The organism is Clostridium sp. TF06-15AC (genome assembly GCF_003481165.1).
Taxonomy (GTDB): domain Bacteria; phylum Bacillota; class Clostridia; order Lachnospirales; family Lachnospiraceae; genus Otoolea; species Otoolea fessa.
This window is the reverse complement of the sequence record NZ_QUKS01000006.1, coordinates 1-57671: the sequence shown is the minus strand read 5'-3', so window position 1 is coordinate 57671 and position 57671 is coordinate 1. Positions and strand designations below refer to the sequence as shown.

The window sequence follows — 57671 nt, the reverse complement described above, 5'->3', positions numbered from 1 at the left end:
GACTCCAGCAGTTCCTCATTGTTCACCACTTCCACTCGGATCGGGATCGCCCCCGTCACATCATACATTTCCGATAAATCCGCATAGGCGTTGAAATCCGACGCCTTTACCTTATAATCATCCTTCGTCCGGATCTTGAAACTGATCACCGCCGTTTTTTTGCCTACCACATCATAGGCAAGATCCGCCTGCTCCAGCACCTGATCGTTCGTGATCGTGACCGGAACCTCTCTCGTCGACACCTTGATCGGGTTCGCCACATTCACGACTGCCAGCCACACAAAGAAAGCACAGAACAGGGCAATCAGCTTGATCGCAAGATTATTCGTCAGCTTTTCTTTCATTTCTGCGTCTTCCCTTCCATATTCTGAAACGACCTGTGTTTTCCGTTTCCCGTTTTACCAGAACCGACAACATATCTCTCAGTTCATCGCCATCCTTGACACTCTTAAGCCGTCCGGACACAGCCACCGACACGCGCCCCGTCTCTTCCGATACAACCAGGGTCACGCTATCAGTCGCCTCACTAACTCCGACTGCCGCACGGTGTCTGGTTCCCAATGCCTTGCTGATATCCATATTGTCCGAGAGCGGCAGATAACAGGTCGCCGCTGTCACACGGTTACCGCGAATCACGACCGCGCCGTCGTGCAGCGGTGTGTTGTGCTCAAAAATATTGATCAGAAGCTGGCTCGTCACGATACCATCGACCTCGATGCCCGTCCGCTCGATCTCTCCGAGCGGCGTGCCCCTCTCGATGACGATCAGGGCGCCCGTCTTGACTTTTCCCATCTCAAAACAAGCACGCACCAGCTCTGCAATCGTCTTTTCGCTGAAATCCTCATTTTTCTTCGTATCATCCGTTGAGAACAGCGTCGTCAGCACATTCTGGCTTCCGATCTGCTCCAGTGCTTTCCGCAGCTCCGGCTGGAAAATAACGATGATCGCCGTTACCGCAATGTACGACGTCTTTTCCAGAAGCCACAGAATCGTATCCAGTTCCAGGATCGCAGCTGCCAGAAAGAATGCAAGAATAAAAACAATACCCTTCAGAAGCGTCCACGCCCGCGTATTTTTGATCCAGATCAGCATTTCATATACCAGAATTGCTATAATCGCGATCTCTATTAAATTTTTAAAGGTTATCTTCGGTACGAACGAGATCCACGAATAAATCTCCGCCAGTATCTCTGCCATTCTTTTCCCTCCCTTTCGGGCTGCGTTTCTGTTACCAGTCACGTACATATGACCCGTCACGCATTTCTTTTAACAACAAGTTTCTTTTATAAAATAGTCTATCTTCTCTTTACTTTATTGATTTCCTGTACCTTTACATCCGTCCTCGAAATTGCAATCTTTGGAACCGCTTTCACATAGTAATAATAATCGTCATCCTCAAACTGCGTGTACTCGGTCCGGCTGTAATCGACCGAAAAAACAAACAGCTGATAGATCAGCGATGCAATGACCGCACCAATCATTCCCACAACCAGCTCCGGCACGGACACCGGAACGCCAAAGCGGAAATCGCCGATAAACACAACCAGAATCTGTAAAATAAGGCCAGTTCCGATCGCGATCCCCCAGGAGTAATTGATCGACAGTTTCTTGAGCACACAGACCGTCAGCGCCCCCAGGCAGCATGCCGCAATCATGACAAGCATCGCCGGGTTTGCCAGCAGGTTTTTGATGACCTGAGCCAGCATCTGCGTGATCTCAGTCTGCTCACTGCCTGCCAGGAAGCTTCCGTTCTGCTTCACATACAGAATCACGTAGTACAGAAAAATCCCGCAGCTCATCGGAATCACCGATATGAGGCTTCCAGTCAGTCCGAGAATCATCGGGACTGCAAACGGCACCTTCAGAAAAAACAAGATCGGCGTTACAATCAGGTACGCGCTGTCACCCGGCTGAAATCCGTAATACAGCAGCACCACGATCAGAAGGAACACCAAGGTGATGAGCGCCACTTCCATTGATGCTGCAAAGAGCTGTGCCAGCAAAAAAATCCCAATCAGAAACGCAATGGCTCCAAATGGGAGAAATGCACATATAATTCCCGCAAACAGCGGCACCAGACCGCCGCTCAGTTTCGGCATCAGTCCGATGTTCTGGTTAATCAGAAACACCGCCGCAAAGGCAGTTATAAAACGCAGGAATGCATTCACAAATGCACTGTATCTCGCATAGAAAGCCTTGAGTGCTTCTTTCCCTGCAAGGAGTCCTCTCATCTGCCTCTCCTCTCTCTCTCCATTTTTCTGGCGCGCCGGTGTATATCGTAACGCTTATCCAGATGTTTCAGTTTCGCTATGTAGATCCGATTCCTCTTTTCCTCGTACTCATACCGCCCGCCATACACGATGATCGTCAGCACGACATACAGAAAAAGCCCCCCGAGGTATAAAGCTCCTCCTCGAAAAGCCAGTCCCTTCAGTTCATCCATTCCTATCGAACTCAGAACTACTTCTACATTAAATAATACCCACATTCCAAAGAGAAGTATGCTGCACAATGTATAGCTTATAAATCCCCGGAGCAGATTGCGGCTGATATAGTCGCTTTTAAAATACTGATTGACTGTTTTCATCTGGGAAGCATGCTTCTTCTCAAACAGTGCCAGTTCGGTCATTAATTTTATCTTGTCTTCGTTGAGCATACATGGTTCCTTTTTTATATATGCCGCGGCTTCCGGTCCAATACGTCCCGTTTCTGAAACCGCTGCGCCAAAAACGCATTCTTCCATAAATTATAACATAACTTTTTTCTCTTGGCGAGGGGGCGGGGGGATTTTTCATAGGTTTTTCATAAATTTGTAAGGGATTGTCAGACATCAAAAAAGAGCTCTGCCGATCACACATTTTCGCATGATCGGCAGAGCGTATCAAGTCTGTTTCATAAGATGTAAAAACTATGCCTTTTTTGCTTCTTTTTATGTTATGATACTTTTATGATATCAGGATCAAAAGGTTCGAAACATGCGTAAGCAGCCTTTTTCCAGACAATCAGAAGAAAAGAGGGATTTTGTTTTGAAAATCGCGATTGTAGATGATTTGAAATTGGATGCCGAACAGTTGTCGCATCTGATTTTTTCTTATATGAAGGAGCACCGTATTCCTACGGCTGCACCAGAAATATTTCCAAATGGTAAAACATTTCTCGCCAGCTTTACCGTCGGTTCCTTCGATATTGTCTTCTTAGATATCTATATGGATGGATTAAGCGGAATGGAAACCGCCCAAAAACTCCGCGCGCTGGATGCTTCCTGCCGGATCGTTTTTGTCACTACTTCGCCGGATTTTGCAGTGGACAGTTACGATGTGAACGCGGCTTTTTATCTGCTAAAACCGGTTACGATGGAGCGCGTTTCAAAGGCGCTGGAACGATGCCATCTTTCCGCCGACGAGGCGGAGGTTTCCGTTCTGGTTCCCTGCCAGGGAACAGAGCTTCGCTTGCCTCTGCATCAGATATCGTACACAGAATATCTGAAGCGGCGGATTCTGGTGCACATGCGGGATCGGAGCCAACATGAAATTTCCATGAATCAGCGGGATTTTTCTGCCCTGCTTTTGTCCTATCCTTGGTTTTGCGATTGCATCAAGGGGGTTTTAGTAAACCTGGAGGATGTCGATAAGCTTCTGGAAGACCGTTTTCTGATGAAAAGCGGCGCCTCCATTCCCATCAGCCGCCTGAAATACCGGGATGTCCGGGAACAATATATCCAATATTCGTACCATTTAGTCCGGGGAGGGCCGCATCTATGATTGAATTATTTTTTAATGAATTTTTGAGCACTTTTCCGTTTCATATTCTGGCATGTGTTCCATTTCACAAAAAACTCCGCCATTCTCCGTGGAAAACTTTTCTCTGGGTCTGTGGATTCGAACTGGGCTATCTGCTTCTGTTTCTGTTCCTGATTCAAAGCGGTTTGTCCAGTGTATGGGTGCAATACCTCGCGCTCCCTTGCTTTGGCGTTTTATTTAAGCTGATGGTAGACGCCGAGATCGGAATGATTTTATTTCTATATTTATTTATCATCGATTATCTGTTGGTCGTGCGTGCCGCCGCTTTCTGCATCTGTCAGGCGCTCTTCGGCTACAACTTTTTCTCCTGGGAGACCGGGCTGGTTACCTTTCTCCTCGTTTTGTGCAGTATCTATTTCATGGCAAAAGCAATGACCCGGACCGTCGAGGGGCTTTCTTCCGTATCAATCCCGTCTTTCTGGAATACAGCGTGGCTGCTCCCCGCTTCTGTGACCCTGATTCTTTTGCTTTTAACTGGAAATATCCGAAGCGGTACCATCACAGTCGCCGCACTGCTGGCGCGGTTCATGCTTTTGATCTGCATGTTTTTAATCAGTCATTTCATGATTCTGTTTATCCAACAGCTGAGGGAACAGCTGGAAGCCAATGCCCGCAGTGAGGCGATGGAACGTCTTTTGCAGATCCAGCGTGACCAGTACACAATGCTCCAGTCCCGGATCATCGAAAACCGCCGGGCGCGCCACGATTTCCGCCAGCATCTTCGGGTGATTCAGGACTGTGCCAACCGCGGCGATTTAGAGGATCTGAAGTCATACCTCGCAAACTACGAAAAACAACATCCGACTCATTCGGACCGCGTATACTGCAACAATTATGCGCTCAACGCCATTCTTTCCTTCTATGCAGATAAGGCGGAAAGCGCCGGAATCCAGTTTGACATCCACATTCAGCTGTCCGATCACCCGGTCATCCCGGAGACGAAACTGTGCGTGCTTCTCGGAAATCTGCTGGAAAATGCCCTGGACGCCTGTCAGACCGGGTGTTCCGGCTCTGAAAACACGCCGCCTTTCATCCGTCTCTCCGCGGTGCAGACGGGTACCTCCACCCTGTCCATCACCACGGACAACACCAGCGCATTCAGCCCTACCTGGATGAATGAAAAACTGGTATCGACCAAACCTGCTGGAAGCGGCATCGGAACCGAATCGATCCGCATGATCGCCGAACAGTACCACGGCGATGCACGGTTTGAATGGCGGGACGGCGTATTTTATGCTTCGGTATTGCTGAATCCGTAATGACACAAAAAGGGGATATCCAGTTTTTTCTGCTATCTCCCTACATAACCGGTTCCTGCAGCACGGTTCCCTCCGGGAATGCGGTACGGAACACGCGGCGCACCAGCGGACCTGCTACAATGAGCTGGAACGGAAGCGCCATGATGATGTTCTTCGGAATATTGGTCAGCCAGATGATGAGCAGCTGGCTCCATGCGCCGGATTTCACGCAGGCTTCCAGACCGCCATATAAGGACATAACAAATACCATCGGAACGACCATGCAGCAGGAGATCGTGATTACTTTACGAAGTGTGCTGCTCTCCGGTGATACAAAGTAACGGAACGCAATTCCCTTCGCCGGACCGGACACAATGAACCAGTCAAACAGAAACGCATACACGAATGCAAACGGGAATCCGATCCATCCTTCGCGGATCGTTTCCAAGGATAAATGTCCCATATGAAGGGTTACATTGTACATACTCATCCAGAGTACCATCGTGAAACACATGATAACGGAATAGATAAAACTTTCTCTCTTATTTCTTGGCATTTTCATTCTCCTCCTATAAAATAATTGCTTCTATCCAGATGCAACGGCAAATCAGTCCGACACACTCACGCACAAGATGCTGTCCGTGATAAATTTCACAAAATAAAAGGCAGCAGAAATCGGAAACTCGTTTCGATCTCTACTGCTGTATGCAATCTCACTGCGTTTTTTCAAACTATATTCGATTTGGGTTACGGTTCGCTATTATAACGTCTTTTTTCCATTCGTGTAAGCACTTTTTTTATTTTTTCACAATTTCATCATATTGAACGATCAATTTTTTTATTTTTTATTCCACTTATGCAACTTGACAAGAGCTGCTTTTTCAGCTCCCCTTTCATTTTTTCCGAATTTTTCCCTAAAAACAGGCAAATAGATATTGACAATACTGCCTTTATTCGATAGAATGTAATAGTATGTTTACATTGAACTGTCCGTGTCCAGGCTTTAATGCAAACCAAATACAAAATGAATTACGAATCAAAATAAAAGAATTTATGATGGAGGTACACTACATTGGCTAACATTAAATCCGCAAAAAAAAGAATCTTAGTTGCAGAGACAAGAGCTGCAAGAAACAAGGCTATCAGATCCAAAGTTAAAACTGCTGTTAAGAAAGTAGAAGCTGCTGTTGCTGCAAAAGATAAGGCTGCTGCACAGGCTGCATTATTAGCTGCTACCAGCGAGATCGACAAGGCTACTTCCAAGGGCGTATACCACAAGAATACAGCTTCCCGCAAAGTATCCCGTCTTTCCAAGGCTGTAAATACTCTGGCTTAATTATCCAGAGCGGATCTTTCGAATTATATATTAAAAATTAACCCAAATTAAAAAACCATTATTCTGTGGGTGTGACAGAATAATGGTTTTTTGTTGCTTCTTTTCCAGCCGGGTCCGGCCGAAGAACCGCTGATTCTGATGCTGGCACTGCCCTTTAGAATCAGCGCACGGAACTTCTGGGCTGACTGATCAGCAGCTCCACCGCCAGCCGGTCGCCCATCCGCCCGGTCTTGACTGCCTCCTCGGCATCCACGCAGGTCTGCACATAGGAAATGAGCTGTTCTTTCGTAAATGCCGCCGCCTGGCTGCTGAGTTTTCCGGCTACGAACGGAGGTACTTTCAATTTCGAGGCAACCGTCCCCCGGTCTGCGCCGGACGCCTGCAATTCTCGCACCAGCAAAAGCTGGTTAAACTGTCTGGCAATCAGGAACAGGATCCGCATCGGCGGCTCCCTGAGTGTCAGCAGGTCTTCGTACAGATCCATCGCCCGCTTCGTCTTTCCCGCCGTGATCGCCGCTACCATGTCGAAGATCTTGTTCGTGATCTGCACGGTCGTGATGACTTTCACATCCTCTGCCGTCACTACCTCACTGCCCATCGTGTAGGAAATGAGTTTTTCCAGCTCCATCCGGATGTTTTCCATATCATCGCCGACGCGCTCCAAAAAGAGATTCATCGTGGAGGGCGTGATCTTCCGCCCATTCTGCGCCAGGATCGTCGCCGCCCATCTGGCGAGCTGCGCGCTGTCCTGCCGCTTCATCTCCGCAATGTGACCCAGATCCTTGACCTTTTTGTAGAGTTTGTTTCGCTTATCGACCGCCTCCTCCACAAATACGATGCAGGTCGTGTCCGGCATCATCGGCAGATACTCCGCCAGCGCCTCCGAAGAAGTCTTGAAAAATCCGCTGTCCTCGATCAGAATCAGACGCCGCTCGCTGAAAAATGGCATCGTATCCGCCAGACTGATCAGCTCGTTGACATCCAGCCCTTTTCCCTCGAAATAATTGTAGTTCATCGTATCATCGCCCGAGATCGCCGCCCGCAGCTTCTTTTTATAACTCTGCTTCAAAAACGCCTCTTCGCCGTATAGCAGATAAACCGGCTTAAATGTGCCATTTTTGATGTCTTCATTGATCGTCTGCATTAACTCCGTCCCCGCCTCCTGGTTCTATTCGATAAAAACAGATCCATTTTTTCGAATGACTGTCCATCCGGTTACTTTCCTGTCTATTTTTTCACTTCCTACTATTATAAACATTTTTCTAAAATGTTGTCTACTGTAAACCCATAAAAAGAATAAAACAGCAGCTCCTTTTGTTGCTTGAAATTTTTCCTTGGTTCACTTTCAGTCAAAACCTACATTACCATCCCCAGCAAAAGATAGACCGCATACGCTACAATCCACGCAATCACGCACTGCGCCACCACGACAAAGCAAGCCCATTTTCCGCCCAGTTCGCGTCTGACCGATGAAATCGCTGCCACGCACGGCGTATAGAGCAGGCAGAAAACCAGCAGACTGACCGCTGAAAGAGGGGTCAGAATGTCACGCAGGCTCTGAGTCGTCCCGAACAGAACCGACAGCGTTGATACAACACTCTCTTTTGCCATAAATCCGGTCAGAAGTGCCGTGCAGACACGCCAGTCGCCTAATCCCATCGGCGCAAACAGTGGTGCAATCACACCAGAAATAACCGCCAGAAGACTCTGCTGGGAATTGGACACAACATTCAGGTGCAGATCAAATGTCTGAAGGAACCAGATTAAAATCGTCGCCACAAAAATAACCGTGAATGCTTTCTGCAGGAAATCCCTTGCCTTTTCCCAGAGAAGCTGGGCGACATTGCGCGCCCCCGGCATCCGGTAGTTCGGAAGCTCCATGACGAACGGAACGGCTTCACCCTTAAATAAAGTTGTTTTAAGAAGCATTGCCATCAAAATTCCCATCAGGATTCCCAACAGATAAAGTGCAATCATAACAATCGCCCCATGATGCGGGAAAAAGACAGCGGTAAAAAACGCATAAATCGAAATCTTGGCGGAACAGCTCATAAACGGAGTCAACAGGATCGTCATTTTTCGATCCCGCTCCGAAGAAAGCGTCCGGCTTGCCATGACTCCTGGTACCGTGCAGCCAAAGCCAATCAGCATCGGCACGATGCTCCGTCCGGAAAGACCGATCTTTCGAAGCAGTTTATCCATCACAAACGCCACACGTGCCATATAACCGCTGTCCTCTAAAAGCGACAGGAAGAAAAACAGCGTCACAATGATCGGCAGAAAGCTCAAAACACTTCCGACACCATTGCACACACCATCGATCAGCAGGGAATGGAGTACCTGATTGATACCTGCCGCTGTCAGCGCTGCGTCTGCCCGCTCTGTCAGCCATCCAATCACCAGTTCCAGACCATCTGAAAGGACCGCGCCAATCACATTAAATGTCAGCCAGAATACCAGACCCATGATTGCAATAAATGCCGGAATCGCCGTGTAGGTTCCGGTAAGAAGACGGTCAATCTTCACACTTCGCTGGTGTTCCCGGCTTTCCCTCGGTTTGACGACTGTCTGCCTGCAGACTTTTTCGATAAAACCAAACCGCATATCCGCAATCGCAGCTGCCCGATCCAGCCCGCGTTCCTTCTCCATCTGGCAGATAATATGTTCCAGCGTCTCTTTTTCATTCGTGTCCAGATTCAGACGCGCCTCAATCTCCTCATCGCCTTCTGCCAGCTTCGATGCAGCAAAGCGCACCGGAATACCCGCATTCTGCGCGTGATCTTCAATCAGATGCATAATACCATGCAGGCAGCGGTGCACCGCACCACCGTGATAATCCGCATCACAGAAATCCTGCCGTCCCGGCTTCTCCTGAAAATGCGTTACATGAAGCGCATGATCGATCAGCTCTCCGATTCCTTCATTCTTTGCCGCTGAGATCGGGATAACCGGAATTCCCAGTTCTTCCTCCAGTTCGTTGACACGGACAGAACCGCCGTTCTGGCGCACCTCGTCCATCATATTAAGCGCCAGAACCATCGGAATATCCAGTTCCAGAAGCTGCATGGTCAGATACAGGTTGCGCTCAATGTTTGTCGCATCCACGATATTGATGATTCCCTTCGGGTGCTCCTGCAAAATAAACTGGCGCGTCACCAGCTCCTCATTCGAATATGGCGATAAGGAATAGATTCCTGGCAGGTCGGTCACTTTCGTATTTTCATGTCCGCGGATCGTGCCATCCTTCCGGTCCACCGTCACGCCTGGGAAATTCCCCACATGCTGATTGGAGCCGGTCAGCTGGTTAAAAAGCGTCGTTTTGCCACAGTTCTGATTACCTGCCAGGGCAAACGTCAGGACGGTGCCATCCGGCAATGGGTGTTCCTCCGCCTTTGTATGGTATTTTCCACCTTCTCCGAGTCCAGGGTGATCGATCGCGCGCGCCATCGGAATCCCATGTTCCTTTTTGTCCGCTGCTTCGGTTCCTGCCTCGCGTACATTCTCAATCTCTATCTTCTCTGCATCCGCCAGGCGCAACGTCAGTTCATAGCTATGAATCCGCACCTCAACCGGATCGCCCATCGGCGCATATTTTACCATCGTAACCGATGCAGTCGGAATCAATCCCATATCCAGAAAATGATGCCGCAGTGCACCTTCTCCGCCAACTGCCCGAACGGTTGCAGTTTTTCCTATTGGTAAATCCTTTAATGTCATTCTCTGCCTCCATCTCTCTTCATTAGTCAAACTCATTGTATGTCATCAGGCTTCTACATCCGCCTGATTTTGAAGCAAAGCATAGAGAGAAAAATACTATTGAAACTTTTTCTCAATTATGTTTCCAGATAAGTCTATTGTACTTTAGGGAATTTGTCAATCGTTGGAATCTTTAAGAATCTACCAATCAGAAAAAAAATAGAAAAGATAAAAGAAAAACAGCAAGGATGAATCATCCTCACTGTCTCAAAATAGCTGGGCTACAAGGATTCGAACCTTGAAAATGACGGAGTCAGAGTCCGTTGCCTTACCATTTGGCGATAGCCCAATCTTTTATTTCATAGCTGTCTCAGCCACATTTATTATTATATCATAAATTTTTGTTTCGTCAAGTATTTTTTTCAAACACTTATGTTTTTTTGAACAATTATAATTATTTATCAGTTCGAAACATTTTACAGTCTCGTAATGCCCCGGATATTTTTCCGTCACGAGGCTTCCTGCAAATAATTCTAATGATTCTTAAAATTCCTGCTGCCCGAATCCAACTTCTGGTAACTCCAGACATATCATGGTTCAGGCAGCAGGAATCATATATCCTCATACACTCCGCTTTAATTAGCTGACTCCGCATCTGTCTTCGTTTCTTTTTCCGTCTGCTTTGTCTCCATCTGACTATACTCTGTCTCCGAGTGCGTGCTCTCTTTTACTGCTTCTGTCAGTGTCTCCGGCGCACGGGATGTCTCGGATGGCTTTGTCTCCACTGTCTCATCATCCGCATCGTCGTCATCCTCATCAATCAGATCATCCGCAATATCCGGCGTCTCGAAATAGCCTTTTACCGTACCAAAGGAGCCGCCGTCCCGCACTGCCACTCCGCCGAGCGTAAACGTGCACTCCGTATTGGCTGGAAGCCCTTTGACGTGAATCTCACAGGAGGTTCCGCCTGTGTCCGTGATTCTCGCCGAATAGCTCTGACCGTCCGGATCTACCACCGACACGGTCGGATTTTTCCATTTAACCTTTTCCTTAAAAACGATGTTCAGCGAACCGCTCTCGTAGTCCACATAGTCAATCTTCGCTTTCTTGCCTCCCGAATCGACTTCTTCCTCGTCCTCATCTGCTGCGGCGGTTGTCTCCACCGGGCGTGCAGCAGTCGATGGCTGTTCTGCCGGCGTCGGTTCATTTTCCGGCTGACCGGTGCTTTCCACGGTCGTCTCCGCTAAGGTTTCTTCCTCGGTCTGCGGCAATGTCACCTCATGAACCAGAGCCGCATCCGTCTCAATGGTGCTGTCCGTCTTCGAATAACCTACCGTATAAGCACGATCCGCGATCTCCCGCGCAATCTCTTCCATCGTCATACCGGCAAATTTTTTCATATCATTTTCGGTCAGGTCATTATCCCGGATCAGCTCTCGCAGAAAATACGCTTTTCCATAAGAAATATTGTATTTCTCCGCCAGATCCTGAATCTCCCCGGTTACCTTCATCCGCTGGTCATAGACAACCGCCTGTACCGCATGTTCCTGCAGGGAAGACTCTACATCTCCTACGACATCCTGACGCAAAGATGATGCCTTTTTCTCATTCTCATTGGACACGGTAACCAGAATCGCATTATCCAGTTCATCCAGATAACCGTTCCGGACCATCGAACCGATCAATGCGTTGACCGCAATATCAAGGTCTACATTTTTCAAATTCATATCATCCAGGATCGTCTCCGCATCCTCATTAAGCGGATTCGCCTGCAATACTTTCTCGTTCCGGTTGACGGAAAGCTCAATACTCGGATTGACATCGATGCCAATCACCGAATCGACACGGTGATTCTGGTAAAATGAAACACCGCCTCCTAACACAGCCACACACAAGCAGGCGGCTGCTGCCATCGCCACGGTCCGCATCCGGCGGTACATCCGTACACGGCGGGATGGTTTTACATAGATCTCCTGTGGTGTCGAGAGATCGATTTTATCGAATACGTTGGGAGTCAGGGCGTCCATCGCCGATCGCAGATGTGACTCAATCTCATCCTGTTCCCACGCTGTTTCAGAGTGATCGGTCAATGTACTCCCTCCTCTCTCAGGTGTTTTTTCAGTTTTTTCATAGCACGGTTGTACTTGGAAAGCACCGTTGCCAGCGGCATCTCCAAATCTGCCGCGATCTCACGATGTTTTAACCCCGCTGATGTCCGCAGAAGTACAATCTGCCGTTCTTCTTCATTTAATATTTTGAGTGCCGCGTGTAATACCATCTTATCCGCAGCATCCTCTATCTGGGGACAGAATTCCCCTGTCTCCATCTCAGAAAGATCCGAAAGCCCGATATCCGCTTCATGCTTCTGGTCACGGAAGCGCATATAGCAAAGATTTCTAGCGATCGTAAACATCCACGCCAGCGGTTTGCCCTGCGACTGATAGCTTCCAGCAGAAGTCCAGACCTTTAAATAAAGCTCCTGCATGACCTCCTCAGAGTCCTGCGGATTCCGCAAAATCGACAGAATAAAACCGTATATAGTTTTATCCGTATTCTGATAAAGCTGCTGAAACGCCGCCTTATCTCCCTCTGCCACTCGCAAAAGCAGCTTTTCATCGCTCATCTTATCATAGGCGACCGTCTCTTCCATGGTCGTTAAAAGCCCCATCAAAAACATGGACGAAATTTCCTTTCTATATAACTTAATGCAGATAAACCAGTTCTTATTGCATTTGTTATGAATTTTTTCTGATTCCTATCCAGCTCCTCACAGCAGCTGGCAAAAATCAATGCAGCTTTATTCATACTCGACCCGTTCCAGAAAAAGCCCCTCCGGCGGCGCCGTAAAGCCCGCCAACGCTCGGTCACAGGAAAAAAGCGTCTCCGCCACCGATTCCGGTGTCCGCTTATGAAGTCCTACCTCTATCAGTGTTCCGGTCAGGATTCTTACCATATTATATAGGAAGCCATTGCCACGAAAATGTAGTTCGCACACACTTTCCCGCATGGCAATCTCGATGGCAGTGAGATTCCGCACCGTCGATTTTTTCATCCGTTTCAACGAGCAGAATGCTTTAAAATCGTGCTCACCTGTCAGATACGCAGCCGCCCGCCTCATGGCCGCTATGTCCAGAGGTTCCCCCAGACCGTACACATATCGGCGCTCAAATACATTTTTCTTCGCTGCCGTCTCAATCCGGTAGCAGTAGGTCTTGGAAACGGCATTTAGACGGCTGTGAAAACGCGTTCCCGCCTCCTGTGCCGATAAAACAGCGATATCATCCGGGAGATAGCGGTTCAGGTACGCTTTCAACTCCTCCGCGCTCATCCCGGCACAGGACGCCGGAAGATGGAAATTCGCCACCTGTCCCCATGCGTGGACGCCTGCATCTGTCCGTCCGGAACCGTGCACTTCAACCGGCTGACCTGCCATTTTTTCAAGAATCTGTTCTAGTTTTCCCTGAATTGTCTTGTCTGTATTTCCCTGTTTCTGCCACCCGTCATAGCGGCTTCCGTCATACTGCAGGGTGATTTTTATATTTCGATCCGGCATATTTTTTCTCCATGTGTTATCCATTTTCATTCTTTTTTATTCGTAAATATATCTGTCCCGCCGCCAGATACAGCAACGTTCCGGTCAGCGCTCCTGCCATATCCAGCCACACATCGCTGATCTGACCAGAACGCCCCTCGGTAAACAGCTGAATCGTCTCATCCAGAAATGGAACCGCAAATATAGCGATGCGGTGGATTTCCAGCCATACAGACCCGCACGGTGCCATCGCACGCATTCTCCCAGTCCTATCTTTCCCATCAGCCGGATCCTCTGTCCGCATTTCTTCCAAAATAGCTCCGTTCACACGCACACAGAGAGCACTCTGCCGCAGCAAAATCCCCAATCCTGTATACTCAATAAAATGAGCACATTTGCGCACAATATGCTCGGTCAGCCATGGTACGGCTATTCCGGTATCTGCTGCCAGCTTCTGCAAAAGCCGGAGAACCCGTCCGCTCTCCGCCGATGACTGCACTGCCGGGCGCATGGAATTGGAGTAGATAAATAAAATGTATAATATTAAGATCACATGCCAGATCCATGCCATTCCCAGTGCTTTCTGTTTTTCCCGGATATTTTTTCCTGTATTCATCTATCAATCCCTGTATTCGCTTGACTCTTCTATGCGCTTACGCCTTTACTGCTCTGATTTTAAGATTCCACTCGCGTCAATCCGCTGTACCGCCAGCGCGATCGCATCTTCATCCTGCACCAGCGCCATCCGCACATGTCCTTCTCCCGATGGACCAAAGGCACTTCCCGGTGTCACCAGAACTCCTGTTTTTTCAAATAACGTTTTTACAAATTCCATCGAATCGCTAAATCCAGCCGGAATCGGTGCCCAGACAAACATCGTTCCCTCCGGTTTCTCCATCTTCCATCCGATCGATGCAAGACCATCACACAGACAGTCACGCCGTCTCTCATAAGCAGCTCTGGTCGAAGCCACACAGCTCTGGTCACCGGTAATCGCCGCGATCGCTGCCTTCTGGATCGGCAGGAACATACCGTAATCCATATTGGATTTCAACGTTTTCAGATGACTGACAACTTCCTTATTTCCCACGCAGAAGCCGACACGTGCCCCCGCCAGTCCATAGGTCTTTGACAGGGAATTAAATTCCACTCCGACTTCTCTCGCTCCTGGGAAACGCAGAAAGCTTCCGCAGGTTCTTCCATCAAATACCAGTTCACTGTAGGCGTTGTCATGCAGCACGATAATATCATATTTCTTTGCAAATGCGATCAATTCTTCATAGAAACTGTCCGGTGCCAGCACTGCCGTCGGATTGTTCGGGTAGGAGACAATCATAAATTTCGCTCTCTGTGCCACTTCTTCCGGAATTTCTTTCAAATCAATGATGTAGTGATTTTCTTCCCGCTGCGGCATATAGTAAAGCTCTGCCCCCGCCAGCGACGGACCATCCGCAAAGACCGGATAGCACGGATCCGGCACCAGAACCACATCGCCCTCGTCCACGATCGAAAGTGCGATGTGCGCCAGTCCCTCCTGGGAACCAAGCAGAGAGCAGATCTCCGTCTCCGGATCCAGTTTCACCCCATAGCGGCGCTCATACCAGTCAGACACTGCCTGCAAGAGCGCCTGCTGATCCTGAATTGCATACAGGTAATTCTCCGGCACCAGGCAGGCATCGCTGAGCGCCTTTAAAATATGCGGTGCGGGGGCAATATTCGGTGCGCCGATGCTCAGATCAACGATCATCTCCCCCTCTCCCAGTTTTTTCTTCTTCATCTGCGCCAGCATGGAGAACACGCCCTCGCCAAACCGGTCCATTCTATTTGCAAATTTCATCTTGTGTTGTCCTTTCTTGAAAGAAATCTCCGATTTTCTTTCCTTTTCTATTTCTATTTTTATCTCTATGAATCCTCTTTAAAACTCTAATAATTCCCATCCGCCCGATCACTCTGTCAAATGACTTATTCAACCAGTTCCACCAAATCACATCGAACTGCCCTCGCTGAATCTTATCAATCCAGCTTTGCATCATCAGGCTATATAAGTATTAATTATAGTACATGGATATGGGAAAGTAAAGGGAGGATAACAGCTCTCGCCAGCTATTATAACTTTTTAAAAATGTTGTAAAAACAACGGACTTTTCTGTGCCGGACGATTATACTTATCATGTACTTAAGAAAACAAAAAAATCAAAATAGATATTCTGACATATCTCATCCTTTCATGTATGAAGATCGGTCAGATGCACATGAATAAGAAAGACGAGGAATTTATATGGTACGAAGAATTGTAGAAATTGATCAGAAAAAATGCAACGGCTGCGGTCTCTGCGCTTCCGCTTGTCATGAGGGCGCGATCGGCATGGTGGACGGAAAAGCAACCCTTTTAAAAGATGATTACTGTGACGGCCTGGGCGACTGTCTGCCAGCCTGTCCGACTGGCGCGATCTCCTTTGTCGAGCGCGAGGCGGCGGCTTACGATGAGGCGGCAGTCCAGGTCCACATGGCAGCACGCAAAGCAAAGCAGGTATTAGAGGCAAACGCAGCGGCAAACACATCCGCACGTTCCGAAGCAAAACCGGCGACACCGGCATTTGGCGGATGTCCTGGATCCATGAGCCGTTTCCTGAAACGTCCTGACACAGCTGCTTCCCATGCATCCTCAGCAGCCACATCCACAGGCGGTCCTGGCAGTGCTGCTTCCGCTATCACACATGAGAATTTTTCTGAATCCGCTGCTTGTGACCATTCAGAAAACACCCCAATAAGCGCTCTGTCCAACTGGCCAGTTCAGATCAAATTAGCCCCGATCCGCGCCCCGTATTTCGACGGTGCCAAACTTTTGGTCGCTGCCGACTGTACCGCTTACGCATACAGCCGCTTCCATCAGGACTTTATCCATGGTAAAATAACTTTGATCGGATGTCCAAAGCTTGACAGCATCGACTACTCCGAAAAGCTGACCGAAATCATCCGCAGCAACGACATCAAGAGCGTGACCGTTGTCCGCATGGAGGTTCCGTGCTGCGGCGGTATCGAGCACGCCGTGAAAAAAGCCCTGCAGGCAAGCGGAAAATTCATTCCGTGGCAGGTGACGACGATTTCGATTGATGGAAGGATCTTAGATTAACCCTTTTTCTGAGAATCTGCACATTATAAACAACTATAAATCTTTTATTATGGAGGAGGAACACCATGGAATACCCATATATCAAAAACATCACCCATGAAAAAGTTCAGACTTTAACCAGTCTGGTAAATGCCGAGGACGGTCAGATCGTCAGCAAGACACTGGCGCAGAATGAGGCGGTCAGCGTTACCCTGTTCGCATTCGCAAAGGGTGAGGAGATCTCCACCCACGATTCCACCGGCGATGCGATGGTAACAGTTCTGGAAGGCACCGGACGTTTTACCGTTGACGGCGTTGAGCATCTCGTTCATGCCGGTGAAGTGCTCGTCATGCCGGCGAAAAAGCCGCACGCGGTGTTTGCGCCAGAGGCGTTTAAGTGGATGCTGACGGTTATTTTCCCATTTAACTAAAAATCTTATCATCCATCCAAAAACAGGCATACCACAAGATTCTTGAATCACTTCAAACAAAGACTCTGCGATATGCCCGTTTTTATTTTTACTAATTATCTTAAAACCAATTACTTACTCCACGTACTCATGCGTCTCCACCCACTGCAGCAGCTTTTCAATCGCCGGATTCGGGTTGCTCTGACGCCATGCGATCTCAAAATCAAGCTCTTCCGGGCTGCCGTCCGCGCGGAGAAGCGGAACCACTACCAGATTCCGCGCATTCCGATAATGGCGGACGGCATATTCCGGGAGAATCGCCACGCCAAATCCCGCTGACACCTCCAGAAGCACCGTCTGTACCTCCCGTTCACGCGCCACGATATTCGGTATAAAACCGCCCTTATTGTAACAAATCAATACTTCTTCCGCCTCATCGTTGGAACGCCCCTGCGGCTGCATGATGATAAAGTCTTCCCGCGCCAGATCACGGTACATCAGATGGCTCTCTCCCGCCAGCGTATGCCCCGGATAAAGAACCGCCATCATCGGAAACCGTTTGAGGTACCGATGCTTTAAATCCTCGTAATTCTGCGTGTACAGAGACAGATTAAACGCCAGATCGCAGGTTCCATTATCTAACAGCTCATAGAGCGCACTCATATTTTCCCGCAGCAGATGAATCGAAATATTCGGGTACGCCTCATGAAAACTTCTGAGCGTCTCCGAAAAACGGCTCTGCTCATATCCCCGGATAAATCCGATCGTCAGCTCCCCAGCTACGCCTTCCGCTGCCGTCCGCGCGAGCTTCGCCGCCTCCTCGGCGCGGACCAGAATCGCCCGCGCCTCGTTCAGATATACCTTTCCCGCCGCCGTCAGCTCGACATGGTGCTTGTCCCGCACAAAAAGCGGCACCCCGATCTTCTCCTCCAACGACTGAATCTGCAGCGTCATCGCTGTCTGCGAAATAAAACATTTTTTCGCCGCCCGCGTAAAATTCAGCTGCTCCGCCGCCGCCACAAAATATTCCATTTGTTTTAAATTCATCTCATTTCCCCATTTCTATATCCTATATGTAATCGCGTCTTTTTGATCGAGCAAAAAAATGAATCATGCCGCCCAATTTACGGGCTTTCGATCTGGCTTTTCCTGTTTCGTTATAAGTTTCCCTTATTATAATATCTGTTCTTTCTATTGGCAAGTTTTTCATTCATCCTTTATAATTTTTAATAGTCAACAAAAGAAAGTGAGTGAAAGGTATGAAACAATTCAAAAATTTCTACGAAGGCACATACGCCAAGTACATTCTGCCGGGCGTCCTGCTGCAATCGGTTCTGATTGGCGGCGGCTATGCAACCGGACGTGAGATTTATTCTTACGGTGCGAAATTCGGAGCGATGGGCTGGATCTCCGGACTGACGATCGGCATCGGTTTTGCCCTGTTTGCCTTCCTGACCTTTGAGATCTGCCGGATCTACAAGGTTTACGATTATAAAAACTATATCAAGCAGGTCATTGGACCGCTCTGGCCGATGATGGATATTTTAACTGTCCTCATCGCGATTCTGCTGATTGCCGTTATGGCAGCCGCAACTGGAAGTATTTTCGAGCAGGTCGGACTTCCGAATATTCTCGGCTCCGTTGTGATCGTTCTGATTTGCGGACTCTTGAACTTTAAGGGTTCCAAGATGATCGAGAAATTTGAATCGATCGGTACTATTTTACTGTACGGCGGCTATATTCTGTTTACAATTCTGGTACTCGTCAACAAGGGCGGCAACATTTCCCATGTATTCAGCACGATGGACACCAGCACCTACGACGGCTCTGTCACTGTTCCGCTGTGCATTTACACCGGTATCCTGTATGTTGCCTACAACATCAATTCCATCCCGATGGGCATGTTCTCCCTGACACGCCAGACCAAACGGAAAGAAACCTTTATTTCCGGTCTGATCGCCGGTCTTCTGATGGTTATTCCGTGGTTTTTGTCTTACTTTGCGATGATGTGCTTCTACGGTGACACCTCCATCGTCGGCGCGGATGTCACAACCCCGTGGATGGAAATGATCAAGGCAGTCAACGGCGGACCGGCACTGATGGCACTGTTCAGTCTCGTTATGGGCTGGACGCTGGTTGAGACGGCAACTGGCTGCATCCACATGATCATCGACCGTTTCGACGTTGCCATGGAGGAAAAGGGCGCTGCCAAGCTGTCCGATACAAACCGCGGTCTGATTACGGTCATCACGCTGATCGCTGCACTTGTATTATCCCGCGTCGGCGTTGTCACCTTGATCGAGCAGGGCTATTCGTACCTGTCTTACGGATTTATCCTCTTCTACCTCCTGCCGACGCTGCTGGTAGGCGGATATAAGATTATTAAACATAAAGACAAATAAATCTGTAATGATAAGAACACATCCGCCTGTGGGAGATTTCATCTTATAGGCGGATGTGGTATAATGTAAACACTTGACGAGGTATTTTCGAATCAACATAGAAAGGAAGTATATGCAATGAAATATGTCGGATATTACAATGGAGAAATCGGCCCCCTCGAGGAAATGAAAATCCCGATGTTGGACCGCGCCGTTTATTTTGGAGATGGCTGCTACGATGCCACTACCTTTGCAAACAACAACATTTTTGCCGCAGACGACCACCTCGACCGTTTCTACAACAGCTGCAAGCTGCTGGAAATCCCGTTTGAAATGTCGCGTGAAGAACTGCGTGCCGAGCTGCAGAAATGCATCGATGCCAATGAGATTGACCACGGTATGCTGTACTGGCAGTGTTCCCGCGGAACTACCTATCGTGGACATCAGTTTCCACCTGCTTCCGTAAAACCAAATCTGATGATTTTTACTGTTCCGTGCGACCTGATTCCATTTGATAAGACTTTCCACCTGATCTCGATGGAGGACACCCGTTTCCTGCACTGCAACATCAAGACGCTGAACCTGATTCCAAGTGTCATCGCTTACCAGCGCTGCATCGAACAGGGCTGCCAGGAAACGGTCTTCCACCGCGGCGAACGCGTCACCGAATGCGCCCACAGCAATATCTTAATCATCAAGGACGGCGTTCTCTGCACCCCACCGAGAGATAATCTGATTCTTCCGGGCATCACGTTAAAACATCTGCTGATGTTAGCTGAGAAAAACGGCATCCCGACCAGCGAGGCACCATTTACCATGCAGGAACTGGCAGACGCCGACGAAATCATCGTCAGCAGCTCCGGCGGGCTCTGCATCCAGGCCGTTGAACTCGATGGAAAACCAATCGGAGGAAAAGATCCGAAGACGCTGAAGACTTTGCAGGATGCTTATGCGGAGTTTTATGCGGAAGATACGAAGGTACGGTAAAAATCCATAAATTTGCCAAGGGCTGTCACTCAAAACGTGGCAGCTCTTTTTCGCTTGCGACATGTTTCTGCTTCGCGCAAGTGCGCATCTTCGCGGAGCATTTTTTGTTTCACAGGACGCAATTTCCTATGAAATAAAATAAGGGATCCCTGTATTTACAAGGATCCCCATGACGCGGAGACGGAGGGATTCGAACCCTCGTGCCGGGATGAACCGACAAACGCATTTCGAGTGCGCCGCGTTACGGCCGCTTCGCTACGTCTCCAGATATTAGGTGTTTCTCTTCGAAACACCTATACTATTATACATGATATTTTGACTTTTGTCATCTGTTTTTTTCACTATTTACTGATAATACGCATCAATTCCGTTCGCAATTCCCCCGGCAATCAATTCCTGATAATCATCCCGTGCCATCTTCTGATCTTCTTCCGGGTTGCTCATAAAGCCCATCTCGACAATGGAAACCGGTATCTTACACCAGTTGATGCCGCTCATGCTGTCTGTCTCCTGCACACCGCGGTTCTTGAAGCCGGTTGCCGCGCAGACAGAGTCCGTGATCTTCTTGGAAAGAGAATAGCTTGCCGCGTGAAGCCCGCCGTTGTACGGGTTGGACGCCGTCTGGCACATGGAGAGTGTTCCGTTGACCGTCGTGTTGTCCAGCGAATTGCCGTGAATCCGGACGAAAATGGAGGCGCCGCTCTTGTTGGCGATCTCCGCTCTCTCCGCATTGCTTAAGTTGACATCGTTGGACTCGCGGATCATGACGACCTGATAGCCTCTCTCTTCCAAAATCCGTTTTAACTTCTTCGAAACTGATAAAGTCAGCTCATATTCCGGCAGCTTCGTCGATATGCCCTCGGTGCCGGAAGCCACCTTCGCCTTCATGGTTGAGGAGCCCGGTCCGACTGGTTCTTTGTCCGGATTGCCCTTTGCCTGATGTCCCGCGTCGATCGCTACGATACATCCGTTGGACACCGGTGCACCCTGTGCATCCGCTTCTGCCCCCTGCGCTGTGACCGTCGCTTCCTCACTGCCCGGCTCGGTCGTCGTCAGGTATTCGGAACGGATAAAACAGCTCTTGTCCTTATAAAGCACCTCGCTCCAGCCGTCTCCGATACCGACGCGCTGCACGCTGTCGCCCTGATTCAGCTGTGTCACAATCTCATACTCCGTTCCACAGCCCGAACGCACGTTGAGCAGGTTCTCAGTCGCATACACTGTCTCGTCGACACTCCGGAAGCCGCTCGCCGTCGTTTTGTCACTCTCCAGCTCGCTCTGATCCGCAACCGCCGCTGCATCCGCCTCCTGAATGCCCTGTGCATCTTCCAGCTCCAGACTTTGCTTTGCCGCATTCGGCACCTGTTTCTTCGCTGTCTGTTCCGCCGGTTCTGTCTCAGCAGCCGCCATCTGCACCTGCTTCTGTGCCTGATTCGGAAGGGTAAATCCCGCATGGCTTACGCCAATGGAACCCGCCGCGACCACAATCGCGGTCACCGCCGCCCAGAAACGTTTCCGGTAATCCGGTGTGCCTGGCTTTCTTTTTCTGCTTTCTCCTCTTGCCATTTATAAAAAACTCCAATCTTACAGAAGATTCTAACCTCTCCATGATCCGCGCATTCACTGTTTCCAATCAATCGCATCGCAGCACAACTTTGATGCCGACAGAGATTTCTGCCCAATTAAAATCTTCTTTCATTTCTAAATTATTCGATCGTACCGCCGCCTACGACATATTCGCCGTCATAAAAAACGACTGCCTGTCCCGGCGTCGCCGCTCTCTGCGGCTCATCAAATACGCATTCCACCCGATCTTCGCCAATCTTGCGGATCGTACAGGATGCCCCTTTGTGGCTGTAACGAATCTTCGCACTGACGCGCATCTCCTGATCGCCCAGATCCTCAATCGCCATCCAGTTGAGGTTCCGGCAGGTCAGGCGGTTAGAAAAGACGTCCTCATTTTCCCCGATCACAACCTCGTTCGTCTCCGGACGGATCTCCGTCACGAACACCGGATGACCAAGTGCCAGATTTAAGCCCTTTCTCTGTCCCACTGTATAATGGGTAATTCCTTTATGATGACCTAAAATATTGCCGTACTTATCTACAAAATTGCCTTCGTCAATCCGGCAATCACTATTTTCCTCGATAAATTTTGCATAATCGTTGTCCGGCACGAAACAGATCTCCTGACTGTCCGGCTTGTGTGCCACCGGAAGTCCAATCTCCTCCGCCATCTCTCGAATCTTGTCTTTCGTATATTCGCCGACCGGCATCAAAGTGTGTGCAAGCTGATGCTGGGTCAGGTTATAAAGCGCGTAGGTCTGATCCTTCGCCGCCGTCGCAGACTTGCAGATCGCATAGCGGTCATTCGGCAGCTTCCTCACGCGCGCATAATGTCCCGTTGCAATATAATCAGCCCCAATTTCCAGACTTCTCTGCAAAAGGGACTCCCATTTTACATATCGGTTACAGGCAATACATGGATTTGGTGTGTGTCCGTCCAGATATTCCTGTACAAAGTAATCCATGACATTTTCTTTGAACTCTTTTTTGAAGTTCATCACGTAATACGGGATCTCAAGCCGTTCCGCAACCCGTCTGGCATCATCGACAGCGCTCAGACCACAGCAGCCGCCGTGCTCTTCCTGCTCTACATTCGTCTCATCCTGCCAGATCTGCATTGTGACGCCGATCACATCGTATCCTTGCTCTTTTAAAAGCCAGGCAGCCACGGAGGAGTCAACTCCTCCTGACATGCCGACTACTACTTTTTTCTTTTTCATCAATACTCTTCTTCGACGTCTTCCTCGCCGATATCCGTCTTCGGTTTTACGAGTCCTTTGATCTCAATGCCATTCTTCTGAGCATAATCCCAGAGAGCAGCGTGAATTGCCTCCTCTGCGAGCAGAGAACAGTGTACCTTAACTGGCGGAAGTCCGTCCAGTGCCTCCATAACGGCTTTGTTGGTAACTTCCATCGCTTCCTGAATAGTTTTTCCTTTTACCATCTCGGTCGCCATGCTGCTGGTCGCAACGGCTGCACCGCAGCCAAATGTTTTAAATTTTACATCCTGGATGATCTGGTTGTCATCGATATCCAGGTAAATACGCATAATATCACCGCATTTTGCGTTGCCGACGGTACCCATACCGCTGGCATTTTCAATCTCGCCTACATTTCTCGGATGCTGGAAATGATCCATTACTTTCTCTGAATACATCGGGTGTTTCCTCTCTATATCTTCATTCACTGTGGATGTTCATTTTGCTTAAAATGTCTAAATCTTACTGCTGCGGATGTTTCTTAATGTAATCCTCATACAGCGGAGACATAGAACGAAGACGTTCTACAATCTTCTTTAAGCAGTCTACCGTGAAATCAATCTGCTCCATGGTTGTCTCGGCTGACAGGGTCAGACGCAGGGAACCGTGTGCAATCTCATGCGGCAGTCCGATCGCCAGAAGTACATGGGACGGATCCAGGGATCCGGAGGTACATGCAGAACCGCTGGAACCACAGATGCCTTCCATGTCAAGCATGATCAGCATGGATTCACCCTCGATGAACTGGAATGCAAAGTTTGCATTGTTGGAAAGTCTCTGGGACGGATGTCCGTTGAGGCGTGCAAATGGAATTTCTTTTAATACACGCTCGATCAGGTGGTCACGCATCGCTTTTTCTTTTGCTGTGCGCTCTTCCATCGTCGCCATCGCAATCTCAACTGCCTTGCCGAATCCTACGATACCAGCCGTATTCTCGGTACCGCCGCGGCGTTTACGCTCCTGTGCGCCGCCGTGGATGAAGGAACGTGTCTTTAATCCGGTACGGATATAAAGGAAGCCGGTTCCCTTCGGTCCATTTAACTTGTGGGCGCTGGAACTGAGCATATCGATATGGCACTCATCTACATTGATCGGAACATGACAAAATGCCTGTACCGCATCGGTGTGGAATAAAATGCCGTGTTTCTTCGCAATCTCACCAATTTCCTTGATCGGCTCAATCGTACCGATCTCATTGTTTGCAAACATAACAGAGATGAGGATGGTGTCCGGACGGATCGCCTTCTCCAGCTCGTCTAATTTAACAACACCGAACTCATCTACATCCAGATAAGTAACCTCAAAGCCTCTCTGCTCCAGGTACTCACAGGTGTGCAGAATCGCATGGTGCTCAATCTTGGTCGTGATAATGTGCTTGCCCTTTGCCTGATATGCCTCTGCTGTGGAAATCAGCGCCCAGTTATCAGACTCCGTGCCGCCGTAGGTAAAGTAAATCTCGTTGGACTTTGCGCCCAGCGCTTTCGCGATCGTCTCGCGGGCCTGTGCAATCGCTCTCTTCGGCTCTGCCGAAAATTCATAAACGGAAGACGGGTTGCCGTAATACTCCGTAAAATACGGGAGCATTGCCTCCACTACTTCCGGACGCGTTTTGGTTGTCGCCGCATTGTCCAGATAAATCAACTGTTTCATAACTAATAAATCCGCCTTTCTTCTTAGTGTATGCACGCCTGCCTTTATTGTGATTGTATCACACGGAATCTCACGGCAGGAACTCCCCGCCTGTAAACATTTGCTGCGTACATAGTTTGTAGCAATAAAGGTAAAAGCTTCATCTACGTTCTTTATTATTATATAGGAAAATTGAAAAAATACAAGCAAGAATGAGCGGGTTTTTGAAAAAACCTAGTTGAAAATGGGGTATATAATGTGCTCAAGCTATTCCACCCTACTTATCCAGACAATAAAAAACCGTCCAGCTAGGAGGGGTCAACTCCTGACTAAACGGTTTTTTATTAAATCTTTACTCCACTTCTGCCTTGAAATCCGTTACCCAATCGGCAGCAATTCCGTGGAAACGCATGTTATCCTCCAAGAGGGAATCTTCGGATAACTGCTGTAGTGCTGTCATTGGCTTCTGACCGCACATGGAGGGTTGATGCAATAGGGTTTACATAAATAAAAAGAAATAAACTGGTAACGGATACCTGTCAATACTTATACATAAAAGGGATTGGTATAGAATCAGGTCGGTTCTTCACTTGACATATCGCTATTGTAATATTATTATATATTATTAGGATACTTCTAAGTGAAAACTCTTGTTTTTTCCTGATGGTTATAATATAACACGCATCAACTTGAAATGCCATCCCCGGAACGAGAATATAAATATTGTTTTTTTACAATAATATAAGCATTTAAAAATAGTCCTATAAAGCAAAGGCTAATTAAGCCAAATGGAGGCAGAAAAATGTATATTAAAAACCCGGAGTATTTTATTACCACCGTCCGTGAGGGAAGCATTTCCAAGGCGGCTGAAAAATTATATCTGTCACAGCCATATTTAAGCCAGTGTATCGCACGAACCGAAAAGGAATTAGGCGTCAAGCTCTTCGATCGCAGCCATATGCCGCTCAAACTAACTGAGGCAGGAAAAATCTATATGCGTTATCTGGAAAGTGTCGGAGTCCTGACCGGGCAGTTTGAGGAACAGCTCGGCGAGCTGAAAACGGGACGCAGCCGTACTCTGAATGTCGGCATGACGCTGTGGCGCGGATCCGTCCTGCTGCCGGATATCCTGCCAAGCTACTCTGAAAGCCACCCGGATGTCCGCATCACCTTACGTGAACACCACACTGCCCAGCTTTCCAAGCTGTTACAGGAGGATCAGATCGATTTCGCCCTGATGAATATGCCGCTCAATCTGGATGATTTCGTCTATGACACCGTCTTCAATGAGCGCCTCCTTCTTGTAGCCAGCAAGGACCATCCGGCTATCCGCGGTCTGGAAGCAGGCACTCCGGATCATCCGCTTCCAATCGATATGAAAAAGCTGCGCCGGGAACGCTTCATCCTGCTGCAGGAGGATCAGGTCATGGGACACGCCATGAAAAACCTCTTTGCCAAGATGAATATGGAGCCAAAGGATGCCCTATACACCACCAGCAGTACGACTTCGGTCAACCTGGCGGCAAGAGGGTTCGGCATCACCTTCCTCCCGGAAGGCGGAATCCGCCACACTGCCCACGTGGAGCAGCTTGCATTCTTCACCGTAGACAATCCACCGTTCAGCGTGCCGCTGCTGCTTTTATATAAGAAGAACAGCATTATTTCACCACACGCGAAGGATTTTATCGATATGGTGAAGGAGTATTACCGGAATCTGGAAGCAAACAAAATAAAAGAATAAAGCCATAGGCTCTATTAAGCACAAAAAGCACATGAAAGTCTTCTATTGTTCCCAAATGTCTTTCATGTGCTTTTCGCATTTGCTTCTTCTGCTTAAACTTCCTCTTGATCCAGCTCCAGTCCTTTGACCATATTTTCGAATTCATATAGTAGGTCAATATACTCTTTTGCCATGTTCCAAACAGGCTGCCACATCTCCCTCAATGTGGCAGCCTGCTCATCACTTTTTCATCAATCCTGCACTGCTCTTCCATGCCATCATCATAATATCCACTGAATCATCATATAGGTTGGCATTAGAAATAGATATGGGTTTACTACAAAGCTTTTTCATCTTTTCCTCACTTTCTATTTCGGTATGATTAAAAAGTTTCCTATCATCCAAAATATGCGCAGCAGTTACAGAACCGCTGCGCCAAATCCAAACAACTATTTTTAATTACCGCTGAATCGTGTTGGAATTCTGATTGTATGCTTTCGCTACGCACTTCCATTCACCATTCATCTTTAACAGAAGCAATACATCTGTGAAATCAATCCGATTGCCCCAGCCTTCTTCCAGAACACGTACAACCGCAAGTGATTCCTCTACCAGAAGTACATCAACGCGGGCTTTAAAATTGTCTCCACCAGGAACGGTATCTACATTATGATAAAACTGCTCAATCGAACCATGCTCCAGTTTTCCATCCAGATAGCCAAACAGAACCGCTTCATCGGTAAACAGCTCTTTCGCATATTTACTGTTTCCCTCTGCGACACTCTTAACAAATTTCATTGCTGCTTCTTCTACCGCCTGGTACTCTTTTAATTCTGCTCTCATAATCGTTTCCTCCTTAATGAATACATTTTAATTTTATGTAAAGCAATTTGCCTTATATGTTTATTTTCTTTCGCGGTGTCCAAGCTGTTCATGTAAGAGGACATCCATCCGCACATTCTTTTCGGTTCAAATTGACTTTACTTAATAACTATATTATAATTATATCAATAATAATCAAAAGAACAAGTACACACATAAAAGTGCAATACTAACCAAAAGGAGAGTGTAAAATGGGGGCCCGCTGCATATCAAAAGAACAATTGGAAACCACTGGATTTAGCTACACACTGTCATTAATCAACGGAAAATACAAAATGACCATCCTCTATACCCTGATGGAATTTGGTGTCGTCCGTTTCAATGAAATGAAAAAGTATATCGGTGGAATTTCTTACAAAACACTTAGTTCTACCCTAAAAGAACTTGAAATGGATCAATTAATTCATCGCGAAGAATACCCACAAATTCCTCCAAAAGTAGAATACAGCTTAACCGAGCGCGGAAAGTCCCTGATTCCCATTTTAGACGGAATGTGTGACTGGGGTGACAAGCATCGGCTATAATTTCATACCCACAAACGCCATCCTGGCTTTTCTTCTAAAAAGTGATGGCCGGCGTTTGTGCTCTTCACTCCGCTCTTCCATTCAAATATGCCTTTGAACCGTTTATTTTCCGAAAATGGGCAGCAATAGACATAAATTAAATGCTTTTTCCTAATTCATATGCCTGTTCCACTTCTTTTTTCCCGTCAACGTCTCCCGGCATCATATTGCCGCCCGCCAGGACATGGCCCAGATTTTTCCATCTTAAATGTTCCATCAGGTGATCGTAATATACCACCGCATCCTCAAACCCATTTCCTTCCGCTGCCATCAGAAGTGCAGATGACTTATTGCCGCGAAGGTAATTTTTATTTCCTTCTTCAAGTGCAAACAAACGATCCACTGCCGTCCGGAGCTGCCCACTCATATTCCAATAATATAGCGGTGATGCCATAACAACGACATCTGCCTCTTTCACCGGCTGATAAATCTGCTGCATATCATCTTTTTGGACGCAGGGATATTCTTCCTCATTTTTTCCTCCAAAACATCCTTTACAGCCATGGATCTCCATCTTTCCAAGCCGGAAAATCCGGACGGTATTTCCGGCCTCCTCGGCGCCTTTTGAAAATGCATTTACTAATGCAGCTGTATTTCCCTTTTCCCTCGGGCTTCCATTTAAAATTACAATTTTCTTATTCACAAACTCTTCCTCCATGCTTGAATATATATCAATACTCTGCCCCCTATTTCCGGAGCAGCCAAAAGACATTTAGGTAATTCTATCCTAAATGTCCTTCAGCTTTACCATTTACCGGCCTTTATTTTTCATAGACATCTGATACTTCTGCTTCTACATATTTTTTATAAAGCTCATTCCACTCATTCTGAACCAGTTCAGAGCTGCAATGCGCTTTAAAATCAGCCTCCTTTTCCCAGGCATCGGATACTACCATTTTATCAGAGTCCGTGATCGATTCACCAATCTGATAATAAATATTACCCTTTTGCTTGCGGAAGTTTTCAATCAGCTGCAAGCGTCTGAGTTCCGCTGCGTATTCACTTCTTTTCCCACTTTTAATCGTCAGTACTGCAACAAAGTTTGTCATCTTTCCATCTACCATTTATTTAATACTAATACTTTCAAGTTTACACGTTTTTGTATTTCAATAGTGCCGATTCCACTGCAACCATCCACAAAATCATCCTCTTACGCCTCTACTTCCCCATTTTTCAGACGTTTAAAGTAATCAAGTGTCAGTTCCCGCATTTTCGGAACCCAGAACATAATGCCAATGACATGAACTAAAATTATAATCATATTTCCGACATCTACCCACGGCAGAGCTGCATCTACACCAACCGTTCCGCCTAAGAAGCAAAATACAACTACCAGCACCTGCATTATTTTTCTGGCTGCTTTACCGAGCAGGTTCTCTGCCAGAATTCCGGAAGAAGTTGACATGGATAACGCCGAGGATGCTGCAAACAAAATCAAGCTGATGGAAGCTACCAGTCTTCCGATTAAGCCAATCGTGCCAAATGCATTGATTGCAAGGACAGAACCCGGAGCACCTGTTGTCCATGTTCCAGTTACCAAAATAACCATCGCACTGAATGTACAGATAACCATCGTACACATAAATACTTCAAAAATACCGAACATTCCCTGTTTTACCGGTTCATTGGTATTCGCCTGGGCATGAAGGATACTTGCACTTCCGTTTCCGCCATCATTCGAATAAACACCTCTTGCGCATCCATTTTTAATCGTAGCTGAGAGCGCCGCTCCTGCAAATCCGCCGGTTGCTGCCGTTCCGGTAAATGCGTTCGTAAAGATAGATACAAATGCTGGAACAAAATTTTGAATATTTAAAATAATCAGGATTGCTCCCGCTGCCATGTAAATAAATGCCATCGTCGGGACCAGTTTATCGGTTACCTTTACCAGGGCACCTAATCCGCCCAGGAGAACTGCAATAATAATCACGCAGCAGATAATGGTTGTAATCATTGGTTGGACGCCAAACGTAGCAACGGATGATGTAATGGCTCCTGTATGTACGCCGCAGCCAATTCCCATACCAAAGCAACAGGATACCGCCCAAATCCATCCAAGCGGTTTCCATATCTTCGCCAGATAAATATTGGCTCCGCCACGCCACTGTCCATTTTCATCTTTCTGCCGTGTGTAAACGCCCAGCAGAGCCTCCGCATATTTTAAAGCCATCGCGATAAATCCAATCACCCACATCCAAAAGACAGCTCCCGGTCCACCCAGTGCAATTGCGCTGCCGACACCAATGATGTTTCCTGTTCCGATCGTGTTGGCCAGTGTAGCCACCATAGCCGACCAGCTGGAAATACCTGATTCATCCTTATGATGTGCTGCATCTCCAAAGGTTGTCTTAAGCATATGTCCAAAATGCTTGATCTGTACAAAATCGCAGGCGACCGTGATAACCAGACCTCCGCCAATCAGAACAATCAGCATCGGAAGTGTCCACATCCACCCAGTAAACGCCATAATTGCATTATAGATTGCCATACGTATCTCCCTTCTTAATAAGCTCTGCTTTCTTATTACTCGTACATAGATGCAAAATATACAAACATCCGATCCTGATCCAACGTTCCACTAACCGGATCCGCATGCATCAGTTCCGGATGCCACTGAACCGCGATAATCGGAAGTTCCTTATGGACCATTCCCTCTATAATGCAGCTTCGTTTACACTCCACTTCAACTTTTTCTTCATTTTCAATTTTTCTCATCCATTCTTCTTTTTCTTCTTTTGAAAGGATTCCGGAAAACCATACCTGGCCAATCTTAAATCCCTTTCCCGGCTTCTTAACCGCCTGATGATGTGCAGAGTTTACAATTCCGCTCGCCCCATACATCAGCTCAAACGGTGTTCTCCGGATATTAATCGTATTATGCAGCTTAATTTCACCTGACTCATATGTATGCATATTGCCTTTTTCCAGATCCTGGATAATGGTTCCTCCAAAATATATGTTGACAAGCTGCATTCCTCGGCAAATCGCTAAAATTGGTTTTTTAGCCTTAACGGCCGCGTCCACAACTGCAAGCTGAAGCTCATCCAGTTCCCGGTCCAGATTTTTGCTGCCCTGATTCTCTTCCCCATAGAGAGCCGGGTCCACATCCGGAAGACCGCCTGGAAACAAGATGCCATCGCACTCTTCAACCACCTTTGGATCCAATGAAATAACCAGTTCTGTATCCAGATTTTTCATCGCATCTGAAATGCCATCATACATCCCGTGTTCGTCTCTTTCTCGTTCTACATACATGACTTTTTTCATTTGTTTGTTCCCCTCCTGTTTTGTCATTATAATAATTTTTTTGCAAAGCGATCTTTCTATAAGCTTGCTCCTATACAGCATTTGCAGTTCTCTTCCTCTTAAGAACTGTTCAAGTTGAAGGATCATGTCTCCAGTCATTGACAAACATCTGTAAAGGACAAACTGTAAAGCAAAATAATACTCAGACAGGTTGCCACACCTTCTGGATATGACAACCTGCTCAATTTTTTTATATGTGTATTAGGTTGTATGAAGTCTATTTCTCTATAATTCTAAAATTACTTACGAATCTTCTCCACAAATTCCTTCAGTCTCTTGCATCCCTCAACAACATTCTCATAGCTGTTTGCAAAGGACATACGGATATAGTGGTCGCCTTCGCTTCCGAATACATCGCCCGGTACCATTGCTACCTTGGCATTTTCAAGAAGCAACGGGGCAAATTCCTGTCCACTCATGCCGAGTTTTTCGATGTTGATGAAGATGTAGAACGCACCCTTCGGGCAGCGGCAGCTCAGTCCGTCGATCTCGTTGATTGCTTTAACTGCATAGTCGCGGCGTCTCTGATACTCTTTTACCATGTCTGCTACTTCGTTCTTCTCTTCTTTCAGCGCTACGACGCCGGCTTTCTGTACGAAGGAACTTGCACAGGTAACCACGTGCTGATGCAGCTTATTGACAGTCTTGACAATCTCTTCGCTGCAGGCTGCGTAGCCGAGACGCCAGCCGGTCATGGAGTATGCTTTGGAGAAGCCGTTTAATGTGATGGTTCTCTCCTTCATGCCCGGAAGAGAGGCGATGCTGATGTGTTTTGCATCATCGTATAACAGTCTCTCATATACCTCATCTGATATAATCATGATATCGTTCTTCACAGCAATCTCTGCCAGTTCTTTCAGCACATCCTCTGCCAGCACACCGCCGGTCGGATTGCTCGGAGTGATAAGAACGAGTGCCTTGGTCCGTGGGGTAACCTTTGCACGAATCTCATCGAGATCAATCTGGTAATCATTCTCCTCTTTCAATGTATAGGTAATCGGAACCGCGCCCAGAAGCTTCGGAACATTTAAGTAGTTTAACCAGCCCGGATTCGGAACCAGAACCTCATCGCCCTCGTCGAGAATTGCTGCCATGACATCAAAAACTGCCTCGGAAAGACCTACACTGACGATGATCTCAGTCGGTTTGTACTCTACATTGTTCTGCGTCTTTAATTTCCAGGCAATCGCCTCCCGCAGCTCCATGGTACCAAAGTTGGAAGTATAGAATACATCGCCTTTTTTGATATCCTCGATGCAGGCATTCTTGATGTATTCCGGTGTATCGAAATCCGGACGTCCTAACTCAAAGTGAATGACCGTCTCTCCTGCGCGCTCCATTGCCAGCGCCTTTTCGTTTACTTTACGGATTCCAGACGGAACCAGTTCATCCATTCTTTTTGCGAATAATTTATCCATAATAAAATCTCCTTTTCATTCTGCATATACTCTCAGATTCTCATTGGTCCGCATCTGCTGACACTTTTCCAAGAATATTTTATTTTTCCTGGTAGCCGGCCGGAATTCCGTTTTTCTGTTCTCCAGCCCTTACGCTGCCTTTGTCTCGGTTTCCGCACCAGTTCCCAGCGTATGCATCATGCCCTCGCTACGTGCTACCACCATGGTGGTTACCACATCACCGGTTACGTTAAAGGTTGTATTTGCCATATCAATCAGTCGGAAGATACCGGCAATCAGACCTACAATCTCCAGCGGAAGTCCCATGTTCGTCAGAAGAATCGTGGTCATGATGATCGCGCCTCCCGGAACACCCGGACAGCCCATAGCTACTAATACAGTAGAAATAATAATGTTTACCAATGCGGACGGTGTCAGGTTCATTCCATAAATCTGTGCCGTCATTACGATAGCCGCTGCATAGTAGATACATCCACCATTCATGTTGATGGTTGCGCCAAGCGGCAGGGAGAACGATGATAACTCGGAAGATACGCCAAACTCATCATTCGTAACAGAGGTTGTGATCGGAAGAGAACCGCTGCTGCTGGTGGTGCTGGCCGTTACAACCCATACTTTCCAGATACCCTGCAGCCATTTCTTTACCGGGAACTTTGCCAGAAGCGCTACCATCGGAATATACATCAGTAAAACAAGGATTACATCGGAAGCATAAACCGTGAGAATCAGCTTTCCGAGCGGTCCAAAGATTTTCAGACCATATGCACCAACTGAATCTGCTAACAGTGCACATACACCAATCGGAGAAAACTCCATAACAATGGCTGTGATTTTATACATTGCATTGGCACAGCTCTGTACACCTGCTAAAAGGCGTTCCCCCTCTTTTCCCATCATGATAAGTGCTACGCCTAAGAATACCGAAAATACGATAATCTGCAGCATATTTGTGTTGGTAAAAGAAGTGAAAATGTTGGATGGGAACATATCGATTAACGTATCAATGATACTCGGCATCGCCTGCGCCTCATAATCAGTCGATTGTGATAACGCGGTTAAATCAAATCCTTTTCCTGGATTGATGATGTTTGCCATGATAAGCCCTAATCCTACACAGAGTGCAGATGTCAGCGCATACAGTCCAACCACCTTCACGCCAATGTTCCGAAGCTTTTTCAAGTCTCCTAAGCTCGCGACTCCCGCTGTGATGGAAAAGAATACCATCGGAACGACAATCATTTTAATCATATTTAAAAAGATGGTTCCCAGAGGTTTTACAATGGTTGCTTTTTCTCCAAATACGAGTCCGATGACAATACCAAGGCCAAAACCGATGAACGTCTTTGTCGCCAAGCTCAATTTCTTTTTTTCTTTCATGAATATTCCCCTTCTTATGCAATACCCTCACTTACTGTTCACACATATGTGACCACCATGTTGTTTCACAGCACTTTCTATTTCAAAAGTGCCTGCTTTAAACAACCTCCTCTATGCTATATTCTCTCCCAGATTTCATTTCCCCAAATGTCCTCCGGGAGAGAGGTATCTGCAGTTCCGGGTAAATTTCCCAATTCACCTGCAAAACATGCCTTCCGTGAACTCTTCCGGATGTCCTGCATTCCGGAAATGCATCTTTGCCATGTTTTGCAATTAGTATGCTCTTGTCATCGCACCGTCTAACAGGATGGTCTGACCAGATACGTATGTATTTGCCTCGGAGCACAGCCATGTAGCCAGACGTCCGTATTCATCGATGGTGCCGTAGCGTCCCATCGGGAACTTCTTCAGGTCTTCCTTCTCGTAATCTGCTACGCTGATGCCAGCCTTGTCTGCACGCATCTTGTTCAGATTCTCAATTCTTGCGGTGCCGATACGACCTGGTCCAATGACATTGACTAAGATATTGTCTTTGCCGACCTCACTCGCTAGGGTCTTGCTCATGCCGACAACGCCCATTCTCATGGTATTGGAAAGAATCAGGTTGTCCAGGCAGTCCTTAACGGAAGAAGAAGTTGAGTTTACGATACGGCCGCCGCCGAGACGTTTCATGGACGGGAGTACCGCACGGATGGTTCTTACGTAGGAGAGCAGGCACATCTCAAAAGCGCCCTCCCATGCCGCATCATCAAAGCTTACGAACGATCCCGGCTTCGGACCCGGACACATATTTACGAGTGCGTAGATATCGCCCAGTGTTTCAACGGTGTGTTTTACAAGTGCCTCGATGTCCTCCGCCTTGTTAACATCGCAGAGGAAGGTCTCCGGACGGTTTCCGGTTTCTTTCTCAATCTCAGCCTGTGCTTCCAGAAGCTGATCTTTAAACGGTTCTGCGGTACAAATCATAACCTTTGCACCTTCTCTTGCCATCTCGGTTGCAATTCCCTTGCCAAGTCCGGCTGCTGATGCCATACAGAGAACTACTTTGTCTTTTAATCCTAAATCCATGTTGCTACCTCCTGCTTAAAATGAATATATAAAATAATTTGAATGTTCTTTTTGAATTTTTCGTTTTTTTGAAGTATCTTATTTCCCAAATGTATCTGATATGTGTCAGTTTCTTGGAATTGGGATGGCGCTTTCACGCCATCCCCGGTACATATTACAAGGCGATTCTATTTGGGGGAAATCACCATGCAGCCCATTTTTATCTCCATCCATCACGGATGAAATCTCATTTTTTACGCTTCTTTCTCCGGATGTTTCTTTAAATCAACAACCGGGTTTACAAGTGGTGTCATCTCGAATCCGTCCGGTCCGGTGATGCGGCACTCTGCTACATCGCCATCCTGGATGTGGAACGCTCTCGGTGTTCCGGTGGAAAGGATGTCTCCGGCGTACCAGCCCTGGATGCTGCTGTGCAGGGATACCAGACGCGGCGGTCTGTGGGTCATGTTTGCTACTACGTTTTCTGCATGAACTTCACCGTTGTGAACACTCTGAACCAGAAGTTCATTGACATCCGGTACCTCATCCGGGGTTACAAGCTCCGGACCGAAGGAGAAGAAGGTCGGGAAGTTCTTTACGATAGTTAAATATCTCGGATTGCCGCTTACATAATCATTTCCCTTTAAGATGGATTCCTCGGTCATATCAAGGATGGTGGTGTAACCGACGATGGCATCCTGCCAGTTTTCTTCGGATACATCTCTGCAATCCTTGCCCATGATGATTCCAAGCTCAGCCTCTGCGGTGGTTTTCTGTGCTTCTTTTAACTTCGGAAGCAGGATTTCATCGCCCGGACCAATCAGGGTGTCTGCCTGCTTGAAGAAGCTTCCCGGAAATCCCTTCGGAGCTGCAGAACCGATGTCTCCGGCATGGTCTGCATAGTTAAGGCCGATACCAAAGATACGTTTCGGGTTGCGGTAGAGCGGTCCGTATACAACTTTCTCGCTCGGAACCAGTCCCGGAATACTTTCCAGCTCTTCCTTGCCGCCTGCGTTATACCATTTTGTCAGTCCCGGAATCTGCTGCTTCTGGATGAGACTCATGACATCCTCGGCCCATGCAGTTCCCTTTGCTGCATTCAGTGCCTCAATCGGAAGCACTCCATTCTTTAAGACGATACCGGCTTTTTCTGTTCCGTTCACTTTGATAGTTGCAAATCTCATATGGTTTCCTCCTTTATCTGTCAGAGATTGCTTCTTCAGAAGTTCTATTTGTCTGTTTCTTTTCATTTTGTTTCAGCGTCTGAAACCCAACCTCTTGAAGCTCTCTGTTTCTTTCTGACATTACTTTACCATTCCCACCAAAAATGTTCCAACTCTCTTTCGAATATGGACGTATAGGTAAATGGTTATGGACCATAACGTGTCTAAAATGATACTTGACCTTCCCTAATAAGCGAAAATACGCCTGGATACAGGCTTTCCTTGTAGTTGGAGGAAGTGGAAATGCCTGTTCCAGACGTATGATTTTAAATATATATAATCGTTTTATTATGGCTTTTATAAGTTAATCATTCTAGTAGTATGTTTGATGTCCATAGGAGAATCCTTATGCCTGTCCATGGCACTGAGAATTTGAACACTTATTTTAATATGCAGCCTTGAAAAACGGCACCAGTGCAATCGCTTTCGCACAGTCATGGGAATAGCCGCCGCCCAGGCTCTGCATCCGAGTTTCTATTTTTTCAGCTACGGGATATACTCTAGCATTTTATCTGATAAAAATCCAAGTCACTTTTAAATATGGCTCTATAAGCAGATTCCTATCAATATTTTATGAAATTTTAAACTATTTTTTAGCCAGTAGAATGTATTTGATAAAATCATCTACTGTTGCCCCCACGCCCGGATAGCGCTTCATCGACAAAAGGATTGCACGCTTTGCCAGCGGATCGCCAATCTTGTAATAACAGAGTTTTTCCGTTTTCTCTGTGTATTTCAGCAGTGCATCCCTAAAAAAGATGATACCGGACTGTCCGCTCCGCGCCACATTATAGGCAGTCTGAAGCTGATCAAAATACATAATCACCTTCGGCTCGAAACCAGCGTGGGCGCAGATATCCATACTCCTTTTATAAGAATCCTGATTCTTTTTCAGCATCAGAAATGGTTCTTTCGAGACTTTGGAAAGGTCCACCGCACGCACCGCTTCATCCAGAAAACTCCGCTCCAGGATTGATTCCCTGGAGATCTGAAACTCTTTCAGCTTCTCATTCACAGCAAAGGAAGCAGGAACCGCCATAATCATATACTCATACCCCAGCGTCACACTCTCAAACATCTCCGGGTCGAGTGCCTCGACATCCATCGTGATATCAAACTGCCCGGTTCTAAGCCCCGCATCCATCCCTGAAATATCCGTCTCCGTCACGTTGATCCGGCACTTTGGATTCAGTCTGCAATAGCCCCGGATCACCTCCGGAAGAAAATACGCACAGAAATATCCGGAGCTTCCGATGTTAATCACACCGGAACGGATACCCGCCAGCTCTGCAAAATGCTGCTCCATCTCATTGCTGAGCTCGTATATCTTCCGCGTTTTTTCCAGATAATACTGCCCCGCCGGGGTCAGTGCCACCGGGTTCACATTCCGGTCAAAAAGCGAGATCCCATATAACTCTTTCTCAATCTTTTTAATCGCACCGCTGAGCGCCGGCTGGGAAATATAGAGTTTCTGGGCTGCTTTTGAAAAACTTCCTTCCTTCGCAATTTCCATCACGTATTCATACTCACGCTTACTGAACATACTCCCATCCCTCCATTGTATCTTTACGTACTACTTTATCTTTTGTCCGGTTATATGTTTAAGCCACTCTCCGAAAAAAAGTAAAAATATTTTTTATGTCATTATAACGAGTTCTTTTTATCACGTCAATTCTGTAATGTATACTAATTTTACACAATTTTCAGTCTCTAAACAACAATCCGAGCATTTTTCACTCTTGCTTTATGAGGCGTTCTTTCCTATAAAACAACGAAAAAGACGCTATGCTGAAGCCTCATTACTTCGTACACAGCGTCTTTTTATCCAGAATTTTATTAAAATCTAAAATTTGAATTATTCAGCCTGCTCAGACTCTTTCTTTGCGTTCAGGTACTCCTGGATGTTTGCCATAACCTCGTCTGCGTTCAGACCATGTACCATGCAGGCCTCCTCCAGAGACTCACCGATCGAAGACGGACAGCCAACACAGTGCATGCCTGCCTCCATCAGAACATATGCAATACCCATATCATACTGAAGCATCTCGCCCATCGTGGTTGCTTTTGTGATTTCCATGATAAATTTTCCTTTCTATTCATACTTGCAGTCTCTTACGCAGCTTTGCGGTTTTCACCGCCGCTGCAAAAACACCGCGATTATTCTTATGCTTTCTTATATTAACACGAATCGCGCGGTTTTACTATCTTTTTTTGTGAAACATAGAAAATGTTACGATTCACTGGAAAAATTTTTCTGAGCTGAAAATTTTGTACAATCCGGCAGCAGCATTGCTCTTCTCTTGCATCCTCTTCTTATTTCTCTTATAATTACCATGATTGTTCTATGTTTTCCTGTATTGAGAATACGATAGTCACTGGCTCCGTTTTTCTGCCTGTGTCGGAAAACATTTTGATTTTTATACATTAAGGAGTTTTATAAAATGGATCCCTTTTCCATGTTAGAATTACTATTATCCGAAAACCAGTTCGAACTTATTCTCCCGGAAACCGGCACTTCTGCTCCCGACACGATCCGCCTGGTTTACCTGATGAATGATGCAGTCGAAAGTTTCCTTCTCTTCCACAACGCCCGCCTGACCGGTACCTACGATCCGGCATACGAGGGCGAACTCGATGCCCTCTTAACCCAGGATGAAAACGAACGCTACGCCCTGATCGTCCATCAGGGAGACTCGGTTGTCACACTCTTTTTCGAAGATCTGACTCTCGAAAATCACTACTATGACTACAGTCAGATCGGGCACTTCTGGATGAAAGGCTACGAATACCTCCGCCAGCTCGAATACCGCATCGCCATCCTGCGCGACAAACTCGACTATCTGGGGGAAAACTCCTGCAACGCAAACGAGCGGGAGCTTGCCTCCCTCGCGGAATTTCCTCCGCTAAACGTCTGCTGCTACCCGGCGGTCCCGGAAAAATACCGCGTCATCCGTGAAAATTCCTGGCATCTCTCCGAAGACGCTTCGCGCGTCTTCCAGTCCATCGCCGTCGAAGCCGGTGATCCAAAACTGCTACATCGCCTGAAGGACTATGAGCAGCACCCCACCAAGCGCCGTGCCCGTCAGATTGCCCGCCTCCTGCACCGGAACACCCATGCCAAGACAGTCGATCTCCTGACCCGGAAACTTCAAAAAGCCTCTTCCGCCTATCCGTCCCGCACCTTCGGAAAAGCCCAGCAGACCCGTCACCTGGCTCTCGAACTTCTTGCCAAAAAAAGACAGAAAGAGCTTGAAAAGCGCGGCATCCGCTCCGAACTGCTGCGTGAAGAACCCTTTACGACAGCGCAGGATTCGATTGAATTTAAGATGCATTTAATGATATGGGAGAAAGGAATTTTGAACCGTAAGGCGAGGATTGAAACCTGGGAGGAGCCGTAGTGGGACGTGAAAAACCTGAGAGCGGCAGCACTGGAAGCCGTTCTCAGGTTTTCACCTTGTTTTTAAGAAAATGATGGTTGGAATAAAATAATTTATTGCAACAGATCCTGCCGGTTGCAGTACTCTGTATGCAGCAGCTTATGTGACAGCTCCCCGCACGGTTCTCCCAGATACGTCTCATAAATTTTCTGGATCGCCGGGTTCTTGTGCGACTGTCTGACCGGAAGCTCTGCCTCTGCCTCATAGATGGCTTTCTTCCGCTTCTCCATGATCGACCATGTCTTAGGCGGATTTCCACCGCCGCCGATGCAGCCGCCCGGACATGCCATGATCTCGATAAACTGATAATCGGCGGTTCCGTTTTTTACCTTTTCCAGCAAAACTTTCGCATTTTTAATGCCATGTGCCACCGCTACCTTGATGACTCTGCCGTTCAAATCAACCTGTGATTCCTTGATTCCCTCGAAGCCGCGGACCGGTGTATAGTCGAGATGTTCCATCTCTTTGCCGGTTACCACCGCGTAGACGGTGCGGAGTGCCGCCTCCATGACGCCGCCAGTCGCACCGAAAATAAGTCCCGCGCCGCTTCCTTCGCCAAATGGATCGTCAAACGGTGTATCCGGAAGCTCGGCAAAATCGATTCCACCGGCACGGATCAAGGCAGCCAGTTCCTGAACCGTGATGGAAATATCCACATCCTGGTAGCCGCTGTCCTTCATTTCCGGACGGGTACACTCAAATTTCTTTGCTGTACATGGCATAACCGAAACGCTGCAGATATCACCCGGATCGATTCCCTCGCGCTTTGCAAACCAGGTTTTAATCAGCGCGCCGAACATCTGCTGCGGAGATTTCGCCGTCGATAAATGCTTTGTATACTCCGGTGCATAGGTTTCACAATATTTGACCCACGCCGGACAGCAGGAGGTGATCATCGGCAGGGTTCCGCCGTTCTGCAGGCGGTTCAAAAGCTCGGTTCCTTCCTCCATGATCGTCAGATCGGCAGAGAAATCGGAATCGAATACCTTGTAAAATCCCAGGCGCTTGAGAGCCGACACCAGACGTCCTGTGCTGACAACGCCCGGCTGTTCGCCCAGTGCCTCCGCCAGCGTAATGCGGACGGACGGAGCCACCTGAATAATCAGTTTTTTGCCTAATTCTTTCTGGCGATATAATCCGTAGGTATGATAATGCACCGTCAATGCGCCGGTCGGACACACCTGCACGCACTGGCCGCAGTTAATACAGTTGGTATCAGCCAGTTTTTCCCCATAGGCCGGGGCGATCAGCGTATGGAATCCACGGTTTTCCTTCGAAAGGACGTTGATTCCCTGAATCTCATTGCAGACCTCCATACAACGCCCGCACAGAATACATTTCTGCGGATTCCGCATGATGGCCGGGGAACTCCAGTCCTCCTTCTGATGGCGGAGCTGCTTGTCATAGCGGATGTCCAGATGCATACCAACATCCTGCGCTACCTTCTGCAGATCGCATTTTCCATCCTTCGGACATACAAGACATTCCTGCGGATGTCTCGCAAAAATCAGTTCCAGAATATTTCTTCTCGCTTTCAGTACCTTCGGGGATGCCGTCTGCACGACCATTCCCTCCGAAACCGGTGTGCTGCACGCCGTCGGAAGCAGTCTCTGTCCTTCTACCTCGACCACGCAGATACGGCAGACCGCCTTGATGCTCAGATCCTCATGATAACAGAGAGTCGGAATGTGGATACAGGCTTTTTTCGCCGCCTGTAGGATCGTCGTTCCTTCCTCCACCTCTACCGGCTGCCCGTCGATTGTCAGATGTACCATCATTCTTCTCTTCCTCCTCTCCGCTCAAATCGTCCCGCGTAGGATGTTCCCCGGCTGCGGTGTCTCGCATACGCGTCATACGAATCATACATGACATCGCGTTCACCGACTGCTGCACGCCGTCTTCCCATCCGGCTGTTCCCATCGTTTCTATAATCTTCTTCTGCTTCATAAATTCCTTCCGCCACGGCTGCCTGAGCGCAGACCGGGCAGTAATCGCGGTCGATGTGCGCCAGATATTCCTTACGGAAGTTCTGGATGCTCGTCTGCACCGGAACAGCGGTCGAATGTCCCAGACCACACAGGGCAGTCAGGCGCATCGTCTCCGTCAGCTCATCGATTTTTTCCAGATCCGGCAGAGTCGCCAGCCCCCGGCTGATGCGGGTAACCAGATTGTAAAGCTGCTGGCCGCCCTCGCGGCACGGTGTACATTTTCCGCATGACTCGCCGCGGAAGAAGTCCAAATTGTTTCGCACAATATCTACAATACAGTTGCTGTCGTCGATGACCAGAATCGTACCGCAGCCAAGACGTCCGCCGGATGCCGAAACTGTATCAATATCCAGTGTCATATCGATCTGATCGGCATTGATGATCGCACCGGAGGTACCACCGGTCTGCACGCCCAGAAGCCCTTTTCCATCCGCGATGCCGCCGCACACTTCATAAATGATATCTTTGAGGTTCACGCCCATCGGAAATTCAAATACGCCCCTGCGGACTACATTTCCACAGACCGTAAAAAGCTTTGTGCCAGGGCTGTTCGCTGTGCCGATGCTGCGGTACCATTCCGCTCCGTTTAAGAGGATCGGTGCAATATTCGCCAGCGTCTCTACGTTATTTAACATGGTCGGTTTTCCAAAGAGTCCGTGAATGCTTGGAAACGGCGGCCGGAAACGTGGCTCGCCTCGTTTTCCCTCAATGGACTCAAACAATGCCGTCTCCTCGCCGCAGACGTAAGCACCCGCACCAGAGCGGAACTTGATTTCAAAGTTAAAACCGCTCTCCATCATATTTTTTCCTAAAAATCCGCGTTTTTCCGCATCCTCCAGCGCATCTTTTAATACCGGGAACAAATATGTATACTCGGCTCTCAGATAAATATATCCGGTATGGGCGCCGACTGCTTTTCCAGCAATCGCCATGCCCTCGAAGACCGCACACGGGTCGGTCGAGAGAAGAATCCGGTCTTTATTCGTTCCCGGCTCTCCCTCATCGGCGTTACAGACGATGTATCTCGTTGGGTCAGATGCGTGGGCGGTAAACTCCATCTTGCGATAGGTCGGGAATCCCGCACCGCCGCGTCCACGAAGTCCGGAGGCGCGGATCACATCGATAATCGCTTCACTGTCCATCGAAAGTGCTTTTTTCAGCGCTTCAAATCCGCCGCGGTCCGCATACTCCTGTGAACTTCTCGGATTAATCTTGCCGCGGTTTTTCAGCAATACGTGCATTTCCTCCATACTATTCCACATCCTCCCGTATATATTGTTTGATAATATCCCGCACCGATTCCGGCGTCAGGTTGCCGTACACGTGCTCATTGATCATGATCGCCGGGGATATTTCACAGAGTTCCAGGCAGGGACAGTATTCCAGGGTGAACCTTCCGTCCTCGGTCGTCTCCCCGATGCTGATGCCGAGCTGATCCTCCAGCGCCTGAACGACTGCCTGCGCCCCATGTACGTGGCACGGCGCGCTCTTGCACATCCGGACAATGTAGCGCCCCCTCGGTTTTACCGACAGCATCGCATAAAAGGTGATGAAACTGTACACCTTGTTCATCGGAATATCCATCTCCCTGGCGATGACTGACGCCACCTCCTTGGAAAATGCCGACACAACCTTCTGCGCCCGGATGATCACTGTCATCAGCATATCCGGTCTGCCTTTGTATTCCGCCGCAATCGCAGCCACCTGTACCAGCTTTGAAGCCGGTGTCTTATATACATAACTGTCCCTGTCCATCCTGCTCCCTCACTTTCAGTTTGTATTTTTCCAAACTCATTTTTTGTTTGACTAACTGTCTGTTTGATTTTTTCTCAATTATAGGGATGCACTGACAAATTGTCAAGAGAAACTTACAGTTTGGTTTGTTAATTGACAAACAGTTTGTCTGAGAGTATGATGAAAGAAACAGGTTTGCTCTCATTTCCCGTTATCTTGTACCTGAATTTTTGATTTTTAAACAAAAAAGGAGAACATTCTCTTATTTATGTTCCCTATCTACTAACTTTTTTCTATAGAAACAGGATTGACGCAGCAAAATGAACGCGATAAAATTTTTTTCAGGAACTTTGACAAAAGAAAGACAATCCCTGTGCATTTCATTTTCCGAATTATTTTAAGACGCAAAATTTTGCGATACACACTCGGGGCACAGAGCACCCCAAAGGAGGTATTCATGGAAATTTCCAACTACATGGACTTTCAGTTTCTCATCCGTTTTCTCGAAGGACTTCAAAAGTTTCTCGGAGATAACTGTGAGATCATCGTCCACGATTACCGCAAAGGCTACGATCACACGATCGTCTACGCATTCAACTCACAGCTAAGCGGGCGCGACGTCGGCGGTTCCCCGCGCGGCGGCATGATCACACAGCTCGGCAATGATATCGAGCCGCTCAAGCATTCGATCATTTCCCTCGATACCAGCCAGAAAGACCGGCTTTTTAAGTCCTGCACAACGCTCATCGAGGACGAACATCACAAAATTATCGGATCTGTCTGCTTAAATATGGATGTTCGCGATCTCTATCTGGCACAGAGCGCCCTGCAAAATCTGATCGGACGCCCAGGCACCATCGGCGTATCGGCAGCTGTGGGCGCACAGATCGACGGCATGTCTGGCTGCACACCATCCGGAATGGCTTCTGATGGCACCTTTTCAGGAACTGGCAGCACGGACGGCACGAATGGCGCAAATCAGGCAGCCATGTCTGACCGCGACTTTATTCTCAAAAAGAATGTCGATGATATTTTACAGCACTATATTTATCAGGCAGAGTCCATGATCGGAAAACCGATGATGCTGATGAACAAGGAAGAAAAAATTCGTGCACTCGACTATCTTGACCAGAAAGGCGTCTTCAAGATCACAAAAACCAGCCTGCTCCTGTGCGACGCGATGCAGATTTCCAAGTATACACTGTATAATTATCTGGAAGAAGCGCGGATTTCACGAAAGAGTGAAACGAATGAATAAGAATCATAAACTAATTCTTTCAACCTCTGTTTGCTTATCCTTTGATTCATTTTAAAATATAAAAGACCTGAAGAGCAGCCATTTACCGCACCTTTCAGGTCTTTTTATATTCATTTACCATATTTACATTATTTTCTCAATTTTTCTAGTATTCTTTCTATTATTGTTGCTTCTTACCTATTCTTTTTATCCTATAAACAGACACCACGCCGGAATCGTAATCATCGAAATCAGCGTTGTGAGCACTACCGTTTTCGCTGCAAACGGTGCATCGCTGTCATAGCGCGCCGCAAAGATCGCTGCAGTTGCACCGGCTGGCATTCCCGTCATGATGACTGCCACACCTGCTGCCACCGAATCCAATCCGACCGCCAGGCTGATTCCATATGCCAGAAGCGGAAGAAGGAACAGACGGAGCACACTGAATTTGAGGGCCGTCGGATTAATAATCTCACGCAGTTTCACATCGGTCAGAATCGTACCGATAATAAACATCGTCAGCGCCGAGTTACAGTTTCCAATGTAGGTAACCGTCGATTTCAGCACGCCCGGAAGCTGCAGCTGTGTCGCCATCAGGAACATACCGATGTAGACACCGACCAGACACGGGTGCGTCAGGACATTTCTCAATACCTTTTTCCGGTCAGAACCGCCTCCAACAAAATAGGATGTACCCGCCGACCACATGACAACGCGCATCGGAATCAGGAAAATGGATGCGTAGAGAAGTCCCATACTTCCATATACGCCTTCCGCAACCGGGTTTCCAAGGAATCCGCCGTTGGAAACGATCGTACAGTATTGAAGCACCTTCCGGTGCTGCTCTGAATATCCCTTAAACAGCACTTTGTTGAGGGCCACACAGACAAGCTGCAAGACAAATCCAACCGCCAACAGCAACCCGCACGTTTTAAAAATCGAAGCATCAAATGAAATCAGGCACGATTTCACAATATTGCAGGGAATCACGATATTCACGCAGAGATCCGTCAGACATTTTTCGCCTTCCTTGCTGATGATCCCGCGCCGTTTCAGTACCGCACCCGCCAGTATCATCAAGAATAAAGAACCCTGTAGGTTGCAAAGTTCGAGTAAATTCATATGGCTCTTCCTCCTTTTCCTACGACCTTCTTATGAGACGAACCAAAAAACTCCAGATCGGCAGTATGTACAGATACGACGCCACCACCACACTCGCAATCGGAGCACCGACGGCTGCCAGAGGAACGGCTCCGGCGATCGACCACGGAACCAGCGGTGCCAGCACAACCGCCGTATTTTCCAGATCGATTGCAAATCGTTTATTATCTGGATTTCCTTCCTTGCAGAGCTGATGGGTCAGCATGATCGAAAGCGTCTGGTTACAAGCGATCATGGAAGCAACTGCCGCCACCGCAAAGGTCGCACCAAACGGAGTAATTTTCCGGCTCAACGCCTCTATTTTCCCCTGAATCGGCTTCAAGAGCCCAGTTCCCTCGAAAATTCCTGCATAACAGGAGGACAGGCTCACAATCGCAGCCACCTTAATCATTGATTTCAGGCCGCCGCCGTTCATCATAGCATTGAGCGCCGGATCGCTTGCCTGATAACCGGTCAGGCACATCTGTAAAATTTCTTCGATTGTCCGCCCCTGCAGCACCACGCTCAGAAACGCCGCCAACACAATGCTGATCAGCATCGTTTTCTTGACCTCCACCCGGAACACAGACAGCACCAGGATAATCGCCGCCGGGATCACCGCGCTCCAATGAAGTACAAAACGATTGGAAAACAGCCCTTCCACATCCATCCGTCCGTTTCCGGCACTCATGGAACGTCCCACTATATAATAGAGAATACATGTAGCCACAAATGGCACCAGCGATGTCTTTATCATTTCGCGGATATTTTCATAAATATCCGTCTTCGTCAGCACACAGACAAGATTCGCGCTGGACGATACCGGTGAACAGCGGTCGCCAAAATAGATGCCAGAAAGAATCGCGCCGCCGATCCAGAACGGGTCAAGCTCCATCGCACGTCCCATCGCCATACAGATAACACCCATCGTCGCACCGGTTCCAAAGGAGGTTCCGGTCAGGATCGACACCATACAGTTAAGAAGGAACGCGATCACCAGAAATGCCGACGGCGACACCAGCTTCGACGACCAGCACACGATCACGGCGATCGTGCCGGACGCCCGCCACAGCGCTGTGATAAAGCCAATAAGTCCGAAAATCATCAGGATATTGCGGACGGTTTTAACGCCGGAAAGCGACATTTTTCCGAGTTCCGCAAGGCTGTGCTTCCGAATCAGGCCATACGCACAGAAAATCAGATAGCCGCCCGCCAACGCCCAAAGCACGGACGCGCCGGTAAACACGCAGCCTGCCAGCGCCGCGATAAATGCAAGTAATACAATTCCCTCCAGCATACTTCCTCTCTCTTTCCTACTAACCTGTTATTTTTCATCATAATCTTTTGTTTTTGATGTTTTTAGTATATTCCTGTTCCACCTTAATGTCCATCTGTTATTTTATGTATTAAATACAGCTAATTTTTGTATCTTACGCAAAAAATCCCTGCTTTTTCTCTATTCGTTTGTTTCTTGATCTAAAAAAGAAGACTTCCCAACATTTTATAATCGTCCAGCTTTCTTCTACTTTTTTCTATTTCTTCATATACTTTTCTAACATACCCTCCCCGGAGATCTGCCATGCGAAGATTTCATCCTTTGATTACCGGAACCCTGCTCCTGACGGCAGTCGGATTTTTCTGCCGGATTCTCGGCTTTTTCTACCGCATCTTTCTCTCCCGGACGATCGGCGCCGAAGGTCTGGGTTTATATCAGATGATTTTTCCCATACATGGCATCGCATTTGCTCTCTGCGCCGGTCCAATCCAGACTTCGCTCTCCCGCCTGACCGCCGCCTCCCCGGAAAAGGGACGCGCCTTTTTGCGGGTCAGCCTCGCACTCTCACTATCGATCGCCCTGCCGCTGACCTCTTTGATCTACACCTTCGCCGATTTTCTCGCCGCGCGCGTCCTTCTTGCGCCCGAATGTGCGCCGCTTCTGCCCGCACTCGCCCTCTCGATCCCCTTCTGCGCGATCCATGCCTGCTGCTGCGGGTATTATTACGGGCTCAAAAAAACGGCAGTCCCGGCGTTTTCACAGGTGGTTGAGCAGTGCATCCGCATTTTCTCCGTCCTGCTGATCGTCCATGTCTGCCGCACGAACAGGATTCCGATCACGGTGCTGCTGGCTGTCTGGGGGCTGTTGATCGGAGAAGCGGCTTCGGCGGTGTTCTGTCTGTTAGTTTATGGATGCTCTAAGTCCGTTGCCATACTGCCAAATGCAAACACACCTATTACTCCCCTGCTCCTCCCCCTCCTCACCATGGCACTCCCCCTCATGGCGAATCGCCTCACGCTCAGCTTTCTCCAGAGTCTCGAAGCCATCTTTGTACCGAACCAGCTTCTCCTCTCCGGGCTCTCGCGGGTTGAATCGGTCAGTATTTACGGAGTCCTCACAGGCATGGCACTCCCCTTTGTCCTCTTTCCATCCGCCATCACCAACTCCCTCGCCGTCGTCCTGCTCCCGGCAGTCTCGGAGGCGCAGGCGCAGAATCAGCCGGACAAAATCGAACGCACCATCTCCATGGCGCTCCGATACAGCCTGTACATGGGAATTCTCTGCGTCGGGCTCTTCACCCGCTTCGGTCCAGCACTGGGCGAAACCTTTTACCACAACGCCGATGCCGGACGTTTCATCCAGATTTTATCCTGGCTCTGCCCGTTTCTCTACCTCTCCACTACCATGGGAAGTATTTTAAACGGACTTGGGAAAACGGGAACCGTCTTCGTCCACCATACGGTTTCCATGCTTCTCACCCTGTCGCTCGTCCTTTTCGCCATCCCGCGATGGGGAATTTTCGCCTATCTGGCGGCGCTTCTCATCAGCGAACTGGTGCTCGCCTTTCTCCACATCCACGCCCTCGCCTGCGAAGTCCCGATCCGCCTGCCAGTCAGCCAGGGCATTGTAAAACCGGCATTCTGCCTGCTGGTTTCGATTGGGATGTTAGAAGTTATTCCAAACGCGTCTTACCTGCCTCACCTGTTTCCGCCTGTCCTCATCCAGTCCGGTATCCTTTGCCTGCTGTATATAGGAGGACTGCTTCTCTTACATACAGGTACAGTCAAACAATAAATTATATGCTATTTTGCTATATCCCTTAAATGCAATATGTTTAGGTATTTTCTGGCAATTTACATTTTTTTATTTTATACTTATTACATTCAGGGGGATTTACAAAGGGGGAACTTTTTTGAAATACGATATCAATTTTCGGCATTTAGAATATTTTATCAAGGTAGCGCGCCTCGGATCCATCAATAAAGCCGCCCAGGCGCTCTATATTTCCCAGCCGTATCTTGGGAAAATCATGCACGATCTGGAAGAAAATCTCGGCGCCAGGCTCTTTAACCGCAGCCGCTCAGGCGTAACATTAACGCCTGAAGGAATGGAATTTCTGACACATTCCGAAAAAATCATTGACGAAATGGAACAGCTCTGGTTTCAGAAAAAGAAGGAACAAATCAAAATTTCTGATCCGCTGGCTGTCTCCATGACACGTTTTTCCCATATCATGGAAAGTTTCAGTGAAATCGTCCTGCGCCACCGCGATCAGCCATCCTTCTCCCATCGACTGTATGAAGGCAATTCAGACGAAGTCATCGAGGATGTGGTATCCGGGCGTGTCGATGTAGGCGTGTTTCATTTTGACAGCCGCAAACGGCGTGAAATGGATGACCTGCTCGAATCAAAAGGGCTGGAGTACCATTTTCTTGCCAACATCGAACCACACATTATCATTTCCCGCAAACATCCGCTTCTGCTGCAACAGAAACCGGTCAACCTGCACACACTGGCAGAGTACGGCTTTCTCTGGTATCTTGGACAATGCGATGATTATATTTACCAACTTCTCTCCGAAGGGGATCAGGATGCAGAAAAAATGCGCTCGAAAATCACCTATCTTTCCAGCCGCGCCACCCTGATGTACATGATCTCGATCAGTGACTGCTACAGCATCGGCATCCACGATTTTGCCAAACAAGAAGCCTCCTACCACTCCACTTCTATTCCGATTCCAAACTGTGGTTTTATGCTGGAATTTGGATATGCAATGCGGAAAGACACGCCAATGACGGCGATCGTACAAGAATTTATTTATGACTTAAAGAAAAAACTTCTCTAAAAAAACATCATCAAAGCTGCCGGACATTCACAGCCGTCCCGGCAGTTTTTTTTGATCCTTTTCAGCACCTCTTCCCCGTTCATCATAAATATTTATTCATATCTGACATATATATCCCGTTATACCTTTTTGTCATATCCCTTAAAGCTGACACGCATTATACAAACTGCCTTCCCCATGCTACCATACTATCAGAAAGCAACACCGAATAAAAAACAGGAGGCGTTTAAGTATGAAAGATGTACTTGAACAAGCCGTTGCACTGGGAAAAACACATACCCATGAGGGTGCAGTTGCCACCTACATACCAGAGCTTGGAAAGGTAGATGGCAGTCAGCTCGGAGTCAGTGTTTTTTGCCGGAACGGCAAACGGATTTCCGTCGGAGATACGAAAGTCCGATTCAGCATTCAGAGTATCTCCAAAATCATCACCCTTGCAGTCGCGCTGGAAATCTGCGGCTTCGACCAGGTATTTAAAAAAGTAGGCATGGAGCCGACCGGCGATCCATTCAACTCGCTGATGAAACTGGAAAATACAGACAGTTCGCCTTACAACCCGATGATCAACGCGGGAGCCATCGTGGTGGCAAGCTGCCTTGCTTCCGAAATCAGTTTTGACACCATGCTTGACACCATCCGGGCTCTCTGCATGGATCCGGACATCGACCTCGACAAAAAGGTCTATCACTCGGAAATGTCCCATATTTCCCGCAACCGGGCAATCGCCTATCTGCTGGAAAGCAAGGGCTACATTGAAAAAAATAAGGATGTAGAAAACAGCCTGCATTTTTATGTCAAAATGTGTTCTCTCAGTGTGACAGCCGAAAGCCTCGCCGGACTGGGACTGATTCTCGCCAACGATGGCATTCATCCAGACACGGGAAAACGGCTTTTAAGCAGCCAGACAGTTAAAATCGTCAAAACACTCATGTTTACCTGCGGTATGTACGATGGTTCCGGCGAATTTGCCGTCCGGGTCGGCATCCCATCCAAAAGCGGCGTCGGCGGTGGTATCTTATCAGTGGTAGACGGCGAGATGGGAATCGGCATCTTCGGACCGGCGTTAGATAAAAAGGGGAACAGCGTCGCTGGAGAATGCGTACTGGAATATATGTCACATGAACTGCATCTCCATATGTTTGATCCGCAGCGGCACACTTTATAGCAAAAACAATATGTAAATTGTATGAGAGGGGTATTTTAAAATGGCAGATTTATACGCAAAGATAATCGGCACAGCAAGCAACTATCTTTACAGCTACGTGTTAATCATCCTGCTGGTAGGCGGCGGCATCTATTTTACCATCCGCACCAAAGGGGTACAGCTTCGTTACTTACTTGAATCCATCCGGGTTATCTTGGAGCCATCCGACAAGGAAGATGAGTCTATTTCCGCCTTTCAGGCATTGATGGTTTCCACTGCTTCGCGCGTCGGCACCGGAAATATCGCCGGCATTTCTACCGCCATCTGTTTCGGCGGTCCGGGCGCTATCTTCTGGATGTGGATGACCGCGATCCTCGGAAGTGCAACCGCATTTGTAGAAAGTACGCTGGCACAGATCTACAAACGCCGTGCCGAGGACGGAAGCTGCTACGGCGGTCCTTCCTACTATATTGAAGCCGTTCTGAAAAAAAGATGGCTGGGTGTTCTCTATGCTATTTTCATGATTTTGACTTACATGGTTGGATTTAACCTCGTTGCATCCTTCAATGTGGCAGATTCTTTTAAAGTATACAGTTTCTACAATCCAAGCCTGACTCCGATTCTCATCGGTATCATCCAGGCTGTTATCTTCGGCATCTGCATCAGCGGCGGCGGCAAACAGATCGCTAAAATCACAGGAATTCTTGTTCCGGTAATGGGCGGACTTTACATTGCAGCTGCCCTGCTGATGATTATTCTCCACGGAAACATGATTCCGGGTATGTTCGCAAGCATTTTTGAAGGGGCTTTTGATATTCAGGCTATCTTCGGCGGCTTCATGGGATCCGTTGTGATGCTCGGCATCAAGAGAGGCTTGTTCTCCAATGAGGCAGGTGTCGGTGCTTCCGCTACCGCAGCCGGTTCCGCGGGTGTCAGCCACCCGGTCAAACAGGGTCTTGTTCAGGTATTATCCGTATTTATCGATACTATTGTCATCTGCTCTGCAACCGCATTTTTACTGCTCTGCTCCGGCGTTGCACCGAGTGCAGACATGGCTGGCATGGCATATGTGCAGGCAGCTATGAATAACGTATTCGGCACCGCAGGTGTTGTATTTATCACATTTGCCCTGATTTTATTTGCCTTTACCACGCTGCTCGGAAACTACTATTTTGCTGAAACCGGCATGGCTTATCTCTGCGGCAAAACTCCGGTCAAGGGCGTCCGGATTACCCAGAGAGTGATCGCTATCGTGATTGTCCTCATCGGTTCTGTGGCAAGTCTCGGCATCGTGTGGGATACCGCCGATGTCCTGATGGGACTGATGGCTGTCATCAACGTACCTGTTATCTTCCTGATTGCCAAACCGGCGCTCCGCTGCCTGGAAGACTACCGGGCACAGAAACAGGCTGGGAAGAATCCGGTCTTTAAAGCAGCTGATATTGAGTTGAAAGAAGAAACCGATTTCTGGAATTAATAAAAACAAAAATCCGCATAAACAGGGCTGTCAGAATCTTTCCCACACATGGTTTCAACCACACTGTGCAAAATTCCGACAGCCCTGCCTGTATTTTTTCATATCTGTATTATATCTATCTTTTTACCGTTTTATTAATCTGCAGCCTTATTTGCGGTTCTTCTAAATCAAAAACATTCCAGCTGCCAGCAGCACCACTCCGACGGCGGCTCCCACCATCCAGTTCGAAGAAGATATTTTCCCCGATCAATTTTATCAAAATCTCTATTTCTATATCTTATACTCTCGTAAATAGCAGATTTTCTGTTTCTACTCCTGCTCGTCCTCTTTCAGCACGTACGGCGTCATCTGGTATACATAGTAATTCAGCCAGTTCGTGTACAGCGTGTTGGACATATTTCTCCATTTCAGCACCGGCATGGAAAATGGATCGTTGTCCGGGTAATAGTTGCACGGTACCTGCGGATTTAAGCCTTTTTTCAGATCGCGGTGGTACTCGTTGTTTAACGTCATGCGATCATACTCTGGATGCCCCTGAACGAAAATCTGGCTTCCATCCTGATTCATCACCAGAAATACGCCAGCCTCATCCGATTTCGCCAGAATCTGCAATTCCGGATGTTTCAGAATATCCTCTTCCCGGTCTTCCGTGTAACGGGAATGCGGGCAGTAAAAATAATCATCGAGACTACGGACCAGCGGGATCTTCCGGTTCAAAAGACGATGTCTGTAAATGCCGGAAAGCTTTGTCTTTCTCTGATGTTTCTGAATTCCATAATGATAATAGAGTCCCGCCTGCATACCCCAGCAGATATGAAACGTCGAGGTCACATGCGTCTTGCTCCACTCCATGATCTTCGTCAGCTCGTCCCAGTAGTTGATCTCCTCAAACTCCATATTCTCCACCGGCGCACCGGTAATAATCATACCATCAAAGCGCTTGCGGCGGATCTCGTCAAACGTCACATAAAACTTATTCAGATGCGTCTGCGATGTATTTTTCGAAACGTGGGTTTCCAGCATCAGGAATGAACAGTCCACCTGCAGCGGCGTATTCGAAAGTGCCCGCAGAAGCTGCGTCTCCGTATCCTCCTTGATCGGCATCAGGTTCAGAATCAAAATCTCAAGCGGACGAATATCCTGGCTCATCGCCCGATCCTCATCCATCACAAATATATTCTCCGATTCCAAAATTGCCTTAGCAGGAAGATCCTTTTGTATTTTAATTGGCATGGTTATATATCCCCTTTTTATATAAAATTCGTTTGAATTTTAGGATTCTATTATATACCGATATGATTCATTTCTACTTACAATAAAAACTATATCAGCATTCCTAATCATAACACAAGCTACAAAAAAAAGCCAGCTAAACACTGTCTGGCGTCCGGCTTTTTCACCTCTCTTATAGCTTCAAAAACTCCTCCTCCGAAAGAATCGGCACCCCCAATTCCCGCGCCTTCTTATTCTTCGAGGACGACGACGCCACATCATTATTGATCAGATAATTCGTCTTGGACGTCACGCTTCCGGTCACCTTGCCGCCGCGGCGCTCAATCAGCTCCTGCAGCTCTTTCCGGTTTTTGAAATGTTCCAGCGAACCGGTAATGACGAAATTCATCCCGGCGAATGCCTCATCTGCACCCTCGCTGCTTTCTTCGTCTTCTGCCTCAAAGGTCAGCTCCGCCAGCAGATGATCGACGATCGCATTATTCTTTCCATCCGAAAAGAATGCCGTCCACGCCTGCGCCAGAACTTCCCCGATTCCATCAATCTCGACCAGCTCTTCCACGGTGGCATGGCGCATCGCCTCAAAATCATTTTTAAAATGACGGCAAATCATCTTGGCATTTGCCAGACCGATGCCTGCAACGCCCAGACCGTACACCATTCTCGGCAGGGTCGTGTGGGACGCTTTCTCAGCCGCCGCAATCAGATTGTCATACGATTTCTGCCCGAATCCGTCCATCTCGACGATCTCTTCCTGATGGCGGTCCAGATGGAAAATATCCGCATACTCATGAATCATGCCGACGCCGATAAATTTCTCCAGCGTCGCCTCTGAAAGCCCCGCAATATTTAAGGCATCGCGGCTTGTAAAAAGAGTAAAACTCTTGATCTTCTTCGCCTGGCAGTCCGGGTTCGTGCAGTAGAGTGATTTTACATCGTTGAGCTGGCGCACCTCCGTCTGACCGCCGCACACCGGACATGCCTCCGGAATATCCCGGACGCCGCTGCGCGTCAGGTTATCCGCGATCTGCGGAATGATCATATTTGCCTTATAAACCGTAATCCGGTCGCCTGCCCCCAGTTCCAGCGCCTCCATGATGCTGATGTTGTGGACACTGGCGCGGCTGACCGTCGTTCCCTCCAGCTCAACCGGTTCAAATACTGCCACCGGGTTAATCAGCCCCGTTCTCGACGCGCTCCATTCAATATAGAGAAGCTTCGTCTCCTGAATCTCATCCGCCCACTTGAATGCGATCGAATCGCGCGGAAATTTTGCCGTCCGCCCCAGCGACTGGCCGTAGGCAATATCATCATACAAAAGCACCAGTCCATCCGACGGCGTATCATTTTCCGCAATCGCCTCAGAATACATTTTGACCGTCTCCGGCAGCGTCTCTTTTGTCACCTCATGGTACTCTACGACCTCAAACCCCTGTGTTTTCAGCCACTCAAACTGCTCTTTCCGCGAATTTTTGAAATCAATGCCATCCGCCTTTACAAGGCTGAACGCATAAAAATGGACCTGTCTCTGCGCTGTGATTTCGCTGTTTAACTGACGCACCGAACCGCTGCATAAGTTTCGCGGATTCTTATATTTCGCATCGACATCCTCGATCTGCTCATTGATCTTCTCAAAATCCGAATACCGGATGATCGCCTCACCGCGCAGGATAAGCTCACCCTGGTAGGAAATATTTAACGGCACATTGACGAACGCCTTTGCATTTGCCGTAATAACCTCGCCGATCTCACCATTTCCACGCGTAACCGCCTTGACAAGTGTTCCATTCTGATAGGTCAGGACGATCGTCAGACCGTCCATCTTCCAGGATAAAAGCCCGGTCTGCCCGCCGAGCCAGTCTGCCAGCTCTTCCACGCTCTTCGTCTTATTTAACGAAAGCATCGGTTTTTCATGGCGCTCCTTCGGAAGCGCACTGACTACCTCATATCCTACATTCTGCGTCGGGCTGTTCGCAAACACAATTCCCGTCTCTTTCTCCAATGAAACCAGTTCATCATAAAGCTTATCATACTCAAAGTTGCTCATGATCTCCCGGCTCTCCTGATAATAGGCGCGCCCTGCTGCCCGCAGCGTCCCAATCAGCTCCCGTATCCGTTTTGTCTTGTCCTCTGCCATCTATCTGACTCCACCTTTCCCATCGCTCTCTCCAACTGCCTCTGAATGCGTTTTCAAGCATTTCTATGCAACCTCATATGTGAACCTGCACTGACTGCCAGACAACATTGTCTCAGACATTCTTCTTTCCGTTCAAAATATCTTCTAATTTCTGTCTCTCTGCCGCTGTCACTTCCCGGTACTCGCCTGTTTTCAGCCCATCCAGCGTAATGTTCAGCATCCGGACGCGTTTTAACGTCTGCACCTGGTACCCCAGCGCCTCGCACATCCGGCGGATCTGGCGGTTGAGTCCCTGGGTCAGGATGATCCGGAAACTCGTCTTCCCGGTCTTTTCCACCTCACAAGGACGGGTAACCGTATCTAAAATCTTCACTCCTGCGCTCATCTTCCAGACAAACTCACTATCAATGGGTTTATCCACCGTTACCAGATATTCCTTTTCATGTCCGTAACGAGCCCTTAGAATCCGATTGACCAGCTCGCCCTCATTCGTCATGAGAAGCAGCCCTTCTGAATCCTTGTCCAGACGCCCGATCGGGTAAATCCGAACCGGATAATCTAAAAATTCGACAATGTTCTCGGCTCGATCCTTATCCGATGTGGTACACACGATCCCTCTCGGCTTATTCACAACTAAAAGCACTGGTGCATCCTTGCCGGACACCGCTACGCCATCGCACGCCACGCGCTGTCCCGGCATCAGCTTCTGCCCGACCTCTGCCACGCGCCCATCGATCGTCACACGCCCGTCCGCGATCCGCCGATCCGCCTCCCGCCGGGAGCAGATGCCCGCCTCGCTCAAAAAGCGGTTTAAACGAACGCCTTCCGCTGGAATCCGGGATTCCTGCTTTTCACTTGGCTGTGCTCCCTTGTATGATTTATCATTTTGATTTTTTTGCATTTTATTCATCTCATTTCGATTTATTGTGCCGTAGGATTCCGGCAACCAAAGTATAAAAATTATAACATTTTCGTCCATGGGGGTGAACCTCACATGGCTAAAGTCACATGCTTCTCAGCCGTTTTAAACGGCAAGACTAAATATCGGCGGATACGCCAGTAACTTAGAATTCGTGCGGATACGCACTTTTCCCATGCCGGATACGGCTGGTTTCCACATTACAGGTAGTCCGCTGTATATCTGCCTGCATTTATGCCGCTTTTAAATTGTTTACTTCTACATAAAGCTTTCTCAAATCTGCATAAACACAGGAGGTTCTACGCTTCACTGCAGGTACTTTTGCCTCCAGTGAAGACCTTTCCGTTTCCGGCAAGGGTTTTAAAAATTCCCGTATAAAATATCTCGCTCCGATATTATAGGATGCTGACAGGTCGCAGTTATACTGTTTTCCGGTCCGGAAGGTACATAGGCTATGGTTCTCCTGGTTTCTTACTACCGCTCCGCTTCCGTCACAGGCCAGCCTGCTGGTGTTCCGGGCACTGACCCTGGACACACGAATTCCGTTCCGATGTGCCTGATGTTCACACAGTTTCTGAATATCCCGCTTTCTCCATAAATGAAGCTTTTGTTTCTTTTTTCCGGA

The 57671-nt window shown here is 48.0% G+C and carries 51 protein-coding genes and 2 tRNA genes (1 of these 53 running past the window's edge); 15 read left to right on the top strand and 38 right to left on the bottom strand.

The window, feature by feature from the left end; translation table 11 throughout:
- From DXC57_RS12065 to DXC57_RS12050, 4 genes are all read right to left on the bottom strand, one after another.
- Positions 1-344 carry the 5' portion of a CdaR family protein gene (locus DXC57_RS12065; RefSeq protein WP_118652829.1) on the bottom strand. It extends 1033 nt beyond the left edge of the window, so only the first 344 of its 1377 coding nucleotides appear in the window; the start codon lies at positions 342-344; its stop codon lies off the left edge, out of view.
- Positions 322-1197, bottom strand: coding sequence for a diadenylate cyclase CdaA (gene cdaA, locus DXC57_RS12060; RefSeq protein ID WP_118523269.1), 876 nt, complete (start codon positions 1195-1197; stop codon positions 322-324). The genes DXC57_RS12065 and cdaA overlap by 23 nt, the downstream gene beginning before the upstream one ends.
- A 98-nt stretch (positions 1198-1295) precedes the next feature.
- On the bottom strand, positions 1296-2231 hold the full coding sequence (locus DXC57_RS12055; RefSeq protein WP_118652827.1) for an ABC transporter permease: 936 nt from the start codon (positions 2229-2231) through the stop codon (positions 1296-1298).
- Positions 2228-2743, bottom strand: coding sequence for a hypothetical protein (locus tag DXC57_RS12050; RefSeq protein ID WP_243101472.1), 516 nt, complete (start codon positions 2741-2743; stop codon positions 2228-2230). The genes DXC57_RS12055 and DXC57_RS12050 overlap by 4 nt, the downstream gene beginning before the upstream one ends.
- Before the next feature lie 283 nt (positions 2744-3026).
- Here DXC57_RS12050 and DXC57_RS12045 point away from each other — a divergent pair, with 283 nt between their 5' ends.
- Together DXC57_RS12045 and DXC57_RS12040 are read left to right on the top strand one after the other, a co-directional pair.
- The gene (locus tag DXC57_RS12045) at positions 3027-3761 is read left to right on the top strand and encodes a LytTR family DNA-binding domain-containing protein (RefSeq protein WP_118652975.1); all 735 of its coding nucleotides are present in this window, start codon (positions 3027-3029) and stop codon (positions 3759-3761) included.
- Positions 3758-5059 carry a GHKL domain-containing protein gene (locus DXC57_RS12040; protein ID WP_118652825.1) on the top strand — a complete coding sequence of 434 codons (1302 nt, stop codon included), beginning with the start codon at positions 3758-3760 and terminating at the stop codon, positions 5057-5059. Before DXC57_RS12045 ends, DXC57_RS12040 begins: the two co-directional genes overlap by 4 nt.
- 40 nt (positions 5060-5099) lie before the next feature.
- Here DXC57_RS12040 and DXC57_RS12035 read toward each other — a convergent pair whose 3' ends face one another.
- Positions 5100-5594, bottom strand: a complete 495-nt coding sequence (locus tag DXC57_RS12035; protein ID WP_117795985.1) for a DUF2798 domain-containing protein — start codon at positions 5592-5594, stop codon at positions 5100-5102.
- Between the two features lie 516 nt (positions 5595-6110).
- Here DXC57_RS12035 and rpsT point away from each other — a divergent pair.
- Positions 6111-6374 carry a 30S ribosomal protein S20 gene (rpsT, locus tag DXC57_RS12030; RefSeq protein WP_022358531.1) on the top strand — a complete coding sequence of 88 codons (264 nt, stop codon included), beginning with the start codon at positions 6111-6113 and terminating at the stop codon, positions 6372-6374.
- A 160-nt stretch (positions 6375-6534) separates the two neighbouring features.
- Here rpsT and holA read toward each other — a convergent pair whose 3' ends face one another.
- From holA to DXC57_RS11990, 8 genes are all read right to left on the bottom strand, one after another.
- Positions 6535-7518, bottom strand: coding sequence for a DNA polymerase III subunit delta (gene holA, locus DXC57_RS12025; protein ID WP_107001255.1), 984 nt, complete (start codon positions 7516-7518; stop codon positions 6535-6537).
- Between the two features lie 212 nt (positions 7519-7730).
- Entirely contained in the window at positions 7731-10091 is a 2361-nt protein-coding gene (gene feoB, locus DXC57_RS12020; RefSeq protein ID WP_118523984.1) for a ferrous iron transport protein B, read from the bottom strand.
- Between the two features lie 255 nt (positions 10092-10346).
- Positions 10347-10419 (bottom strand) — tRNA-Gln (locus tag DXC57_RS12015).
- 286 nt (positions 10420-10705) lie between these two features.
- Complete coding sequence (locus DXC57_RS12010; RefSeq protein ID WP_118652823.1) at positions 10706-12160, bottom strand: hypothetical protein; 1455 nt, start codon at positions 12158-12160, stop codon at positions 10706-10708.
- The gene (locus tag DXC57_RS12005) at positions 12157-12747 is read right to left on the bottom strand and encodes a sigma-70 family RNA polymerase sigma factor (RefSeq protein WP_118471852.1); all 591 of its coding nucleotides are present in this window, start codon (positions 12745-12747) and stop codon (positions 12157-12159) included. The genes DXC57_RS12010 and DXC57_RS12005 overlap by 4 nt, the downstream gene beginning before the upstream one ends.
- A gap of 120 nt (positions 12748-12867) precedes the next feature.
- Positions 12868-13623, bottom strand: coding sequence for a tRNA pseudouridine(38-40) synthase TruA (truA, locus tag DXC57_RS12000; RefSeq protein WP_118652821.1), 756 nt, complete (start codon positions 13621-13623; stop codon positions 12868-12870).
- 16 nt (positions 13624-13639) lie between these two features.
- Positions 13640-14218, bottom strand: a complete 579-nt coding sequence (locus tag DXC57_RS11995) for a VanZ family protein (RefSeq protein WP_243101471.1) — start codon at positions 14216-14218, stop codon at positions 13640-13642.
- 45 nt (positions 14219-14263) lie between these two features.
- Complete coding sequence (locus DXC57_RS11990; protein WP_118652819.1) at positions 14264-15439, bottom strand: aminotransferase class I/II-fold pyridoxal phosphate-dependent enzyme; 1176 nt, start codon at positions 15437-15439, stop codon at positions 14264-14266.
- A gap of 441 nt (positions 15440-15880) precedes the next feature.
- Here DXC57_RS11990 and DXC57_RS11985 point away from each other — a divergent pair, with 441 nt between their 5' ends.
- Both DXC57_RS11985 and DXC57_RS11980 read left to right on the top strand, forming a co-directional pair.
- Positions 15881-16735: a 4Fe-4S binding protein gene (locus DXC57_RS11985; RefSeq protein ID WP_118652817.1), complete on the top strand. Its 855-nt coding sequence runs from the start codon at positions 15881-15883 to the stop codon at positions 16733-16735.
- A gap of 65 nt (positions 16736-16800) precedes the next feature.
- The gene (locus DXC57_RS11980; RefSeq protein WP_118652815.1) at positions 16801-17145 is read left to right on the top strand and encodes a cupin domain-containing protein; all 345 of its coding nucleotides are present in this window, start codon (positions 16801-16803) and stop codon (positions 17143-17145) included.
- Positions 17146-17259: 114 nt separating this feature from the next.
- On the opposite strand, the gene DXC57_RS11975 is transcribed toward DXC57_RS11980, so the two are convergent.
- The gene (locus DXC57_RS11975) at positions 17260-18171 is read right to left on the bottom strand and encodes a LysR family transcriptional regulator (protein WP_118652813.1); all 912 of its coding nucleotides are present in this window, start codon (positions 18169-18171) and stop codon (positions 17260-17262) included.
- 212 nt (positions 18172-18383) lie between these two features.
- On the opposite strand from DXC57_RS11975, the gene DXC57_RS11970 reads away from it, so the two are divergent.
- On the top strand, positions 18384-19526 hold the full coding sequence (locus DXC57_RS11970; protein ID WP_107001263.1) for a hypothetical protein: 1143 nt from the start codon (positions 18384-18386) through the stop codon (positions 19524-19526).
- Between the two features lie 117 nt (positions 19527-19643).
- The gene (locus DXC57_RS11965) at positions 19644-20492 is read left to right on the top strand and encodes an aminotransferase class IV (protein WP_118652811.1); all 849 of its coding nucleotides are present in this window, start codon (positions 19644-19646) and stop codon (positions 20490-20492) included.
- Between the two features lie 175 nt (positions 20493-20667).
- On the opposite strand, the gene DXC57_RS11960 is transcribed toward DXC57_RS11965, so the two are convergent.
- The 5 genes from DXC57_RS11960 to nifS form a co-directional block, all read right to left on the bottom strand.
- Positions 20668-20757: transfer RNA gene (locus DXC57_RS11960), tRNA-Ser, on the bottom strand.
- 80 nt (positions 20758-20837) lie between these two features.
- Entirely contained in the window at positions 20838-22058 is a 1221-nt protein-coding gene (locus tag DXC57_RS11955; protein ID WP_118652809.1) for an N-acetylmuramoyl-L-alanine amidase, read from the bottom strand.
- A 140-nt stretch (positions 22059-22198) separates the two neighbouring features.
- Positions 22199-23278 (bottom strand): tRNA 2-thiouridine(34) synthase MnmA, encoded by a 1080-nt coding sequence (gene mnmA / locus DXC57_RS11950; RefSeq protein ID WP_118652807.1) that lies wholly within the window; start codon positions 23276-23278, stop codon positions 22199-22201.
- Positions 23278-23715 carry a Fe-S cluster assembly scaffold protein NifU gene (gene nifU, locus DXC57_RS11945; protein WP_022358753.1) on the bottom strand — a complete coding sequence of 146 codons (438 nt, stop codon included), beginning with the start codon at positions 23713-23715 and terminating at the stop codon, positions 23278-23280. Before nifU ends, mnmA begins: the two co-directional genes overlap by 1 nt.
- A 64-nt stretch (positions 23716-23779) precedes the next feature.
- Positions 23780-24967, bottom strand: a complete 1188-nt coding sequence (gene nifS, locus DXC57_RS11940) for a cysteine desulfurase NifS (RefSeq protein WP_022358754.1) — start codon at positions 24965-24967, stop codon at positions 23780-23782.
- Positions 24968-25748: 781 nt separating this feature from the next.
- Here nifS and DXC57_RS11935 point away from each other — a divergent pair.
- Positions 25749-26687: a LysR family transcriptional regulator gene (locus tag DXC57_RS11935; RefSeq protein WP_118471832.1), complete on the top strand. Its 939-nt coding sequence runs from the start codon at positions 25749-25751 to the stop codon at positions 26685-26687.
- 438 nt (positions 26688-27125) lie between these two features.
- On the opposite strand, the gene DXC57_RS11930 is transcribed toward DXC57_RS11935, so the two are convergent.
- Complete coding sequence (locus DXC57_RS11930; protein WP_118471828.1) at positions 27126-27509, bottom strand: nuclear transport factor 2 family protein; 384 nt, start codon at positions 27507-27509, stop codon at positions 27126-27128.
- Between the two features lie 230 nt (positions 27510-27739).
- Between DXC57_RS11930 and DXC57_RS11925 the strand changes: the two genes are divergently transcribed.
- Positions 27740-28072, top strand: a complete 333-nt coding sequence (locus DXC57_RS11925) for a helix-turn-helix domain-containing protein (protein WP_118471826.1) — start codon at positions 27740-27742, stop codon at positions 28070-28072.
- 136 nt (positions 28073-28208) lie between these two features.
- On the opposite strand, the gene DXC57_RS11920 is transcribed toward DXC57_RS11925, so the two are convergent.
- The 10 genes from DXC57_RS11920 to DXC57_RS11875 all read right to left on the bottom strand — a co-directional run bounded on the left by DXC57_RS11920 (position 28209) and on the right by DXC57_RS11875 (position 38559).
- Positions 28209-28754: an NAD(P)H-dependent oxidoreductase gene (locus DXC57_RS11920; protein ID WP_118652971.1), complete on the bottom strand. Its 546-nt coding sequence runs from the start codon at positions 28752-28754 to the stop codon at positions 28209-28211.
- A gap of 118 nt (positions 28755-28872) precedes the next feature.
- Positions 28873-29175: an antibiotic biosynthesis monooxygenase family protein gene (locus tag DXC57_RS11915; protein WP_118652805.1), complete on the bottom strand. Its 303-nt coding sequence runs from the start codon at positions 29173-29175 to the stop codon at positions 28873-28875.
- Between the two features lie 86 nt (positions 29176-29261).
- Positions 29262-30599: an amino acid carrier protein gene (locus tag DXC57_RS11910; protein WP_118471822.1), complete on the bottom strand. Its 1338-nt coding sequence runs from the start codon at positions 30597-30599 to the stop codon at positions 29262-29264.
- A 35-nt stretch (positions 30600-30634) separates the two neighbouring features.
- Complete coding sequence (locus DXC57_RS11905; protein WP_182427972.1) at positions 30635-31378, bottom strand: gamma-glutamyl-gamma-aminobutyrate hydrolase family protein; 744 nt, start codon at positions 31376-31378, stop codon at positions 30635-30637.
- 278 nt (positions 31379-31656) lie between these two features.
- Positions 31657-32835 carry a pyridoxal phosphate-dependent aminotransferase gene (locus DXC57_RS11900; protein ID WP_107001267.1) on the bottom strand — a complete coding sequence of 393 codons (1179 nt, stop codon included), beginning with the start codon at positions 32833-32835 and terminating at the stop codon, positions 31657-31659.
- Between the two features lie 129 nt (positions 32836-32964).
- Complete coding sequence (locus tag DXC57_RS11895; RefSeq protein ID WP_107001268.1) at positions 32965-34212, bottom strand: dicarboxylate/amino acid:cation symporter; 1248 nt, start codon at positions 34210-34212, stop codon at positions 32965-32967.
- 273 nt (positions 34213-34485) lie between these two features.
- Positions 34486-35280 (bottom strand): SDR family oxidoreductase, encoded by a 795-nt coding sequence (locus DXC57_RS11890; protein WP_118652801.1) that lies wholly within the window; start codon positions 35278-35280, stop codon positions 34486-34488.
- 233 nt (positions 35281-35513) lie between these two features.
- Positions 35514-36443 (bottom strand): fumarylacetoacetate hydrolase family protein, encoded by a 930-nt coding sequence (locus DXC57_RS11885; protein ID WP_118652799.1) that lies wholly within the window; start codon positions 36441-36443, stop codon positions 35514-35516.
- Positions 36444-37068: 625 nt separating this feature from the next.
- Entirely contained in the window at positions 37069-38025 is a 957-nt protein-coding gene (locus DXC57_RS11880) for a LysR family transcriptional regulator (protein ID WP_117795998.1), read from the bottom strand.
- Between the two features lie 312 nt (positions 38026-38337).
- A complete protein-coding gene (locus tag DXC57_RS11875; RefSeq protein WP_107001272.1) occupies positions 38338-38559 on the bottom strand; it encodes a DUF1858 domain-containing protein in 222 nt (73 codons plus the stop codon).
- A 379-nt stretch (positions 38560-38938) separates the two neighbouring features.
- Here DXC57_RS11875 and DXC57_RS11870 point away from each other — a divergent pair, with 379 nt between their 5' ends.
- Positions 38939-39880, top strand: coding sequence for a DUF3878 family protein (locus DXC57_RS11870; RefSeq protein WP_182457302.1), 942 nt, complete (start codon positions 38939-38941; stop codon positions 39878-39880).
- A 92-nt stretch (positions 39881-39972) separates the two neighbouring features.
- Here the strand turns inward: DXC57_RS11870 and DXC57_RS11865 are convergent, their stop codons facing one another.
- Genes DXC57_RS11865 through DXC57_RS11855 form a run of 3 tightly spaced genes read right to left on the bottom strand, consistent with a single transcriptional unit; the run spans position 39973 to position 43662 of the window.
- On the bottom strand, positions 39973-41697 hold the full coding sequence (locus DXC57_RS11865; RefSeq protein ID WP_333490944.1) for an NADH-dependent [FeFe] hydrogenase, group A6: 1725 nt from the start codon (positions 41695-41697) through the stop codon (positions 39973-39975).
- Complete coding sequence (nuoF, locus tag DXC57_RS11860; RefSeq protein WP_182457300.1) at positions 41694-43157, bottom strand: NADH-quinone oxidoreductase subunit NuoF; 1464 nt, start codon at positions 43155-43157, stop codon at positions 41694-41696. Before nuoF ends, DXC57_RS11865 begins: the two co-directional genes overlap by 4 nt.
- Position 43158: 1 nt before the next feature.
- Positions 43159-43662, bottom strand: coding sequence for an NAD(P)H-dependent oxidoreductase subunit E (locus DXC57_RS11855; protein WP_118652793.1), 504 nt, complete (start codon positions 43660-43662; stop codon positions 43159-43161).
- Between the two features lie 436 nt (positions 43663-44098).
- Here DXC57_RS11855 and DXC57_RS11850 point away from each other — a divergent pair, with 436 nt between their 5' ends.
- Positions 44099-44899: a helix-turn-helix transcriptional regulator gene (locus tag DXC57_RS11850; RefSeq protein ID WP_107001276.1), complete on the top strand. Its 801-nt coding sequence runs from the start codon at positions 44099-44101 to the stop codon at positions 44897-44899.
- A gap of 186 nt (positions 44900-45085) precedes the next feature.
- On the opposite strand, the gene DXC57_RS11845 is transcribed toward DXC57_RS11850, so the two are convergent.
- Positions 45086-46000 (bottom strand): AEC family transporter, encoded by a 915-nt coding sequence (locus DXC57_RS11845; RefSeq protein WP_118652791.1) that lies wholly within the window; start codon positions 45998-46000, stop codon positions 45086-45088.
- A gap of 19 nt (positions 46001-46019) precedes the next feature.
- Complete coding sequence (locus tag DXC57_RS11840) at positions 46020-47315, bottom strand: Na+/H+ antiporter NhaC family protein (protein WP_118467014.1); 1296 nt, start codon at positions 47313-47315, stop codon at positions 46020-46022.
- Positions 47316-47597: 282 nt separating this feature from the next.
- Here DXC57_RS11840 and DXC57_RS11835 point away from each other — a divergent pair, with 282 nt between their 5' ends.
- The 4 genes from DXC57_RS11835 to DXC57_RS11820 all read left to right on the top strand — a co-directional run bounded on the left by DXC57_RS11835 (position 47598) and on the right by DXC57_RS11820 (position 52760).
- A complete protein-coding gene (locus tag DXC57_RS11835; protein WP_118652789.1) occupies positions 47598-49088 on the top strand; it encodes a polysaccharide biosynthesis protein in 1491 nt (496 codons plus the stop codon).
- Positions 49089-49206: 118 nt separating this feature from the next.
- Positions 49207-50139 (top strand): LysR family transcriptional regulator, encoded by a 933-nt coding sequence (locus tag DXC57_RS11830; RefSeq protein ID WP_118652787.1) that lies wholly within the window; start codon positions 49207-49209, stop codon positions 50137-50139.
- A gap of 232 nt (positions 50140-50371) precedes the next feature.
- Entirely contained in the window at positions 50372-51304 is a 933-nt protein-coding gene (gene glsA / locus DXC57_RS11825; RefSeq protein ID WP_118652785.1) for a glutaminase A, read from the top strand.
- Between the two features lie 40 nt (positions 51305-51344).
- Positions 51345-52760 (top strand): alanine/glycine:cation symporter family protein, encoded by a 1416-nt coding sequence (locus DXC57_RS11820; protein ID WP_118652783.1) that lies wholly within the window; start codon positions 51345-51347, stop codon positions 52758-52760.
- Positions 52761-53069: 309 nt separating this feature from the next.
- On the opposite strand, the gene metA is transcribed toward DXC57_RS11820, so the two are convergent.
- The 3 genes from metA to DXC57_RS11805 all read right to left on the bottom strand — a co-directional run bounded on the left by metA (position 53070) and on the right by DXC57_RS11805 (position 57028).
- Entirely contained in the window at positions 53070-53993 is a 924-nt protein-coding gene (gene metA, locus DXC57_RS11815) for a homoserine O-succinyltransferase (RefSeq protein WP_118652781.1), read from the bottom strand.
- A gap of 172 nt (positions 53994-54165) precedes the next feature.
- Positions 54166-56127: an NAD-dependent DNA ligase LigA gene (ligA, locus tag DXC57_RS11810; RefSeq protein ID WP_118570450.1), complete on the bottom strand. Its 1962-nt coding sequence runs from the start codon at positions 56125-56127 to the stop codon at positions 54166-54168.
- Positions 56128-56239: 112 nt separating this feature from the next.
- Complete coding sequence (locus DXC57_RS11805) at positions 56240-57028, bottom strand: pseudouridine synthase (protein ID WP_118652779.1); 789 nt, start codon at positions 57026-57028, stop codon at positions 56240-56242.
- Between the last annotated feature and the right edge of the window lie 643 nt (positions 57029-57671).

Excerpts from the sequence above, each read along its gene's own strand:
- nuoF (WP_182457300.1), bottom strand. The coding sequence starts at position 43,157 with ATGGAGGAAATGCACGTATTGCTGAAAAACCGCGGCAAGATTAATCCG.
- DXC57_RS11885 (WP_118652799.1), bottom strand. The coding sequence starts at position 36,443 with ATGAGATTTGCAACTATCAAAGTGAACGGAACAGAAAAAGCCGGTATC.
- DXC57_RS11875 (WP_107001272.1), bottom strand. The coding sequence starts at position 38,559 with ATGGAAATCACAAAAGCAACCACGATGGGCGAGATGCTTCAGTATGAT.
- DXC57_RS12050 (WP_243101472.1), bottom strand. The coding sequence starts at position 2,743 with ATGGAAGAATGCGTTTTTGGCGCAGCGGTTTCAGAAACGGGACGTATT.
- DXC57_RS12055 (WP_118652827.1), bottom strand. The coding sequence starts at position 2,231 with ATGAGAGGACTCCTTGCAGGGAAAGAAGCACTCAAGGCTTTCTATGCG.
- DXC57_RS11845 (WP_118652791.1), bottom strand. The coding sequence starts at position 46,000 with ATGAATTTACTCGAACTTTGCAACCTACAGGGTTCTTTATTCTTGATG.
- DXC57_RS11835 (WP_118652789.1), top strand. The coding sequence starts at position 47,598 with ATGCGAAGATTTCATCCTTTGATTACCGGAACCCTGCTCCTGACGGCA.
- DXC57_RS11995 (WP_243101471.1), bottom strand. The coding sequence starts at position 14,218 with ATGAATACAGGAAAAAATATCCGGGAAAAACAGAAAGCACTGGGAATG.
- DXC57_RS11880 (WP_117795998.1), bottom strand. The coding sequence starts at position 38,025 with ATGTTCAGTAAGCGTGAGTATGAATACGTGATGGAAATTGCGAAGGAA.
- DXC57_RS11915 (WP_118652805.1), bottom strand. The coding sequence starts at position 29,175 with ATGGTAGATGGAAAGATGACAAACTTTGTTGCAGTACTGACGATTAAA.
- DXC57_RS11970 (WP_107001263.1), top strand. The coding sequence starts at position 18,384 with ATGAAACAATTCAAAAATTTCTACGAAGGCACATACGCCAAGTACATT.
- DXC57_RS11820 (WP_118652783.1), top strand. The coding sequence starts at position 51,345 with ATGGCAGATTTATACGCAAAGATAATCGGCACAGCAAGCAACTATCTT.
- DXC57_RS11840 (WP_118467014.1), bottom strand. The coding sequence starts at position 47,315 with ATGCTGGAGGGAATTGTATTACTTGCATTTATCGCGGCGCTGGCAGGC.
- DXC57_RS11895 (WP_107001268.1), bottom strand. The coding sequence starts at position 34,212 with ATGAAAGAAAAAAAGAAATTGAGCTTGGCGACAAAGACGTTCATCGGT.
- DXC57_RS11890 (WP_118652801.1), bottom strand. The coding sequence starts at position 35,280 with ATGGATTTAGGATTAAAAGACAAAGTAGTTCTCTGTATGGCATCAGCA.
- DXC57_RS11855 (WP_118652793.1), bottom strand. The coding sequence starts at position 43,662 with ATGGACAGGGACAGTTATGTATATAAGACACCGGCTTCAAAGCTGGTA.
- feoB (WP_118523984.1), bottom strand. The coding sequence starts at position 10,091 with ATGACATTAAAGGATTTACCAATAGGAAAAACTGCAACCGTTCGGGCA.
- DXC57_RS11925 (WP_118471826.1), top strand. The coding sequence starts at position 27,740 with ATGGGGGCCCGCTGCATATCAAAAGAACAATTGGAAACCACTGGATTT.
- holA (WP_107001255.1), bottom strand. The coding sequence starts at position 7,518 with ATGCAGACGATCAATGAAGACATCAAAAATGGCACATTTAAGCCGGTT.
- glsA (WP_118652785.1), top strand. The coding sequence starts at position 50,372 with ATGAAAGATGTACTTGAACAAGCCGTTGCACTGGGAAAAACACATACC.
- DXC57_RS11900 (WP_107001267.1), bottom strand. The coding sequence starts at position 32,835 with ATGGATAAATTATTCGCAAAAAGAATGGATGAACTGGTTCCGTCTGGA.
- DXC57_RS11870 (WP_182457302.1), top strand. The coding sequence starts at position 38,939 with ATGTTAGAATTACTATTATCCGAAAACCAGTTCGAACTTATTCTCCCG.
- DXC57_RS12040 (WP_118652825.1), top strand. The coding sequence starts at position 3,758 with ATGATTGAATTATTTTTTAATGAATTTTTGAGCACTTTTCCGTTTCAT.
- DXC57_RS11980 (WP_118652815.1), top strand. The coding sequence starts at position 16,801 with ATGGAATACCCATATATCAAAAACATCACCCATGAAAAAGTTCAGACT.
- DXC57_RS11955 (WP_118652809.1), bottom strand. The coding sequence starts at position 22,058 with ATGGCAAGAGGAGAAAGCAGAAAAAGAAAGCCAGGCACACCGGATTAC.
- DXC57_RS11935 (WP_118471832.1), top strand. The coding sequence starts at position 25,749 with ATGTATATTAAAAACCCGGAGTATTTTATTACCACCGTCCGTGAGGGA.
- DXC57_RS11865 (WP_333490944.1), bottom strand. The coding sequence starts at position 41,697 with ATGATGGTACATCTGACAATCGACGGGCAGCCGGTAGAGGTGGAGGAA.
- nifS (WP_022358754.1), bottom strand. The coding sequence starts at position 24,967 with ATGAAACAGTTGATTTATCTGGACAATGCGGCGACAACCAAAACGCGT.
- metA (WP_118652781.1), bottom strand. The coding sequence starts at position 53,993 with ATGCCAATTAAAATACAAAAGGATCTTCCTGCTAAGGCAATTTTGGAA.
- DXC57_RS11930 (WP_118471828.1), bottom strand. The coding sequence starts at position 27,509 with ATGAGAGCAGAATTAAAAGAGTACCAGGCGGTAGAAGAAGCAGCAATG.
- DXC57_RS11975 (WP_118652813.1), bottom strand. The coding sequence starts at position 18,171 with ATGAATTTAAAACAAATGGAATATTTTGTGGCGGCGGCGGAGCAGCTG.
- ligA (WP_118570450.1), bottom strand. The coding sequence starts at position 56,127 with ATGGCAGAGGACAAGACAAAACGGATACGGGAGCTGATTGGGACGCTG.
- DXC57_RS11985 (WP_118652817.1), top strand. The coding sequence starts at position 15,881 with ATGGTACGAAGAATTGTAGAAATTGATCAGAAAAAATGCAACGGCTGC.
- DXC57_RS12035 (WP_117795985.1), bottom strand. The coding sequence starts at position 5,594 with ATGCCAAGAAATAAGAGAGAAAGTTTTATCTATTCCGTTATCATGTGT.
- DXC57_RS11990 (WP_118652819.1), bottom strand. The coding sequence starts at position 15,439 with ATGAAATTTGCAAATAGAATGGACCGGTTTGGCGAGGGCGTGTTCTCC.
- DXC57_RS12005 (WP_118471852.1), bottom strand. The coding sequence starts at position 12,747 with ATGTTTTTGATGGGGCTTTTAACGACCATGGAAGAGACGGTCGCCTAT.
- DXC57_RS11805 (WP_118652779.1), bottom strand. The coding sequence starts at position 57,028 with ATGCAAAAAAATCAAAATGATAAATCATACAAGGGAGCACAGCCAAGT.
- nifU (WP_022358753.1), bottom strand. The coding sequence starts at position 23,715 with ATGTATTCAGAGAAAGTAATGGATCATTTCCAGCATCCGAGAAATGTA.
- DXC57_RS11905 (WP_182427972.1), bottom strand. The coding sequence starts at position 31,378 with ATGAAAAAAGTCATGTATGTAGAACGAGAAAGAGACGAACACGGGATG.
- cdaA (WP_118523269.1), bottom strand. The coding sequence starts at position 1,197 with ATGGCAGAGATACTGGCGGAGATTTATTCGTGGATCTCGTTCGTACCG.
- DXC57_RS11850 (WP_107001276.1), top strand. The coding sequence starts at position 44,099 with ATGGAAATTTCCAACTACATGGACTTTCAGTTTCTCATCCGTTTTCTC.
- DXC57_RS11965 (WP_118652811.1), top strand. The coding sequence starts at position 19,644 with ATGAAATATGTCGGATATTACAATGGAGAAATCGGCCCCCTCGAGGAA.
- mnmA (WP_118652807.1), bottom strand. The coding sequence starts at position 23,278 with ATGAAAAAGAAAAAAGTAGTAGTCGGCATGTCAGGAGGAGTTGACTCC.
- DXC57_RS11910 (WP_118471822.1), bottom strand. The coding sequence starts at position 30,599 with ATGGCAATCTATAATGCAATTATGGCGTTTACTGGGTGGATGTGGACA.
- truA (WP_118652821.1), bottom strand. The coding sequence starts at position 13,623 with ATGCCGGATCGAAATATAAAAATCACCCTGCAGTATGACGGAAGCCGC.